The organism is Saccharothrix luteola (assembly GCF_020859565.1).
In the GTDB taxonomy this organism is placed as follows: Bacteria; Actinomycetota; Actinomycetes; order Mycobacteriales; family Pseudonocardiaceae; genus Actinosynnema; species Actinosynnema luteola.
On the sequence record NZ_JAJHUO010000003.1, the window covers coordinates 88,862 to 146,532 of the forward strand.

Annotated in this window: 50 protein-coding genes (1 of these 50 cut by a window edge); 21 read left to right on the plus strand and 29 right to left on the minus strand. The window is 71.5% G+C overall.

The features are described from left to right. Positions 1–453: 453 nt before the first annotated feature. Positions 454–1,074 carry a DUF2306 domain-containing protein gene (locus LNK82_RS03805; protein ID WP_230565821.1) on the plus strand — a complete coding sequence of 207 codons (621 nt, stop codon included), beginning with the start codon at positions 454–456 and terminating at the stop codon, positions 1,072–1,074. 53 nt (positions 1,075–1,127) lie between these two features. Here the strand turns inward: LNK82_RS03805 and LNK82_RS03810 are convergent, their stop codons facing one another. Further along, on the minus strand, positions 1,128–2,225 hold the full coding sequence (locus LNK82_RS03810; protein WP_230565822.1) for a BMP family lipoprotein: 1,098 nt from the start codon (positions 2,223–2,225) through the stop codon (positions 1,128–1,130). A 271-nt stretch (positions 2,226–2,496) separates the two neighbouring features. Here LNK82_RS03810 and LNK82_RS03815 point away from each other — a divergent pair, with 271 nt between their 5' ends. Beyond that, on the plus strand, positions 2,497–3,471 hold the full coding sequence (locus LNK82_RS03815) for a GNAT family N-acetyltransferase (RefSeq protein WP_230565511.1): 975 nt from the start codon (positions 2,497–2,499) through the stop codon (positions 3,469–3,471). A 46-nt stretch (positions 3,472–3,517) separates the two neighbouring features. Further along, on the plus strand, positions 3,518–3,880 hold the full coding sequence (locus LNK82_RS03820; protein ID WP_230565512.1) for a hypothetical protein: 363 nt from the start codon (positions 3,518–3,520) through the stop codon (positions 3,878–3,880). A 23-nt stretch (positions 3,881–3,903) separates the two neighbouring features. On the opposite strand, the gene LNK82_RS03825 is transcribed toward LNK82_RS03820, so the two are convergent. Then, the gene (locus tag LNK82_RS03825; protein WP_230565513.1) at positions 3,904–4,911 is read right to left on the minus strand and encodes an alpha/beta hydrolase; all 1,008 of its coding nucleotides are present in this window, start codon (positions 4,909–4,911) and stop codon (positions 3,904–3,906) included. A 16-nt stretch (positions 4,912–4,927) separates the two neighbouring features. Further along, positions 4,928–6,250: a cytochrome P450 gene (locus LNK82_RS03830; protein ID WP_230565514.1), complete on the minus strand. Its 1,323-nt coding sequence runs from the start codon at positions 6,248–6,250 to the stop codon at positions 4,928–4,930. Between the two features lie 176 nt (positions 6,251–6,426). On the opposite strand from LNK82_RS03830, the gene LNK82_RS03835 reads away from it, so the two are divergent. Further along, the gene (locus LNK82_RS03835) at positions 6,427–7,224 is read left to right on the plus strand and encodes an SAM-dependent methyltransferase (protein ID WP_372470415.1); all 798 of its coding nucleotides are present in this window, start codon (positions 6,427–6,429) and stop codon (positions 7,222–7,224) included. A 40-nt stretch (positions 7,225–7,264) separates the two neighbouring features. On the opposite strand, the gene LNK82_RS03840 is transcribed toward LNK82_RS03835, so the two are convergent. Further along, the gene (locus LNK82_RS03840; protein ID WP_230565516.1) at positions 7,265–8,308 is read right to left on the minus strand and encodes a hypothetical protein; all 1,044 of its coding nucleotides are present in this window, start codon (positions 8,306–8,308) and stop codon (positions 7,265–7,267) included. Between the two features lie 191 nt (positions 8,309–8,499). Here LNK82_RS03840 and LNK82_RS03845 point away from each other — a divergent pair, with 191 nt between their 5' ends. The 3 genes from LNK82_RS03845 (at position 8,500) to LNK82_RS03855 (ending at position 11,607) form a co-directional block, all read left to right on the plus strand. After that, complete coding sequence (locus LNK82_RS03845) at positions 8,500–8,973, plus strand: phosphatase PAP2 family protein (protein WP_230565517.1); 474 nt, start codon at positions 8,500–8,502, stop codon at positions 8,971–8,973. Further along, positions 8,970–11,033, plus strand: a complete 2,064-nt coding sequence (locus LNK82_RS03850; RefSeq protein WP_230565518.1) for a HelD family protein — start codon at positions 8,970–8,972, stop codon at positions 11,031–11,033. Before LNK82_RS03845 ends, LNK82_RS03850 begins: the two co-directional genes overlap by 4 nt. Positions 11,034–11,148: 115 nt before the next feature. Continuing rightward, positions 11,149–11,607, plus strand: a complete 459-nt coding sequence (locus tag LNK82_RS03855) for a YfbM family protein (RefSeq protein WP_230565519.1) — start codon at positions 11,149–11,151, stop codon at positions 11,605–11,607. 76 nt (positions 11,608–11,683) lie between these two features. Here the strand turns inward: LNK82_RS03855 and LNK82_RS03860 are convergent, their stop codons facing one another. From LNK82_RS03860 to LNK82_RS03870, 3 genes are all read right to left on the minus strand, one after another. Continuing rightward, the gene (locus LNK82_RS03860) at positions 11,684–12,346 is read right to left on the minus strand and encodes a lytic polysaccharide monooxygenase auxiliary activity family 9 protein (protein ID WP_230565520.1); all 663 of its coding nucleotides are present in this window, start codon (positions 12,344–12,346) and stop codon (positions 11,684–11,686) included. Positions 12,347–12,626: 280 nt separating this feature from the next. After that, positions 12,627–14,189, minus strand: a complete 1,563-nt coding sequence (locus tag LNK82_RS03865; RefSeq protein WP_230565521.1) for a multicopper oxidase family protein — start codon at positions 14,187–14,189, stop codon at positions 12,627–12,629. After that, on the minus strand, positions 14,182–14,601 hold the full coding sequence (locus LNK82_RS03870; RefSeq protein WP_230565522.1) for a hypothetical protein: 420 nt from the start codon (positions 14,599–14,601) through the stop codon (positions 14,182–14,184). The genes LNK82_RS03865 and LNK82_RS03870 overlap by 8 nt, the downstream gene beginning before the upstream one ends. Before the next feature lie 108 nt (positions 14,602–14,709). Here LNK82_RS03870 and LNK82_RS03875 point away from each other — a divergent pair, with 108 nt between their 5' ends. Together LNK82_RS03875 and LNK82_RS03880 are read left to right on the plus strand one after the other, a co-directional pair. After that, on the plus strand, positions 14,710–15,117 hold the full coding sequence (locus LNK82_RS03875) for a LysR family transcriptional regulator (protein WP_230565523.1): 408 nt from the start codon (positions 14,710–14,712) through the stop codon (positions 15,115–15,117). Positions 15,118–15,126: 9 nt separating this feature from the next. Further along, complete coding sequence (locus tag LNK82_RS03880; protein ID WP_268995770.1) at positions 15,127–15,609, plus strand: LysR substrate-binding domain-containing protein; 483 nt, start codon at positions 15,127–15,129, stop codon at positions 15,607–15,609. Positions 15,610–15,612: 3 nt separating this feature from the next. On the opposite strand, the gene sigJ is transcribed toward LNK82_RS03880, so the two are convergent. After that, on the minus strand, positions 15,613–16,548 hold the full coding sequence (gene sigJ / locus LNK82_RS03885; protein ID WP_230565525.1) for an RNA polymerase sigma factor SigJ: 936 nt from the start codon (positions 16,546–16,548) through the stop codon (positions 15,613–15,615). 138 nt (positions 16,549–16,686) lie between these two features. Here sigJ and LNK82_RS03890 point away from each other — a divergent pair, with 138 nt between their 5' ends. The 3 genes from LNK82_RS03890 to LNK82_RS03900 are packed head-to-tail and all read left to right on the plus strand — an operon-like array spanning position 16,687 to position 18,207. After that, on the plus strand, positions 16,687–17,127 hold the full coding sequence (locus tag LNK82_RS03890; RefSeq protein WP_230565526.1) for a YybH family protein: 441 nt from the start codon (positions 16,687–16,689) through the stop codon (positions 17,125–17,127). Further along, on the plus strand, positions 17,117–17,737 hold the full coding sequence (gene wrbA, locus LNK82_RS03895; RefSeq protein ID WP_230565527.1) for an NAD(P)H:quinone oxidoreductase: 621 nt from the start codon (positions 17,117–17,119) through the stop codon (positions 17,735–17,737). Before LNK82_RS03890 ends, wrbA begins: the two co-directional genes overlap by 11 nt. A 26-nt stretch (positions 17,738–17,763) precedes the next feature. Next, the gene (locus LNK82_RS03900; RefSeq protein ID WP_230565528.1) at positions 17,764–18,207 is read left to right on the plus strand and encodes a YybH family protein; all 444 of its coding nucleotides are present in this window, start codon (positions 17,764–17,766) and stop codon (positions 18,205–18,207) included. A 53-nt stretch (positions 18,208–18,260) separates the two neighbouring features. On the opposite strand, the gene LNK82_RS03905 is transcribed toward LNK82_RS03900, so the two are convergent. The 3 genes from LNK82_RS03905 to LNK82_RS03915 all read right to left on the minus strand — a co-directional run bounded on the left by LNK82_RS03905 (position 18,261) and on the right by LNK82_RS03915 (position 21,916). Next, the gene (locus LNK82_RS03905) at positions 18,261–19,154 is read right to left on the minus strand and encodes a DMT family transporter (RefSeq protein ID WP_308257155.1); all 894 of its coding nucleotides are present in this window, start codon (positions 19,152–19,154) and stop codon (positions 18,261–18,263) included. A gap of 4 nt (positions 19,155–19,158) precedes the next feature. Then, entirely contained in the window at positions 19,159–20,646 is a 1,488-nt protein-coding gene (locus LNK82_RS03910; protein WP_230565529.1) for a class I adenylate-forming enzyme family protein, read from the minus strand. Between the two features lie 154 nt (positions 20,647–20,800). Next, positions 20,801–21,916: a cytochrome P450 gene (locus LNK82_RS03915; RefSeq protein WP_230565530.1), complete on the minus strand. Its 1,116-nt coding sequence runs from the start codon at positions 21,914–21,916 to the stop codon at positions 20,801–20,803. A gap of 125 nt (positions 21,917–22,041) precedes the next feature. On the opposite strand from LNK82_RS03915, the gene LNK82_RS03920 reads away from it, so the two are divergent. Beyond that, on the plus strand, positions 22,042–22,500 hold the full coding sequence (locus tag LNK82_RS03920) for a MarR family winged helix-turn-helix transcriptional regulator (protein WP_230565531.1): 459 nt from the start codon (positions 22,042–22,044) through the stop codon (positions 22,498–22,500). On the opposite strand, the gene LNK82_RS03925 is transcribed toward LNK82_RS03920, so the two are convergent. Further along, entirely contained in the window at positions 22,497–23,447 is a 951-nt protein-coding gene (locus LNK82_RS03925; protein WP_230565532.1) for a helix-turn-helix transcriptional regulator, read from the minus strand. The genes LNK82_RS03920 and LNK82_RS03925 overlap by 4 nt on opposite strands. Before the next feature lie 64 nt (positions 23,448–23,511). Here LNK82_RS03925 and LNK82_RS03930 point away from each other — a divergent pair, with 64 nt between their 5' ends. Further along, complete coding sequence (locus LNK82_RS03930; RefSeq protein ID WP_230565533.1) at positions 23,512–24,666, plus strand: epoxide hydrolase family protein; 1,155 nt, start codon at positions 23,512–23,514, stop codon at positions 24,664–24,666. A gap of 28 nt (positions 24,667–24,694) precedes the next feature. Here LNK82_RS03930 and LNK82_RS03935 read toward each other — a convergent pair whose 3' ends face one another. Together LNK82_RS03935 and LNK82_RS03940 are read right to left on the minus strand one after the other, a co-directional pair. Beyond that, complete coding sequence (locus tag LNK82_RS03935) at positions 24,695–25,390, minus strand: winged helix-turn-helix transcriptional regulator (RefSeq protein ID WP_230565534.1); 696 nt, start codon at positions 25,388–25,390, stop codon at positions 24,695–24,697. Positions 25,391–25,516: 126 nt separating this feature from the next. After that, the gene (locus tag LNK82_RS03940) at positions 25,517–25,819 is read right to left on the minus strand and encodes a hypothetical protein (RefSeq protein ID WP_230565535.1); all 303 of its coding nucleotides are present in this window, start codon (positions 25,817–25,819) and stop codon (positions 25,517–25,519) included. Between the two features lie 532 nt (positions 25,820–26,351). Here LNK82_RS03940 and LNK82_RS03945 point away from each other — a divergent pair. Further along, positions 26,352–27,017 (plus strand): winged helix-turn-helix transcriptional regulator, encoded by a 666-nt coding sequence (locus LNK82_RS03945; protein WP_230565536.1) that lies wholly within the window; start codon positions 26,352–26,354, stop codon positions 27,015–27,017. Positions 27,018–27,120: 103 nt separating this feature from the next. On the opposite strand, the gene LNK82_RS03950 is transcribed toward LNK82_RS03945, so the two are convergent. From LNK82_RS03950 to LNK82_RS03970, 5 genes are all read right to left on the minus strand, one after another. Further along, a complete protein-coding gene (locus tag LNK82_RS03950; protein ID WP_230565537.1) occupies positions 27,121–28,704 on the minus strand; it encodes a GMC family oxidoreductase in 1,584 nt (527 codons plus the stop codon). A 466-nt stretch (positions 28,705–29,170) separates the two neighbouring features. Then, complete coding sequence (locus LNK82_RS03955) at positions 29,171–30,763, minus strand: DHA2 family efflux MFS transporter permease subunit (protein ID WP_230565538.1); 1,593 nt, start codon at positions 30,761–30,763, stop codon at positions 29,171–29,173. A gap of 1 nt (position 30,764) precedes the next feature. Further along, positions 30,765–31,742: a carboxymuconolactone decarboxylase family protein gene (locus LNK82_RS03960; RefSeq protein ID WP_230565539.1), complete on the minus strand. Its 978-nt coding sequence runs from the start codon at positions 31,740–31,742 to the stop codon at positions 30,765–30,767. Between the two features lie 652 nt (positions 31,743–32,394). Further along, positions 32,395–34,056 (minus strand): FAD-dependent oxidoreductase, encoded by a 1,662-nt coding sequence (locus LNK82_RS03965; protein WP_230565540.1) that lies wholly within the window; start codon positions 34,054–34,056, stop codon positions 32,395–32,397. Between the two features lie 52 nt (positions 34,057–34,108). Then, positions 34,109–34,639 (minus strand): DUF5987 family protein, encoded by a 531-nt coding sequence (locus tag LNK82_RS03970; RefSeq protein ID WP_230565541.1) that lies wholly within the window; start codon positions 34,637–34,639, stop codon positions 34,109–34,111. A 688-nt stretch (positions 34,640–35,327) separates the two neighbouring features. On the opposite strand from LNK82_RS03970, the gene LNK82_RS03975 reads away from it, so the two are divergent. After that, positions 35,328–36,056, plus strand: a complete 729-nt coding sequence (locus LNK82_RS03975) for a helix-turn-helix transcriptional regulator (RefSeq protein WP_230565542.1) — start codon at positions 35,328–35,330, stop codon at positions 36,054–36,056. 101 nt (positions 36,057–36,157) lie between these two features. Here LNK82_RS03975 and LNK82_RS03980 read toward each other — a convergent pair whose 3' ends face one another. The 7 genes from LNK82_RS03980 to ligA all read right to left on the minus strand — a co-directional run bounded on the left by LNK82_RS03980 (position 36,158) and on the right by ligA (position 46,341). Beyond that, a complete protein-coding gene (locus LNK82_RS03980; RefSeq protein ID WP_230565543.1) occupies positions 36,158–37,522 on the minus strand; it encodes a cytochrome P450 in 1,365 nt (454 codons plus the stop codon). Beyond that, positions 37,519–38,535, minus strand: coding sequence for an enediyne biosynthesis protein (locus LNK82_RS03985; protein WP_230565544.1), 1,017 nt, complete (start codon positions 38,533–38,535; stop codon positions 37,519–37,521). Before LNK82_RS03985 ends, LNK82_RS03980 begins: the two co-directional genes overlap by 4 nt. Before the next feature lie 5 nt (positions 38,536–38,540). Beyond that, on the minus strand, positions 38,541–40,481 hold the full coding sequence (locus tag LNK82_RS03990; protein ID WP_230565545.1) for a CRTAC1 family protein: 1,941 nt from the start codon (positions 40,479–40,481) through the stop codon (positions 38,541–38,543). After that, complete coding sequence (locus LNK82_RS03995) at positions 40,478–41,464, minus strand: DUF1702 family protein (RefSeq protein WP_230565546.1); 987 nt, start codon at positions 41,462–41,464, stop codon at positions 40,478–40,480. Before LNK82_RS03995 ends, LNK82_RS03990 begins: the two co-directional genes overlap by 4 nt. A 109-nt stretch (positions 41,465–41,573) precedes the next feature. Beyond that, on the minus strand, positions 41,574–42,563 hold the full coding sequence (locus LNK82_RS04000; RefSeq protein WP_230565547.1) for a DUF1702 family protein: 990 nt from the start codon (positions 42,561–42,563) through the stop codon (positions 41,574–41,576). 875 nt (positions 42,564–43,438) lie between these two features. Further along, positions 43,439–44,233 (minus strand): TIGR03084 family metal-binding protein, encoded by a 795-nt coding sequence (locus LNK82_RS04005; protein WP_230565548.1) that lies wholly within the window; start codon positions 44,231–44,233, stop codon positions 43,439–43,441. A gap of 116 nt (positions 44,234–44,349) precedes the next feature. After that, complete coding sequence (ligA, locus tag LNK82_RS04010) at positions 44,350–46,341, minus strand: NAD-dependent DNA ligase LigA (RefSeq protein ID WP_230565549.1); 1,992 nt, start codon at positions 46,339–46,341, stop codon at positions 44,350–44,352. A 118-nt stretch (positions 46,342–46,459) separates the two neighbouring features. Here ligA and LNK82_RS04015 point away from each other — a divergent pair, with 118 nt between their 5' ends. Beyond that, complete coding sequence (locus LNK82_RS04015; protein ID WP_230565550.1) at positions 46,460–47,629, plus strand: RtcB family protein; 1,170 nt, start codon at positions 46,460–46,462, stop codon at positions 47,627–47,629. Between the two features lie 475 nt (positions 47,630–48,104). Here LNK82_RS04015 and LNK82_RS04020 read toward each other — a convergent pair whose 3' ends face one another. Then, positions 48,105–51,116, minus strand: coding sequence for an AfsR/SARP family transcriptional regulator (locus tag LNK82_RS04020; RefSeq protein ID WP_230565551.1), 3,012 nt, complete (start codon positions 51,114–51,116; stop codon positions 48,105–48,107). Between the two features lie 365 nt (positions 51,117–51,481). Between LNK82_RS04020 and LNK82_RS04025 the strand changes: the two genes are divergently transcribed. After that, positions 51,482–51,982, plus strand: a complete 501-nt coding sequence (locus LNK82_RS04025; protein ID WP_230565552.1) for a GNAT family N-acetyltransferase — start codon at positions 51,482–51,484, stop codon at positions 51,980–51,982. Positions 51,983–52,095: 113 nt separating this feature from the next. Then, a complete protein-coding gene (argG, locus tag LNK82_RS04030) occupies positions 52,096–53,538 on the plus strand; it encodes an argininosuccinate synthase (protein WP_230565553.1) in 1,443 nt (480 codons plus the stop codon). Positions 53,539–53,610: 72 nt separating this feature from the next. Here the strand turns inward: argG and LNK82_RS04035 are convergent, their stop codons facing one another. Together LNK82_RS04035 and LNK82_RS04040 are read right to left on the minus strand one after the other, a co-directional pair. After that, positions 53,611–54,627 (minus strand): NAD(P)/FAD-dependent oxidoreductase, encoded by a 1,017-nt coding sequence (locus LNK82_RS04035; protein WP_230565554.1) that lies wholly within the window; start codon positions 54,625–54,627, stop codon positions 53,611–53,613. A 115-nt stretch (positions 54,628–54,742) separates the two neighbouring features. Continuing rightward, a complete protein-coding gene (locus tag LNK82_RS04040) occupies positions 54,743–55,312 on the minus strand; it encodes a superoxide dismutase (RefSeq protein WP_230565555.1) in 570 nt (189 codons plus the stop codon). A 127-nt stretch (positions 55,313–55,439) separates the two neighbouring features. Here LNK82_RS04040 and LNK82_RS04045 point away from each other — a divergent pair, with 127 nt between their 5' ends. Further along, positions 55,440–56,804: a 3' terminal RNA ribose 2'-O-methyltransferase Hen1 gene (locus tag LNK82_RS04045; protein WP_230565556.1), complete on the plus strand. Its 1,365-nt coding sequence runs from the start codon at positions 55,440–55,442 to the stop codon at positions 56,802–56,804. Continuing rightward, positions 56,804–57,671, plus strand: the start of a protein-coding gene (locus tag LNK82_RS04050; protein WP_230565557.1) for a polynucleotide kinase-phosphatase. Its footprint extends 1,622 nt past the window's final position; the window shows 868 of its 2,490 coding nt (coding positions 1–868); its start codon is at positions 56,804–56,806; its stop codon lies beyond the right edge, outside the window. The genes LNK82_RS04045 and LNK82_RS04050 overlap by 1 nt, the downstream gene beginning before the upstream one ends.

The window sequence follows — 57,671 nt, forward strand, 5'->3', positions numbered from 1 at the left end:
GGCGCCACCCCCCCCCCCCCCCCGCCCGCGGCGCCGCCCCCCCCCCCCCCCCCCCGGGGCCCCCCCCCCCCCCCCCCACGCCCCACCGCTGGGCGATCTGGCGGGTGGAGAGCAACCGGTCGCCGGGCCGCAGGTCGCCGGCGAGGATCCGGGCGCGGAGTTCCGCGACGATCCGCCGGTGGGGAGGGCTCGGCCGCGATGGTGACGACATGCCAAAATCGTACTAGTCCAGTTCTTGGCCGTACTAGTGCACTTCTTGCAGGTAAAACGTGGTCTGCGAGAGCGTGATCGATACGGTGTACGCATGTCGCCAATACGGTGTACGCACCTGCTCGTCCGTCGGTCCGACCCCGTCACGGGGGGATCGTCATGACCTCGACCGCGAACGCGCCGCGCACCGCCCCGCCCCGCCGTGCGCCGGTCTGGTGGCGTCGCCCGTGGATCGCGCCGCTGATGACGGTGGCAGCGGTGTTCCTCGCCTTCTCCGTGCCGCCCTACCTGACCTTCGACCCGTCGCTGTCCCGCCTGGCGCCGCCGGAGGGCAACGACCTCTACTACCCGCTGCTCGTCGCGCACGTCCTCTTCGGCGCCGTCGCCATGGTGACCGCGTGCTTCCAGGTCTGGCCCTCGTTCCGCACGAGCCACCCGCGCGGGCACCGGATCACCGGCCGGATCTACGTCTTCGCCGGTGCGCTGCCCGCCGGCGTGCTCGGGCTCTACATCGGCTGGCACACCGCGGCGGGGCCCTCCGTGCGAGTGGCCAACCTCGTGGGCTCCGCGCTGTGGGTGGCGGTCACGATCACGGGGCTGTGGATGGCCCGCCGGCGCCGCTACCAGGATCACCGCAGGTGGATGTCGCGCAGCTTCGCGCTGAGCATGTCGATCGTGCTGAGCCGGATCGTCAACGTCGTCGCCACGATCGTGCTCACGCCGCAGCTGGGCACCACGTTCAAGGGCAGCCCCGAACTGCTCCAGTACAGCTCCGCGAGCATCGGGGTCTGGCTCAGCCCCTTGCTCCTGCTGCTGATCACGGACTGGGTGCTGGAACGCCGCAAGCCCGCTCGGGTCCGGTGATCGGCCACCGGGCGTTGCGAGAGGACTTCCTCGCAACGCCCGGTGGCATCGCACTATCGCTTGTCCGAGACCTTGATCCGGCCCTCGATGATCTGGGCCTTGAACCCTTCGAGGATGCCCTGCAGCTTCGCGTCGATCCGGCCGCCCGACGTGGCGTAACCGACACCGTTCACCTTGAGGTCGAAGACCTCCGGCAACGAGTCCAGGTCGTTCTTCGCGGCGGCCTTGAAGAAGTCGTACACCGCCACGTCGACGCGCTTGAGGCTCGACGCGACGATGACCTCCTTGGTGTCCGCGAGCGCCGGCTGGTTGTACTGGTCGGCGTCGCACCCGATGGCCAGCACACCCGCCTGCTTCACGGCGGAGAAGACGCCGATGCCGGACGCGCCCGCGGCCGGGTAGAGGACGTCCGCGCCCTTCTCGATGAGGCCCTTCGCGGTTTCCAGGCCCTTCGCCGGGTCCTGGAAGCCCGTGAAGTCGGTGGCCGGCGTGATGTACTTCTTCTCCACCACGATCTTCGGCGCGGCGGCCTTCGCGCCCTGGACGTAGCCGGCCTCGAACTTGTGGATCAGCGGGATGTCGACGCCGCCGACGAAGCCGACGTGGCACTTCTTGCTCTGGTACGCGGCCACGACGCCGGCCAGGAACGCGCCCTCCTGCTCGGCGAACACCAGCGGCGTGACGTTGGGCGCGCCCTCCACGGCCGAGTCCACCAGGCCGAACCGCACGTCCGGGAACTCCGGCGCCACGACCCTCAGCGCCTCGGTGTACGCGAAGCCGACGCCGATGATCGGGTCGAAGCCCTCGCGCGCGAGCTGGCGCAGCCGGGACTGCTTCACCGACTCGTCCTCGTTCGGGGCGGCGGAGAGCTCCCGGGTGTTCTCCTTCGCGACCCCCAGGTCCTTGATCGCCCGGTCGAACCCGGCGGCGGCGAGGTCGTTGAACGACGCGTCGCCACGGCCGCCGATGTCGTAGGCCAGGCCGATCTTCAGCCCGCTCCCGTCGACCTTGTCGCCGTCCTCGCTCTTGGCGGCGCTGGTGCTCGACGTGGCGGGCGGGCTGGGCGGCGTCGCGAACTCGCACGCGGCGCCGGCGACGTCGGTCGACCCGGTGTCGCCACCGGAGTCCTTCGCGCAGGCGCTCACCACCATGAGGGCGGTCAGCGCGATAGCGGCCACAGCGGTGCCACGGACAGGACGGCGCACGGCTCGGTTCCCTCCCAGTTCGTCGAGCGGACACGCCCCCCGATGGGGGTGTCCGGGCTCGCGCGACGGACCGTACCCTGCGCGCCGCGACCGTCCGGACGAGCGTTCACCTACTGGGAACGGCGTTCGTCTGCCTCGATCGCCCACAAGGGACCGGCGCCGCGACCGGACCGGAAACCGAGCGACAACCCCACGCGCGGCCAATACTGTGCGCCGCATGGACGAACAACCCGCCTCGCTCACGTGGCGGCCGCTCACCGTCGAGGACGCCAAGGCGTCGGCCGACCTCCTCAACGCCATCGAGACCGCGGACCGGATCGGCGAGAACTACACCGAGGAGGACACCCTCCAGGAGCTGATCGACCCCTACGCGGACCTGGAGCGCGCGAGCCTCGCCGCCTTCGACGGTGACGTGATGGTCGGCTACATGAAGGTCCGCCACAAGCCGGTCGCGGAAGAGGTCCACCGGGTGTTCCTCGACGGCGGCGTCCACCCCGACCACCGCCGCCGGGGCATCGGCACCGCGCTCGTGGCGGCCGGGGTGGCGGCGGCGGAGGTGGTGCACGCGCGGCACCACCCCACGCTCAAGCTCGTGGTCGACGTCCACAAGGTCGAGCACATCGCCGGTGTGCCCGAACTCGTCCGCTCCCACGGCTTCACGCCGGTCCGCTACTACCAGTACCTGGAGCACCCGCTCGGCGACGCGGTCCCCTCCGTGACCATCCCCGAAGGCCTGCGGGCCGAACCGTGGTCGGAGCGCAACGACGAGGAGTTCCGGTCGATCCGGAACTCCTCGTTCCGGGACCACTGGGGTTCGGCGCCGATGCCCGTGGACGCGTGGCGGAACAAGATCACCAACCAGACGTTCCGGCCGGAGGCGAGCTTCCTGCTCCGCGAGGTGGCGGACGGGACCGCGGTGGGCATGCTGGTGACCATGCACTGGGAGGCCGACACGGCGGCCACCGGCACCCGCGAGGCCCGCTTCATGCTCGTCGGAACGCTCCGGGAGCACCGGAGGCGGGGTGTCGCCGGCGCGCTGGTCGGGCACGCCCTGCGTGCCGTCGCGGACCAGGGCTACGACCGCGCCGGCGTGAGCGTGGACTCGGCGGACCCCTTCGGCTCGACCGGGATCTTCGAGAAGGCCGGCTTCACGCCCACGGTGCGGCACGTGCGCTGGGCGCTCGAAGTCTGACCCGTGCTCGGGAACGAGCGCGGCAGGAACCCTTGGAGGCGTTGAGATGTCGGGTGCGGTGTTCCGCGGCATGCGACCGTGGGCGTTGGACGCGGGGATCGTCGAGTGCGAGGGAACGGCCCTGGGCGTGGTCGACCTGCACAACGAGGCCGACGTCATCGAGGTCGTGATCACCACTGGTGGCGCCGTCCGCCTGCGCTTCTCGCACACGACCAGCGGGCGCGCGTTCGCGGTGGTGTTCACGGGCGTTTCCCGGTTCGAGGCGACCGGTCTCGATCACCACCCCGATGACGCGGCCCTGTTCCACGACCTGAGCCACGTCCCGGTCGAGGGCGGCTCGGACTGCGAGATCACCCTGGCGGCCCTCCGGTTGGAGCTGAGGGCGGCCGGGGTGGAGTTCGCCGTGTGAGCGGCGGTTCGGGAGCCCTGTGGTCAACCGAGTCCGTCGGTCCACTCGGCGACCGCCCGGTGGTAGCCGGGTGCGTTCGGCGAGAAGTTGAGCGAATGCCCGTAACCGGGGACGACGTAGGCGCTCAACCGGGCCTCGCGCGCGTAGAACGGCCCCTCCGACGCGCGCAGCGCCTCGCCGGACGAGCAGTCCGCGCCCAGCGGCGGGCCGCAGAAGTTCCCGTCGCCGCCGCCCATGACGACCATGACCGGCACGGTGATCCGCCGTGAGACCGGGATGAGCTGGCTGATCAGCACCGTGCCCAACGTCTCCGTCGGCGTGACGACGTCCTTGGTGGCCTCGTCGAAGTCGAGCGCACCCCGCTCCGCCGCGCCGGGGGCGTGGAACGACGAGTGCCGGGAACCGGCGATCGTGGTCAGGTAGCCGAGGTCGAGGCCCCGCCCTTGCGTGCGCGGGTCGAGCGCGGCCGGGATCAGGGTGGTGAACACCGGCACGGCGCCCGGCAGGTTGATCCGGTGCGTCAACCCGGTGATCACCACGCCGTCCACGTCGCGGTACGTGGCCGCCTCGGTGGTGGCCACCGCCGAGCCCACCGAGTGGCCGACCAGCACGACCCGGTCGAACCGCGGCCGCAGCGACCGGACCACCGCGTGCACCGCCCCGGCCTGGGTGGAGAGGTCGAGCAGGACGCTCGACGGCTTGGAGCTGCGCCCGCTGCCGAGCCGGTCGACGGCGATGGTCGCGATGCCGGCCCGGTTCATGGCCTGCCGGTAGGACCGGGTCTCGGGGGCGTGGCCGATGTCCCAGTACGCGCTGTTGTACGTGCCGCCGGGCACCAGCACCTGGAGCGTCGTCGCGCCCGGCGGCACGCACAGCCGCCCGTACACCGAGTGCGCCGTGAGGGCGACCGTCACCGGCACCCTCACGTCCTCGCACGCGGTCTGCGCCGCGCCTGCCGTGCCGGGTGCGAGGACGAACCCGGCGGCGAGCAGGACGACGGCGACGATTCGGCGCACACGCAACGAACCCACGGACAAAGCCTCCAACTCAGTTTCGGGGAACCGCCGTCATCAGCATCCCGGTGGGGTAGGCGGCGGAGGTGAACTTGACGCGCACGGGCTTGCCCGGCACGGGCACCAGCCGCCACCGCGCCGCCACGGTGGCGACGGCGATGGCGATCTCGGTCTGGGCGAACAGGTTCCCGACGCACTGGCGCGCGCCCGCGCCAAAAGGGACGTACGCGCCCTTCGGGATCAGCGCGGTGCGTTCGGGGGACCACCGGTCGGGGTCGAAGCGGTGGGGGTCGGAGAACGACGCCGGGTCGTGGTGCAGGGCGTGCGGGCTGAAGATCACTTCGGCGCCCTCGGGCAACGCCGCGTCGCCCAGCTCGACGGGCGCGAGGGTGCGCCGCATCAGGAACCACACCGGGTACCGCCGCAGCACCTCGTTGACGACCTGCCTGAGGTAGACCAGGTTGCCGAGGTCGGCGAAGGTGGGCGCGCGCCCGCCGAGCACCTCGTCCACCTCGGCGTGGACGCGGCGCTCGACCTCGGGGTGCCGGGCGAGTTCGTGGAACGTCCAGGCCAGCGCCAGGGCAGTGGTCTCGACGCCGCCGACGAGCAGCGTCATGACCTCGTCGTGGACCTGCTCGTCGGACATGCCCGCGCCGGTGTCCGGGTCCCGGGCGGTCAGCAGCACCGACAGCAGGTCGCCCCGGTCGACGCCGTCCTCCCGCCACCCGCGCACGACCTCGAGCACGATCGCCCTCATGCGCGCGATGGCCTCGTCGAACGCGCGGTTGCCCGGCAGGGGCAGCTTCTGGACGAACGACGGCGACAGCGCGCGGACCATGCCCTGCTTGAGCACGATGAACAACGACCGGCGCACCTCGTCGATCGCGCGCTCGCCCAGTTCGGTGGAGAACAGCGCCTGGCCCACGATGGTGACGGCCAGCGCCTGAGCGTCTTCTTCGACCACCCGCACCTGACCGGGTCGCCAGTCGGCCGTCCAGTCGGCCGCGGCGCGCGCCATGGTCGCGGTGTAGTGGGAGATCCGGTTGCGGTGGAACGCGGGCCGCACCATCCGGCGCTGACGCTGGTGGAACTCGCCGTTCGACGTCGCCAGACCGTTGCCGAAGACCGGTTGGAACCTGTCGAACAAGGCGCCCTTCCTGAATGACGATCCTTTGGTGACCAGGAGGTCGTGGACTAATCGAGGATCCGTCACAAAGTAGGTCCGCATGGTGCCGAGGTCAATTCGGACGATGTCGCCGTGATTCCGCAATAATGCGGTGAACAGGTGTCGGCGGCGCAACATCGACACGGTGTGACCGAGCACGGGAAGGCGACCCGGGGCCACCGGGACGGACATATCCGCTCCTCGCCTCTGTTGACGGGACGGCCCACGATAGAAGCCGTTCGGGTGAGGTCGACAGTGGCCGATCGGGTGACTGCGCACACTCGGGTGGCGCAATGACGTGCGCGACCCGCCGACTAGGATGATGCCCTCTTTCCGAAAGGGTGTTCGCAGTGGTGCAACCGGAGTGGATTCCCCCGAGCGTCGACATTTCGGTGCCGAGCATGGCCCGCACGTACGATTACCTGCTGGGCGGCGCCCACAACTTCGCGGTGGACCGCGAACTCGCGGTCCAGGTCGAGCGCATCATGCCCGACGCCCGGTCCGCGGCCCGCGTGAACCGGGCCTTCCTCGGCCGGGCCGTGCGGCACATGATCGGGCAGGGCATCACCCAGTTCCTCGACATCGGCTCCGGCATCCCCACCGTGGCCAACGTGCACGAGGTCGCCCAGGCCGTGGACCCCGGGTGCCGGGTCGTGTACGTCGACAAGGACCCGATCGCGGTGGCGCACAGCGAGTTGATGCTGGCGGAGAACGACCGCGCGGCCGTCGTGCACGCCGACATGCGCGACCCCCGGGCGATCCTCGACCACCCGGAGACCAGGGGGCTGCTCGACTTCGACCGGCCCATCGGCCTGCTGGTGCTGATGATGCTGCACTGGGTCCCCGACGAGGCCGACCCGTGGGGGCTGATGGCGACCTACCGCGAGGCGCTGGCGCCCGGCAGCCACCTGGCGATCACCCACGTCACCGCCGACGACCAGGACGAGAGCCTGGCCGACGTGACGGACCTGATCAAGGGCAGCCGCAGCGCCGACCAGCTCAACGAACGTTCGCACGAGCGGGTGCTGGCGCTGTTCGGCGACTTCGAGCTGGTCGAGCCCGGCCTGGTCGGCTGCGCGGCGTGGCGGCCCGGCGGCCCCGGCGACATGTCCCAGACGCCCGCCATGAACATGGTGATCTACGGCGGGGTCGGCCGGAAACCGTGACCCGGCACGACCTCTCCGGAGCACACCGCCGGTAGCCGGGCTAGGGGTAGGCGTCGAGGACGCTGACGTACAGGTCGTCGACGACCTGCCGCTGTGCCGCGCCCGACAGCGCGTAGTGGTCGAGCCCCGGCGAGGCGTTGACCTCGAACACCGCGCTCGCGGCGCCGGGGTCCGTGATGTCGGCGCACGCGAGGTCCAGGCCGCACAGGCGCAGGGTGAAGTTGCGGGCCACGTGACGCGCCAGTTCGACCCAGCGCTCGTCGATCCCGTCGGACACGTCCTCGGCGACACCGCCGGTGGAGAGGTTGGAGATCGGCAGCAGCGGCACCACCTCGCGCTCGCCCGGCACGCTGCGGAGGTCGAGTCCCGCACGGCCCAGGTGCGCCGTGATGCGGGGGTCGTCGGCGGCGATGCGCGCGTCACGCCCCTTCGCCGCGAACGTGGCCCGCAGCTCGTCCAGCAGGGTCGCGATGGACCGGGTGCCGTCGCCGGTCACCGACAAGGGCACCCGGCGGTAGGCGCTGACCAGCACGCCGTCGAGCGTCACGATCCGGTAGTCGGGCAGCTCGACGGGCGCTTCCACCAGCGCGAGGCGCACCTTCTTCTCCTCCAGCACCTCGAAGGCCCTGCGGAGTTCGGCCCGGCCGTAGACCTTGAAGATGCCGATGCCCTTCGAACCGTCGACGGGTTTGACGTACGCGGGATAGCCGAACGACCCCTCGATGTAGCCGTCGGCCTGGTCGACCTCCCGGATCCCGGTGTTCGCCGCCTGGCGCGGGCTCTCCCGGACCTGCGCCGCCCACGTCGGGAGCAGGAACTCCCTGCCCTCGGGCACGTCCACGCCGATGGTCCTGAGCAGGAACTTGCTGTGCCCCTTGTCCTTCGCCAGGTCGGCGGCCGCGCTGGTGTTGAGGCCGAGGTCGTTGCCGTACAGCACCCGGTGGCTGCCGTCGTCGTAGTTGACGCGCACCACGTGGCCGTAATCGGGCTCGACGTCGATGCTCGACACGCGGGTGAGCGCCCCCTGCTCGAACAGGTGCAGGACGCGGCGCGTCAGGTAGGGGTAGTGGGACGGTCCGTGCACTGAGGAGTCTCCCCGTGAAGTCGGTTCCGGTGGCTGACCAGCGCGACTTGACGAAGGTCAGGTGTGGTCGGTGTCGGAGGTGGGTGCGGGTCCGTGCCGGAAGTGCGCGGCGCCCGCCCCGTTGCGCCCCCAACTTCGCATCGAGCGGAGTCGACCCGTGGACGGGGGTCGGTGGACGGGGGTGTGACCAGGTGCGGTTGGGTGGGACGACCCGGTCCGGGAGCGACCCGTACGACGGGATCGTCGAGGTCGCGGCGGCGACGCCGGAGCGGGTGCGGTGGATCTTCGCCTGGTACACCGACCTCGGCCTGCTGATCTTCGGCGCGCTGTTCGCGCTCACGTGGTGGCGGGCGCGCGGTCGCGACGACTCCGGGGCCACCGCCGTGGCGCTGCTCGCGCCTGTGGCGACCGTCGGGCCGGCCGTCGCGTGGCGCAAGCTCCTGCCGTGGGTGGTGGCCATGGCCTTGTTGATGGTGTTCGCCCGCGTGTTCGTGGGTGTGCACCACCCGCGGGACGTGATCGTCGGCCCGGCGATCACGGGCGGGTGCCGGTGCGACCTGACGGGCGCGGCTGAGGTCGCCGGGAAGAACAAGACTGTTCCTTCGCGAGTTCACCGCGCACCCTCGACGCCACTGGTCGTCGATTCGTGGGGGCGCAGGTCGTGAGCGGCAGTGAGATCGAGATCGAGCAGGAGTACCTGGCGGGCCTGTACGCACGGGTGGACGCCATGCGGGACGAGGCGGCGGCGCACTTGGCGACGGCGCGGCGTGACGGCGCGGACCGGGACGCGGTAGCGGTCTGGGAAGCGGAGACGACCCGGCTGGACGCCGTGGAGCACGGGCTGTGCTTCGGGCGGCTGGACCTGCGCGACGGCCGCCGCGTCTACATCGGACGGTTGGGGCTGTTCCGGGACGAGGACGACGAGCCGTTGTTGGTGGATTGGCGCGCACCCGCGGCCCAGGCGTTCTACACGGCGACCGCCGCCGCTCCGGGAGGCGTGCGGCGACGGCGGCGCATCACCACGCGCGGCCGGGTGGTCGTCGGGCTGAACGACGAACTGCTCGACCAGGACGTCGAGAGCCCCGACGGCAGCCTGGTGGGGGAGGCCGCGATGGTGGCGGCGATGACCGCGGACCGGGCCGGGCGGATGCGCGACATCGTCGCGACGCTGCAAGGGGAGCAGGACCGGATCATCCGGGACGAGTACCGGGGTGCGCTGGTCGTGCAGGGCGGTCCGGGCACCGGCAAGACGGCCGTCGCGCTGCACCGCGTCGCCTACCTGCTCTACCGGCACCGGCACCTGCGCACCCGCGGTGTCCTGGTCGTGGGCCCCAGCCGGATCTTCCTCGACTACATCGGCCAGGTCCTGCCGGGCCTCGGCGAGCACAGCGTGGTGACCGCCACCATCGCCGACCTGCGCGCGGACGTCGAGGTCAGCCTGGTGGACCCACCCGACACCGCCGCGCTCAAGGGTCGGGCGGGCATGGCGGACAGGCTGGCGGCTGCCGTGCGGGCGCGGGTTCGCGTTCCCGAGGAGCCGGTCGACGTCGAGTTCGAGCAGCAGGTGCTGCGGCTCGACCCGGACACCTGTCGCCGTGCCGTGCGGCGGGCCGCCGGCACCGGGCTCCCGCACAACCGGGCCAGGCTGGTCTTCCAGCAGGAGGTCGTGGACGTGCTCGCGCAACGGCTGATCGACGACATGGAGGCCGTCGTGCTCACCGACACCGGCGAGGCGATCGACGGCGGCAGCGTCGACGGACGGCTCGGCGAAGCGGACCTGCGCGCGTTGGCGGCGGCGGGCGTCGTGATCGACGAGGACGATCCGGGCGTGGCACGGGACGTGCTCGACGAGACCGACCGGGCCGCGCTGCGGAACTCGCTGCTCGCCGACCGCGGCGTCCGGGTGGCGCTCGACGGCGTGTGGCCGCCGCTGACCCCGGAGCGCGTGGTGGCGGACCTGCTCGCCAAGCCCGCGTGGGACTGGAGTGCCGCGGACGTCCCGTTGCTGGACGAGGCGGAGGCGCTGGTCGGACGCGACGGCCAGGGCCGGACGACCTTCGGGCACGTGGTCGTCGACGAGGCGCAGGAGCTGTCGGAGATGGCCTGGCGCATGCTGATGCGCCGGTGCCCCACCAGGTCGATGACCATCGTCGGCGATCTCGCCCAGACCGGGGACGCGGCCGGCGCCTCCTCGTGGGAAGACGTGCTGCGCCCGCACGTGGACGACCGTTGGCGGCTCGCCCAGCTCACCGTCAACTACCGCACGCCGTCGGAGATCATGGCGGCCACCGCCGACCTGCTCGCCACCCACCACCCCGGACTGCGACCACCCCGGTCGGTCCGGTCGACCGGCGAAACACCGTGGCGCCTCCGCACGACTCCCGCCGAGCTGCCCGAGGTCGTCGCCGACCTGGCCGCGGCGTGGGCGGGCGGCCGACTGGCGGTCATCGCCCCACCGGCCCGCATCGGCGCCCTGGCGACCGCGCTGTCCCTCACCACACCGACGGACCTGACGGACGAGGTCGTGCTGCTCACCCCCGGCCAGGCCAAGGGACTGGAGTTCGACTCGGTCCTGATCGCCGACCCGACCGCGATCCTGGACGCCGCACCGCTCGGCCACAACGACTTGTACGTCGCCATGACCAGGGCCACCCACCGCCTGGGCGTCGTCCACCCGGGCCCACCACCGGCCGTGCTGTCGGCGCTGCGCGAGCTCCGGCGCTGAGGACGCGGTGGCGCTCGCCGATCCGCGACCGGGATCGGCGAACGCCGGTCGCGGTCGGTGCGGCCGTGGAAAACTGGCCGCCGATCACAGCGGCCGATGTGGGAGTGGTGGATCAATGGGCATGACGCTGTCGTTCACCCGGGTCACCCCGGAGGAACTGGACCGGGCCCTCGAGGACCCGGAACTGGCTTGGGAGCTCGTGGACGACGAGAACCGGCCGTACTGCTTCCTCGAGAAGACCTGGGCGGGCATCCAGTTCCTGCTCCACGCGGCCGGGGTGGATGTCGACGTGCTGGGGGACGGTGACCCCATCGACGAGGAGAGCACCATGTTCGGCTGGCACGACCGGCTGGTCGCCGCGTCCGCCAGGACCCTGAGCGCGACGCCGTTCGACGTGTTGGCCGAGCACTACGACTCGCGGAAGCTCAGCGAGGAGGAGGTCTACCCCATGAAGCACCTCTGGGATGACGACGACGACCTCGAATACCTGCGGTCCCACTACGGGGACCTGGTCACGTTCTTCGAGGAGACGGCCGCCTCGGGCGGCGCGGCGATCCGGTACTTCAGCGTCTGACCCGGAAGAACGGCCCGGCGCGAGTGCTGCCGCGCCGGGCCGGGGTACTTCCGCGTTCCGGCAGGTTCGCCGGTTCCTAGCCGAAGTTCACGTCACTGCACCACATGTAGGCCTGGTCGAGGTGCGAGGCCTGCCAGATCGTGAAGACGACGTGGTGCCCGCGGTAGGAGCCGTTGGTCGAGATGTTGAACCTGATGTCCTTGGCGGGCGCGTACCTGCCGGTCTGCGTGATGAAGTCGAGGTCGCCCCAGCCGAGGCTCTGGGTGGCCGGGTTGAACCCCTGCTTGCTGATGTAGACGCGGAAGTAGTCGGCGCCGTGGCTCGCCTGGTCGTACAGGTGCATGGTGAAGCTGCTGCCGACGCTGGTCTGCTTCCACTGACCGGGGGTGTTCAGCGAGTTGTTGCGGGAGAGGGCGTTGCTGCAGAGCTGACCGTTGGGGGTCCGCCCCTGGAAGTTCCCGCCCAGCCCGTCCCGCAGCGCGCTCATCCAGTTCCACATGGTGTCGGCGTTCGCCTGGAACGCCTGGTAACACATGGGGTCCTGCTGCTGCATGGCCGGGTTCGTGTGCTGACTGCCCCACGTCTGCCAGCACTGGTACTGGCGGGTGGCGGGACCGACGATGGTGCCGTGGGCCGAGGCCGTCGGCGACCAGACGAGCATGGTGGCCATCACGCCGAGGATCAACGCGATGATGCCCTGCCGTCGCGTGACGGACACGGAGGTGCTGCGCATTCGCATGGAAAGGAACCTCCACTCTTCGGGTGGTTGAGCGGCGGCGGCGGAATATGGGAGCGCTCCCAGACCAGTCATCACACTATACGTCACTCACCGAAACTTCAACGAAACATTGGGTAGTGGGCGCGGATTTCCGCATATCGGGAATCGCGCGCGGCTGACCAGCGCTTATGCGGCCACATCGGAGTGCGGCGGCGTCGGCGCCCGGAATGGCCGCTCCGGTGCGGATTACCGCCATGTCCGCCGACCGTCCGAACGATGACCTCCATTCGGCACCGGCGCGCTAGATGATCTCCAGGTTCGCCATCATCCCCATGTCCTCGTGCTCGGCGTTGTGGCAGTGGAAGAGGTAGCGGCCCGGGTAGCCGTCGAAGCGGGTGATGATCTCCACCGCTTCGCCGGGCCGCAGGGAGACGGTGTCCTTGAGGCCGGCGTCGTGCGGCGACGGTGGCCGGCCGCCGCGCGTGAGCACCTGGAAGCCGACCAGGTGCAGGTGGACGGGGTGGTGCACGTCGGCGACCAGCCGCCACACCTCGACGTCGCCGAGGCGGGTGGTGACGTCGGTGCGGGCCGGGTCGAACGGCAGCCCGCCGATCAGCCACCCGCGGCCACCGTGCATCCGCCCCGTGCGGAAGGAGAAGTCGCGCACCGCAACGGCATCCGCGCGGCTCCACGTCGGCAGGTCGGTGGACAGCGTGCGCGGGATGCGGCTGTCGTCCGCGGCCCGGCGGGCGACGCGGAAGGCCATCACGTCACGGGTGCGGCCCGAGCCGAGCCGGTTGACGAGCCGGACGAGGCCGCCCACCGGGACACCGGCGAAGTCGACGATCACGTCGTAGCGCTCGGCGGGCGCGATCGGCAGCAGCCGGTGGGTGACCGGTGCGGCGAGCAGCCCCTGGTCGGCGCCGACCTGGACGAGGTCCAGCGTGCGCCCGTCGTCGGTGACCGCCTCGAGTTCGTAGTGCCGGGCGTTGGAGGCGTTCAGGACGCGCAGCCGGTAGCGGGCCGCGTCGACCTCGTGCACGGGCCACGGCGCGCCGTTGACCAGGATCACGTCGCCGAGGACACCGGCGAAGTACGGCTCGTGCACGCCCGGTCGCGCGCGCAGGTCGGGGTCGAGCGAGGGGTAGGCGAGGCTGCCGTCGGCCGCGAACGCCCGGTCGGCGATCATCAGCGGCAGCTCGCGCGGCCCTGCGGGCAGGCCGAGGCCGTCCTCGGCGTCGTCGCGGACGACGTGCAGCCCGGCCAGGCCGCGCCAGATCGCCGGAGCGGTGAAGTCCATCCGGTGGTCGTGGTACCAGAGCAGCGTCGGCCGCTGGTCCAGCGGGAACGCGTAGTCCCGCGTCAGCCTCGACACCACGGCCCGCGGGTCGTGCATGCCGTGCCCGCCGTGCCCGGTGGCGTCGTGCCGGTCGGGCAGGACCAGGTCGGTCGGGTACCCGTCGGAGTCCGCCGGCGTCCGACCGCCGTGCAGGTGCACGACGGTCGGCACGGGCAGCTCGTTGCGGTGCGTCACGGTGACCGGCCGGCCGCGCCGCGACTCGATCGTCGGCCCGGGGAACGTGCCCTCGTAGGTCCACAACGGCGTCCTGACGCCGGGCAGGATCTCCGCGCTCGCTTCACGCTGGGTGATCTCGTAGCGGCCGGGGCCGACCGGCGCCAGCACCGGGGGTATCGGCAGCGGCACCCGGAACGGCGGCGGCAGCGGCACGGCGCTGCGCAGCTCGGCCCCGGTCGTCGACGGTCGGCGGGCGAGCACGGCCGACGCCGACAGCCCGGTGGCCGCCAGCAGCCCGAGCGCGCCGCCGATGCCGAGCACCCGCCGCCTGGTCAGGCCGTCACGCATCGCGGGCCTCCCGTCGCGGGAAGGGTCGGCGCCAGACGTCGATGAACTGCACGACGAGCGCCGCGACGGTCATCACGCCCAGCGGGACGTGCAGCCACAGCGCGCCGGCCAACCCGGCGAAGTACTGCGCCGTCTCGGCCACCACCACCGCCATCGTGGCCAGGAACGGCCCGGCCTCGCGCAGCCGCGCCCACACCACGATCGCCACGATCACCTGCACGTAGCCGAGGGAGGAGGTCACGTCGGCGCCGACGGCGTGCCGGCGCAGGCTGTCGAAGTCCCCGGTCAGGTACGCGCCGGCGAACACCGGCTGGGCGACGACCGCCACCACGTGCGCGCTGACGACGGCCCGGTAGACCCATCCGGTCGGCGCGGTCCGGGGCGCGGCGGCGGATCCCGGCCTGGTGGCCATGAGGGATCCCTCCTCACTGTGATCTCTGGGGTGAACGCCGCTGACGCTATGACCTGCGAGATATCGTGTCTAAGATCAATATTGCTATGGCGTTATGCGCGCGGAGGCATGGTGGAGCTGAACTCGCTCAGGCAGTTCCTGGTGGTGGCACGGTTGGAGCACCTCAGCCGGGCCGCTGACGAGCTGCACGTCGCCCAACCGTCGCTGAGCCGCACCATCGCCCGCTTGGAGGGCGAACTCGGCGCGCCGCTGTTCGACCGCGGCGGCCGGCTCCGGCTGAACGACACGGGCAAGCTCTTCCGCGACCACGTCGAACGCGCCCTCGGTGAGCTCGACGCGGGACGACGCGCGGTCGCCGAAGCCGCCGGCGACGGGCTGGGCGCCGTGCGACTGGCGTCGGAGACCTTCCTCACCCTCACCGGGCCGCTGGCGTCCTACAAGCGGGCCCACCCGTCGGTCGAGGTCGAACTGCACTGGTCGCCGGCGGAGGACATGGCCCGCCGCCTGCGGGCGTAGGACGTCGACCTGTGCGTGGCCTCGCAGCCGATCCACGCCGAGGGCCTTGAGTCGGCGCGGCTTTTCGAGGAGGCGGTCGGTGTGGGCACGCCGCCCGGCCACCCGCTCGCGAGCCGCGCCTCGGTGAGCGTCGAGGAGCTCGCCGACCTGCCCTTCATCACCGCGCGCCAGGGGCACTGGATCCGCCGGCTGCTCGATCGGCTCTTCGCCGCACGGGGCCTCACCCCGAAGATCGTCTGCGAGAGCGACGAGCCCAGCGCCATCGCGGGCCTGATCAGCGCGGGGCTCGGCGTCGGCCTCGTGCCGGCGTTCGCGCTGCGCGCCGCCGCCCGCGTCCCCGGCGCCTGGGTCGCCGTGGACAGCGCCGACTGCCGCCGCACGGTCACCCTGTTCTGGAGCGCGGACAGCCGCCTGTCCGCCGCCGCCCGGCTGATGCGGGCCACGATCACCGACTGGGACTGGACCGCCGGAGCGCCCCGGGACGAGCGCTGACGGTCAGCCGGTCGTCCACGGGCGGAGCTTCTCCGGGTTGCGCACCGCCCAGATCCGCTTGATCCGGTCGTCCTCGATCTCGAACGCGTACACCGACACCGTGACGCCGTCCTGCTGGGCGACCAGGCCGGGTTGGCCGTTGACCGTCCGCTCCAGCACCGTCTGGCCGCGCAGCCGGTCCGCGAGGTGGCGCAGCGCGTGCGCGATCCGCTCGGCGCCCTCCACCGGGTGCAGCGAGGTGCGGGCCAGGCCGCCGCCGTCGCTGATCACCGTGGCGTCGTCGGCGAGCAGGTCGACGAGGGCGTCGATGTCCCAGGCCTCGAACGCCTGCTTGAACTCCCTGACGATCCGGGCCTGCCGGGCGGTCGGGGTCGTGGGGGCCTGCGCGGCGCGGATGCGGCGACGGGCCGACGAGGCCAGCTGGCGGCAGGCGGCCGGGGTGCGGCCGACGATCTCGGCCACCTCGCCGAAGGGGTAGCGGAAGACGTCGTGCAGCACGAACGCGACGCGCTCGGCGGGCGTCATCGAGTCGAGCACCACGAGGAACGCCATGCTGACCGACTCGTCCAGGGTGATCCGGTCGGCCGGGTCGGCGGTGGCGGCACCCGGTCGCCCGCCGGCCCACTCGGTCCGGTCGGGCAGCGGCTCGGGGAGCCATTCGCCCACGTAGCGCTCACGCCTGGCCCGCGCCGAGCCGAGCAGGTCGAGGCAGACGCGGCCGGCGACCGTCGTGAGCCAGGCGCCGGGCGACTCGATGGCGTCGCGCTGCCGCGGGGACAGGGCGTACCAGCGGGCGTAGGTCTCCTGGACGACGTCCTCGGCCTCGGCCAGGGAGCCGAGGAGCCGGTAGGCGAGGTTGATCAGCTGGCGCCGCTCGCTGACGATCGCGCTCAACCCCGCGTCGGACCGGTCGTGCCCGGGTCCTGAGTGGTCGGTCATGGTTCCGCTCCCTGGGTCGGCTCTGCCCTCACCCTCTCCGACGGGACAGCGCGCCGAAACGTCAGGTCGCCGTGCCCGCCTCACATTCCGGCCGGCTGCGTCGTCGTACCGGGCAAGTCGAGAAAGGGGTGGGTGGCGATGCCTGTGAACCGCGAGGCGGAGGAATCCGAGATCCGGCGGCAAGTCGACCGGATCGTCGAAGCGCTCCGGGCCAAGGACCTCGAAGGCCTGGAGCGGATCTACGCGACGGACGTCGTGTCCTTCGACGTCGAGCCGCCGTTGCAGCACGTCGGGGTGGCGGCGAAGTCGAAGAACTGGGCGAACGTGTTCGCGTTCTTCCGGGAAGTGGACTACGAGGTGCGGGACCTGAGGTTCACCGTGGGCGACGACGTGGCGTTCGGGCACGGCTTCGGCCGGCTCAGCGGCACGACGCGGACCGGCGTGGTGACGAACGGCATGTGGGTCCGGGCCACGTTCGGCTTCCGGAAGGTCGACGGCCGGTGGTTGATCGCGCACGACCAGGTCTCCGTGCCGTTCGACGTGGCGACGGGCCGAGGGGTGGCCGACCTTGAGCCCTGAGCCGTCCGCGGTGAACGTCGCGATCGTCTACTACAGCGCCACCGGCACCGTGCACGCCTTGGCGCAAGCCGCCGCCGAGGGCGCGGAGAAGGCCGGCGCGCACGTGCGGCTGCGCAAGGTCGCCGAGACGGCCCCGGCGGCAGCCGTCGACTCCCGGCCGGAGTGGGCCGCGCACGTCCGGAGCACCGCCGACGTCGCCGAGGCCGCCCACGAGGACCTGGAGTGGGCCGACGCGGTGCTGTTCGGCGCGCCGACCCGCTTCGGCAGCCCGGCCGGGCAGCTCCGGGCGTTCATCGAGACGACCGGACCGCTGTGGTTCCACGGCAAGCTCGCGGACAAGGTGTACTCGGCCTTCACCGCCTCCAGCAGCCCGCACGGCGGGCAGGAGTCCACGATCCTGGCGTTGAGCACCACCTTCCACCACTGGGGCGGCGTCATCGTGCCGCCCGGGTACACCGACCCGATCCAGTTCCGGTCCGGGAACCCCTACGGCACGTCGCACGTCGCCGGGACCGGCGCGCCCGGCGAGGTGACCTTGGCGGCGGCCCGCCACCAGGCTCGCCGGGTCGTCGACATCGCGACCGCGCTCAAGGCCGGCCGCGCCGCGTGACATCCCCAGAACCCTCGAACGGAGACATGGTGAGCTCGAACGAGTCCGAAGTGGTGGCCTTCCTGGAAGGCCGCGCCGCCGCCCAGCAGTCGAAGGACATCGACCGGCTGATGTCCTGCTATTCCCCCGAGATCGTCTACTACGACGTCGTGCCACCTCTCCGGTTCACCGGGACAGGGGAAGTGCGGCGCAACTTCCTGCGGTGGTTCGACGGCTACGAAGGGCCCATCACCCTGGAAACGCACGACCGGACCATCGTGACGAGCGGTGACGTCGCGTTCGCCAACATGCTCCACCTGGACTCGGGTGAGCGCAGAGGCGGCTTCCAGCGGTCGATCTGGGTGCGGGAGACGGTCTGCCTGCGACGGTCGGACGGCACGTGGTCGATCACGAACGAGCACGTCTCGATCCCGTTCGACCCGACGAACCTCCAGGTCTGGCTCCCGGCGGAGAAGGACCAGCCCGCCTGACCGCACGTCCGGGTCGGGTGAGGGCGCTCAGCGTCCTCACCCGACGCCGCCGGTCACCTCGCCGCCGTCACGGCGGGTGCGGGCTTGCCGCGCGACACCGCCACGCCGACCAGGCAGAGCGCGCCGCCCGCCAGCGCCACGAGACCGGGCACCTCGTCGAGCAGCGCCCACGACAGCACCACGACGATCGCCGGCACCAGGTAAGTGGTGGCGCCGAGCTTGCCGGTGGTCATGTGGGATAGCGCGTACGCCCACGTGTAGAACGCCAGCGCGGTCGGCAGCAGGCCCAGGTACACCACCGAGAGCGTGGCGCTCGCCGGCGCGTCGCCGAGGTCGCCGACGAGCTGCCCGCCGAACGGCAGGCACACGACCGCGCCGACCACGCAGCCGAACGTGGTGGCCTGCAACGCGGACGCGTGCCGCAGGGCGGGCTTCTGCGCCACGACGCCGACCGCGTACCCGGCCGCCGCGACCAGGCAGAGCAGCGCGCCCCGGGTCGTCGAGCCGCCGCCGGAGTCGACGAGCCCGACCGCCGCGACGCCCGCGAACGCGATGGCGAGCCCGACCAGCAGTCGTGCCGGGAAACCCTCGCGGAGCAGCCACCCGGCCAGGAACGCCACCAGGATCGGGCCGACGCCGACGATCAGCGCGGCCGTGCCCGCGTCGGCGTGCCGCTCACCCCAGTTCAGCGCCACCATGTAGAGCGCGAACCAGAACACCCCGGACCCGATGATGCCCGGCCACGCCGCTCTCGGCGGCACGCCGACCCCGCGCACCGCGGCGATCGCACCGAGCGCGATCGCGCCGACCAGCAACCGGCCGAGCGCCAGCGACCCCGGCTCGAAGTGCTCGCCCGCGTACCGGATGCCGACGAACGCCGACGCCCACAGCACCATGGTGACCACGACCGCCGCGGCGGCCTTCCCGTTGACACCGCCCTGCTCCACCGGATCAACCCCCCGCCATCGCGCGGATCACCCGTCGGCGCAGCTTCCCCGTCGGCGTGCGGGGCAGCTCGGCCACGAAGACCACGTCCTCCGGGACCTTGTACCAGGTGAGCGCCGCCCGCGCGCCGGCGAGCAGTTCGGCCCGCACCCGCTCCGGCGACGCGCCGTCGTCCAGGACGACGAACGCGCGCAGCGCTGTGACACCGTTCCCGCGCCGCGCCGAGCACACCGCGGCCTCGCGGACGTCGGGGTGCCGCATCAGGTGGTCCTCGGTCTCCGCCGGGTGCACGTTCTGGCCGCCGACGATCTCCACGTCGTCCAACCGGCCGTGCAGCCGCACGTACCCGTCCTCGTCCACGGTGGCCGCGTCGCCGGTGGCGTACCAGGAGTCCCCGGCCCGCGACGGCGGGTCGCTGCCCCGTGCCACGCCCAACGCGATCGACGGACCCGCCACCTCCAGCGCGCCCGGCACGCCCGGCGGCACCTCGGCGCCCGCCTCGTCCACGATCCGCATCCGGTACGGCGGCAGGATTCGCCCGATCGTGTGGTCACGGCGGTGGCCGATCGCGTTGGCCACCAACGCGTGCCCGATCTCCGTCGTGCCGAAGATGTTCAGCAGCCGTTCGCCGAGCACCTGACGCAGCCGTGCCTCCAGCGGCGCCGGCAGCACCTCGCCCGCGACCAGCGCCAGCCGGAGCCCGGACAGCAGCGCGTGATCGGGGTGGCGCGACAGCCGGGCGTAGAAGCTCGGCTGGCCGTAGAACACCGTCACGCCGCGCTCCTTGATGATCCGCAACGCGTCGTCCTCGCTCGCCCGCGCCCGCGACAGCACCGTCGTGGCGCCGCGGTGCAGCGGGAGGAACACGGAGTTGCCCAAGCCGTACGCGAAGTACATCCGCGACACCGAGAACGTGACGTCGTCCGGCGTGATGTCGACGACCGACCCGATCGCCCGCTCGTACACGCCGGGGTCGCCGTGGGTGTGGAAGCACAGCTTCGGGTCGCCCGTCGTGCCCGAGGTGAACACCGCGTACGCCGGGGTGTCCGGTGTGGCCGGCGCGTGCGGCGCGACACCGCCCGCCCGCAGCTCCTCCGGCGCGATCAGGTGCGCGGGCGGACCGCCCGGGTCCTCCTCGCACACCACGGCGTCCGGCTCCGCGATCACGATCGCGCGGCGCAGCTCGTCCGGGTGCATGGTCGAGTTCACCGGCACCGCGACCGCACCGATCCGCAGCGCGCCGAGGAACGCCCACACCGCGTCGATGCCGTCCGGCAGGACGAGCACGATCCTGCTGCCCGGCCCGAGCCCTCGCGCGGTGTACGCGGCGGCGGCTCGGCCCGCGCCCTCGTAGACGTCGGCGAACCGGTAGGTCTCGTCGTCGACGTGGTAGGCGGGCCGGTCCAGCCAGCCGCGGTCGCGCGCCAGCTCCTCCAGCCGCTCGACCAGATTCGCGGTGGTGCCCTGCTCCTCGCGCAGGGTGCACTCGCTCACCGACATGATTCCCCCCGTTATCACGTCGAAGTTCGATCGGCGACGACTCCCCAGGTCGTCGCCGCTTCGAGACTGACCGTCGGTCCCGTGGACTGTCAAGGAAAGGTGGTGTCACACGATCGAGTAGGACCTTCCGTGCCACCGGTTCCAGTGGTCATCGCAGCACGACGGGGAGCGCGTGCAGGCGGCTGCCCATGATGCCGCCGGGCCCGCTGTGGCGGAGGTCGTCGAACGGGGTGGTGAGCCGGGCTCCGGAGTAGTGGGTGCGGAGGGTTTCGACGAGGGCGCGGAGTTCGAGCTGTGCCAGTTGGGCGCCGATGCAGTAGTGCGGGCCCGCGCCGAAGGTGAGGTCGCCGCCGCTCTCGTTGACGCCCTTGATGTCGACGAGGACGGGCGCGTTCGCCGGCAGGCGGGTCCCGGCGAGGTCCAGCTCGGTGGACGTGAAGCGCCACAGCGTGAACGGCGCCGGCGGGTGGCGCCGGAGGGTGTCCCGGACCAGTTCGTCGTCGTCGGCCGGCGCCGCGGGATCGCCGAGCAGGCGTGCCACGAGGAAGCCGATCGTCAGGTCGGTGGTGAGCTGGCCCGCGAACAGCAGGGTGAAGACCTGGTAGTGCAGGTCCCGTCGCGTGCTGCCGGGCGGCATCCGGGCCGCGAGCTCGTCGGCCGGTCCGCCGCCGTCGAGCGCGGCGGTCGCGAGGTCCGCGAAGGCGGCCATGGCCTGCCCCACGTGGTCCGGGTAGTCGGTGTGCATGAGCCGGCAGGCGCGCATCGCGCTGTCGACGTGCTCGTCCGGGATGGTGAGCAGGTCGCACAGGACGGCCAGCGGGTACCTGGTCGTGAAGTCCTGGACGAGGTCGACCTCGCCGGGGCCGAGGCGGGCGAGCAGCCGTTCGGCGACGGCCCGCATGCGCGGGTAGGCCGCCCGCATCCTGGCCGCGCCGAACAGCGGTGCGAACGCGCGCCGCAGCCGACCGTGCGCCTCACCGTCCACTGTGGTCACGGACAGCTGCTCGGCGGCGGTGGGTTCGAGCCCCGCCGCGCGGGCGTCCCAGTGCGGCGGCGCGAGGGCGGTGTCCTTGGCGAAGCGGGTGTCGGTCAGGACCTCGCGGGCCAGGTCGGCGTCCGTGACGATCCAGACCGGCCCGCCCGCCGGCGCTTCCGCCTGGACGAGGGCGCCGGTCTCCCGCATCCGCGCCCGCTGCGGGTCGGGAGCGCCGATGGCGTCGGCTCGGGTGGAGAACGGGCAGGTGACAGTGGGTGCTTCGGGCATGGGCGCCTTCCCTGGTAGTGACACGACACCCAATATAGCTGCACGACGCAGATACTGCGCAACACAGAAGCTGTGTCGTGCATCGGCTGCGCGGTGCAGTATGCTGGCCGGGTGGAGCGAGCGGGATGAGCCAGACGCCTGACGACGCGCGGTCGGAAGTCCTGCGGGCCGTCGCCCGGTGGCAGATCCCGGTGATCCAGCTCAACGGGATGATCGCCGAACGCCTCGGCGTGCCCTGGACGGACCTCCAGGCGCTGTACGTGCTCGCTAATCACGGCCCCGCCACCGCCGGCGAGCTGGCCAGGCGCGTCAACCTCACCAGCGGCTCGGCCTCGCGGATGATCGACCGCCTGGTGCGGGCCGGTTTCGCGCGCCGCGTGCCGGACGAGCGCGACCGGCGCAAGGTGCTCATCGAACCGGACCCCGACGCCGTGGCGCGGATCGGCGGGCTGTACGACGGCCTCAACGAGCGGCACCGCCGTGACGTCGAGGCGTTCGACGACGCGGAGCTCGCGACGCTGCTGCGGTTCATGGAGATGGCTACCCGCCGCACCGAAGAGGAGATCCGGGACTTCCGGGGCTAGTCCGTCGCGGCGGAGAGCCGGGCCGCCAGCGTCCTGATGTGCTCGACCAGCTCGGGTGGTTCGTGCACTTGGAAGTCGAACCCCTTGGTGGTCACGTGGATGGCCAGTTCGTCCAGCGAGTCGGACCCGGCGCGGAGGGTGCAGCTGCGCTCGTCGATCGGCTCCAGCGCCCCGGTGGTGGGCGCGATCCGCTCCGCCGCGGTCTCGGCGCTGACGTGCAGGGTGAACCGGGCCTGGTAGCGGTAGGCCGAGGTGGAGATCCCCCGCGAGGTGTAGCCGCCGAGGTCCTCCGCCGGCGGGGTGCGCGGGGTGAACCGGGGTCCGGTGGGCGTGCGCGGGTCGAGGCGGTCCACGCGGTAGGTGCGCCAGTCCTCGCGGTCGACGTCCCAGCCGACGAGGTACCACCGCCGACCCGAGTGCACCAGCCGGTGCGGCTCGGTCGTGCGGACGCCGGCCGTCCCGTCGTGGGCGCGGTAGTCGAAGCGCAGGCGCACCGAGTCGCGGCACGCGGCGGCGATGGCGGTGAGGACGCCGGGGTCGACGGTCGGGCCGGCGTTGGCCATCGGCACCGTCATCGAGCGCAGGGCGTTGATCCGGTGGCGGAGGCGTGACGGGAGCACCTGTTCGAGCTTCGCCAGCGCGCGCACCGAGGTCTCCTCGACGCCCGTGATCGAACCGCCGGCAGCCGTGCGCAGGCCCATCGCGACCGCGACGGCTTCGTCGTCGTCGAGCAGCAGCGGCGGCAGGTCCGCGCCGGGGCCGAGCCGGTAGCCGGCGACGCCCGCGGTGGCGTCCACGGGGTAGCCGAGGCCGCGCAGCCGCTCGATGTCGCGCCGCACGGTGCGCGGGGTGATCCCCAACCGCTCGGCCAGTTCCGCGCCGGACCAGTCGCGCCGGGTCTGCAACAGCGAGAGCAGGCGCAGCAGCCGGGCCGAGGTTTCCCACATGGTCCGGAAGTGTGCCAGCCGGCTAGGACCGAACCTGACCTAGCCGGTTCCTAGGGTTCTCGGCATGGAGCACAACAGCGGGATCCGCCCCTTCACGATCGACGTTCCCCAAGCCGACCTGGACGACCTGCGGGACCGGCTCGCCCGGACCCGGTGGGCGGCGGACCTGCCCGACGTCGGCTGGAGCCGCGGGGTGCCGGTGGCCTACCTCAAGGGGCTGGCCGAGTACTGGCGCGACGGCTACGACTGGCGCGTCCACGAGCGGGAGCTGAACTCCCACCCGCAGTTCATTACCGAGATCGACGGGCAGAACGTCCACTTCCTGCACGTGCGCTCGCCCGAGCCGGACGCGTTGCCGTTGATCATGACCCACGGCTGGCCCGGCTCGGTCGCGGAGTTCCTGGACGTCATCGGCCCGCTGACCGACCCGCGGGCGCACGGCGGCGACCCGGCGGACGCGTTCCACCTGGTGGTCCCGTCGATCCCCGGCAGCGGCTTCTCCGGGCCGACCCGTGAGGCCGGCTGGGACACCGCTCGGGTCACCAGGGCGTTCGCCGAGCTGATGGACCGGCTCGGCTACGACCGCTACGGCGCGCAGGGCGGCGACACCGGCGCGGTCGTCTCGCCCGGTCTCGGCAGGCTCAACCCCGACAAGGTCGTCGGGGTGCACGCGAACGGGCTCGCCGCGTTCACCGCCGTCGACCCGGACGAGGTGGGGGAGCTGACCGAGGCCGAACGGGCGCGGCTGGCGCACCTGCAGTACCTGACCACCGAGCAGTCCGGCTACGTGAGCATCCAGATCACCCGGCCGCAGACCCTGGCGCACGGGCTGCACGACTCGCCGGTCGGGCAGCTGGCGTGGATCGTGGAGAAGTTCAAGGAGTGGACCGATCCGGCCGCCGAGCTGCCCGAGGACGCGGTGGACCGGGACCGGTTGCTCACCAACGTGATGCTGTACTGGCTGACGGGCACCGCCGGGTCGTCGGCCAACAGCTACTACGAGACCGCGCACGCCGGGGCGTGGGGCGCGAGCGCCCGTTCCACCGTGCCGACCGGGGTCGCGGTCTTCCCCCTCGACGTGTCGATCCGGCGGACCGTCGAGGTCGAGCACACCGTCGTGCACTGGTCCGAGTTCGGTCGCGGCGGCCACTTCGCGGCCATGGAGGCGCCCGACCTGCTCGTCGGCGACATCCGGGAGTTCTTCGCCGGGCTGCGTTGAGCGGCGCGCGTAGTCGCCGGCGCGACGTCTACGTGCGGGGTGCGGCGTTTCCCCTGCGGCCCTCGACCACGGCCGGTTCGGGTGGGTCCAGCACCGCGAGCAGCCGCACGAACCCGTCGCGGTCGCCCTGCACGGCGACCTCGCCGGCCGCTTCGGCGTCTTCCAGCCGCCGTGCGCCCCACACGACTTCGTGCAGCGACCCGGGATCGGTCACGACCACGGCGACCGCGACCGCGGCGTCGTCCCGGTCCACGGCGATGGCGCCGTCGGCCACGGAGACCCGGAACTCGTCGCCGCCGACCCGGACGGACACGTCGACGGCGAGCCCGGCGGCCAGTCGCGGCTCGAACAGGCTCTTGAACGCCAGCATCACGGCGTCGGCGCCGATGGCGGCGCGCCGGTCGAGCCCCGGCGACCGCCCGCCCCACCGGCCGAAACCGACGATCACCGGCTCCAGCTCGCGGCCCCAGGCGGTCAGGTCGTACACCCGCGTCGACGCGGACCGCAGCAGCCTGCGCCGCCGGACCACGCCGGCGCGCTCCAACTGCCGCAGGCGTTGGGACAGCACGTCCGGGCTCGCGCCCGGTATCCCGGCGCGCAGGTCGGTGAACCTCTTGGGGCCGAACAGCAGCTCGCGGACCACCAGCAGCGCCCACCGCTCACCGACGAGGTCGAGCGCGTGGGCGGCCGGACAGCTCTCCTCGTACTTGCGCTTGCTCGCCACGGGTGCACCTGCCCAGGGTGAGAACGACCTTGCGAGGACGCCCGAGTGGTCCGGGCGGTGGTGCGGAACGTCGGCTCGCCCCGTCCGGCGCGGGTGGAGGCGAGCCGACGTCCGCGCTCGGCTCCCTTACCCGGTGAACCGGTAGGAACCGACGATCGTCGCTTCGTTGAACGAAGGCGGGCTGCTGACGCGGTCGCCGAAGTCCTTCATGAAGTCGGCGAACGCGGAGATGCCGTCCAGCGGGTTGTCGTCGGTCTCGTGGACGACGATGTGCACGAACGTCACGCCGTCCTCGAGCCGGAAGGTCGCGTACCGGATGCCGCCCGGGTCCTGGGCCTCGAGCTCGGTGTAGATCCGCTCGACCAGCTCCTGGTTCTCGTCCGCCTTCTCCTTGCTGTCGGCCGTGTACTGGATCACGTGGTTGCTCATGCAGTTCCTCTCGGTGGTGTTCTGACATGACGCCGCGTGGGCGGGCCGTGCCCCGGCCCACCCGCGCGGCGCCCGGCGGCGGCCGTCAGTCCTGTGTGGACGCGAACGCCACCTCCGTGCCCGCGTCCGCTCCCGGTGGGCGAGGGGTTGCCCTCGGGAGCGGTGACGCGGCGAGCGGATCCGACGCCGCGAACGCGGTCGCGACGGGGACCGCGGGTTGCGGGCGTCCGGTCGCGGGGGGGGGGGGGGGGGCGGCGGGGGGGGGCGCCCCCCCCCCCCCCGACCGCGGAGTCCTCCGGGACGAGGGCGTCGACCGCCGAGGCAGGCCGGCGTCGCGCCCGGGCCGGAGATCGATCCGGTGGGTCGGACGAGGGTGGTGCCGGTGGTGACTGGTCGCTCCGCTGGCTGGACATCCGCTCCCCAGGGGCTGTCAGTCCTGAAAACAACCCGCTCGGTTGCACCCTACTAGCCGCTAGTCCTAAAAGACAACCACGCACCCTGTCTGGAGGACTTCCGCTGGTAGGATGCCGTTATGGCGACCAAGCGCAAGTACGATGACGGGTGCGCGACGGCTCACGCCCTCGACTTGGTGGGAGAGCGCTGGGCATTGCTGATCGTGCGCGAGTTGCTGTTCGGCCCGAAGCGGTTCACCGACCTGCGCACCGGCATGCCGGGAGCGAGCCCCAACGTGCTGTCGCACCGGCTGCGCGAGCTGGAGGAGTTCGGCGTGGTGCGCCGCCGCAAGCTGCCGCCGCCCGCCGCCGCCTGGGTCTACGAGCTGACCGCGTGGGGCCGGGAGCTGGAGCCCGTCATCACCTCGCTCGGGCGCTGGGGCGGCCGGTCGCCGTCGTTGCGGCACGACGCCACGATCAGCGTGGACTCGCTGATGCTCGCGCTGAAGACGCTGTTCGACCCCGGCCGCGCCGACGGCTTCACCGCCGACCTGGTGCTGCGGTTGGGCGAGGACTCGTTCCGCGTGCAGCTGTCCGTGGACCGGATCTGGATCACGCGCGGCGAGCTGGACCACCCGCAGGCCGTGATCGAGACCGACCCGGCGACGCTCAACGCGTTGATCTGGAGCGGGCGGGGGCTGTCCGAGGCGATCGAGGAGGGTGACATCAAGGTCACCGGCAGCCGGGAGCGCGTGGAGCGCTTCCTCGGCCTGTTCCCCCTCCCGAAGCCCGCCGTGGTGGCCTGACCGCCCCTGTCCGGGAAGCACGACGGCGGCAGTCCGCCGGAACGGGCCGGGGACCGCGGGCGGCGCTTCCCACGCCTGCGAAGCGGGGAAGCGCCGCCCGGTGTCACGCGGTCGACGCGCTGACCACCGCGGCCGGGGCGAGCGGTTGGCGGCCGAGGATCAGGTCGGCGGCCTTCTCCGCGATGGCGATCGTGGGCGCGTTGGTGTTGCCGCGGATCACGGTCGGCATCACGGAGGCGTCCACCACCCGGAGTCCTTCGACACCCCGGACGCGCAGTTCGGCGTCGACCACGGTGCCCATCGCGCACGTGCCCACCGGGTGGAACTCCGTCTGCGTCGCCCGGCGGACGTGCTCGCGCAGGTCTGCGTCGGACTCGGACTCGGGCCCGCCCACCTGCCGCTCGGTGTAGGGCGCCAGCGACCGCTGCCGCGAGATCTCCAGACCCCGCCGCACGCCCTCGACCATCGCGCGCAGGTCGGCGTCGTCGTCGTAGTAGTTGTGCCGGATCTTCGCCTTGGCCGTCGGGTCGTCGGACGCGATGGTCACGCTGCCCCGGCTGCGCGGCGTCAGCAGGCACGCGCCGAAGGAGATCGCGTGGTCGGTCGGCATCCCCAGGCCGCCGTCGGCGAACATCACCGGACCGGCGATGAACTGCATGTCCGGCGCCGGCAACCCGTCCTCGGACCGGAAGAAGCCGCCCGCCTCGCCGATGTTGGACGTCAGCGGACCGGTGCCGTGCTCCACGAACTCCTGCCCGTACTTCGGGTCGCTCGCGATGAGCAGGCTCACCGGCTGGGAGTGGGCGAACACCAGCATGACGTGCGGGTGGTCCTGCAGGTTCCGCCCGACCTCCGGCTGGTCCAGGACGACCGGGACCTCCAACGCCCGCAGCAACTCCGCCGGGCCGATGCCCGACAGCTGGAGCAGGTGCGGCGAGTTGTAGGCGCCCGCCGAGACGATGACCTCGCGCTCGGCTCGGATCACCAGCTCCTCGTCCAGGCGCGAACCGATGACGCCGGTCGCCCGGTCGCCGTCGAAACTGACCCGGTGCACCTCGACGTTGGTCTCCACGGTCAGGTTCGGCCGCGACATCGCCGGGTGCAGGAAGGCAACCGCGGCGCTGCACCGCTTTCCGTCGCGCTGGTTCACCTGGTACAGGCCGAACCCGTCCTGCTCGGCGCCGTTGAAGTCGTCGTTGGTCGGGTAGCCGGCCTGGATCGCGGCTTCGACGAACGCCGTGGACATCACGTTGCGGGACCGGCCGTCCGCCACCGTCATCGGCCCGCCGACGCCGTGGAACTCCGACGCGCCGCGCTCGTTGTCCTCGGAGCGGATGAAGTACGGCAGCAGCTCGTCGTAGGACCAGCCCGGCTGGCCCCAGCCGTCGTAGTCGAGGCGGTTGCCGCGGATGTAGATCATCGCGTTGATGGAGCTCGAGCCGCCGAGCACCCGGCCGCGCGGCAGGTAGATCCGGCGACCGTTGAGGTTCGGCTCGCCGTGGGTGTCGAGGTCCCAGTCGACCCGGGTGCGGAAGAGCTTGCCGAACGCGGCGGGCACGTGCACGGTCGGCGAGGTGTCCGCCGGCCCCGCCTCCACCAGGCACACCTTGACGTCCGGGTCCTCGGACAACCGTGCCGCGAGCACGCACCCCGCCGAACCGGCGCCGACGATCACGTAGTCGTACATGCGCTTCTCCTTCCCCCTTTTCCCGGGGGGAAACCGTCGAAAGAAATGACGAAACCCCAGGGGGGAACAGCGTAGGAAATGCCCCACACGGCCGCTTGTTCGAAAGTGCTGAGTTGCCGTAAAGGACTGTGCGCGACTCCCGCTCTCGCCGGGCCCGCGTACGACGAGAGGTCCCGCTCGGAGAACCGGGCGGGACCTCCGCAACCGTGCCGGACCGCCGTGTCTATGCGGTGTGACCTGGCCTTATGTCTCAGTCGGGGTGACCGCCGTCTCGATGTCGCCGTCGAGGAGCGGCTGACCGGCGTCCGCCTCTTGATCACCTATTCCCACGTGAGGAGCGGAAATCCCATTGGTGGAAAATTGGTCGCGCGGGTGATTCGGCTACGTTCGGTCACTCGCTGATTCCGTTCCGGAGTCGATTCGGTCGGCCGGCTCGTGAGAATGCCTATTCTGCCCCACGGGGAATTCACCGTCGAACCGGCGAAACGGGTGCGGGCGCGGCGGCGCGGGACTTGATCCCGAGGGCCAGCAGCCCACCGAACAGGATCGCCCCCGCCGCGACGGCCAGCGCCGGACGGCTGGCGGACACGAAGGCGGTGCCGAACGCCTCCCGCGCCAGGGCGCCGAACAGCTCCGCCTGGTCCGGTGGGAGGTCGGCGGGGGTCGCCACCCCGCCCTGCTGGCCGGCGCCCAGCCGCAGCCCGTGCGCGGCGGCCTCCTCGAACGCGTCGAGGAACCGGGGCCGGACCTGCTCGGGCAACCGGGTGGACAGCGCCGCGGTCTCCTCCCGCAACGCCGCCACGAGCCGGTTCTGCAGCACCGCGCCGACGACCGCCGCACCGAGCGCGGCCCCGGTCTGCCGGGCGGTGTTGAGCACCCCGGAGGCGGTGCCCGCGCGTTCGGGTGGGATGCCGCGCATGGCCTCGGTGGTGGCGGGTGCCAGCGCCAGTCCCATGCCGACGCCGATGAGCAGCATCGGCACGATGAACGTGACGGGCGTCGACGTGGCGTCCGGCACGAACGCCACCCCGAGCACGCCGGCCGCGAACAGCACCATGCCGACCGTCAGGGGCAGTCGGCCCCCGATCCGGTCGGCCAGCCGCCCGCCGACCGGCGCCACGGCGCTCAGCAGGAGCGTCCACGGCAGTGCCGTCACCCCGGACATCAGCGGGCTCATGCCGAGCAGGGTCTGCGTCTCGATGACGAACACCAGCATCAACCCGTACACCGCGAACGACGAGATGAGCGTGATGCCGGTGGCGATGGAGTAGTTGCGGTCGCGGAACAGGTCCAGCGGCACCAGCGCCTCGCGCTGCCGCCGTTCCCACAGCACGAACGCGACACCCAGCACCGCGCTCAGGACGAGCACCGCCGGGATGCTCAGCACACCCGTGATCACGCCCCAGTCGTGCCGCTGCCCCTCGACGAGCGCGTACACCAGCGCCAGGAGCGCGCCGGTGGCGAGGACGACGCCGACCACGTCGAACCGGTGCGGTCGCCCGGCGCGCAGGTCCGGCACGAACTTCAGCGCCAGCACCACGCCGAGCACGCCGAACGGGATGTTGAGCAGGAACACCGCCTGCCAGCCGAACGCCGTGACGACGAGCCCGCCCACCGTCGGCCCGCTCACCGCCGCGACACCCGCCACCGCGGTGAAGATCCCGAACGCCGCGCCCCGCCGCTCGGCGGGGAAGATGCCGGAGATCAACGTCAACGCCTGCGGTGTCAGCGCCGCCGCGCCGACGCCCTGCAACACCCGCGCGCCGATGAGCAGACCCGGCGACGTGGCCAGTCCACAGAGGACCGACGCGACGGTGAAGACGGCGAGGCCGGCGACGAACACCGCACGCGGCCCGACCAGGTCGCCGACCCGGCCGAACACGATCAGCAGCGACGCGAACGCCAGCAGGTAGCCGTTGAGCACCCACAGCACCTCGTCGATGCCCGCGTCGATGCTCGTCATGATGTCCGGCGCGGCGGTGTTGACGATGGTGGTGTCGAGCAGGATCAGGAAGTTCGCCAGGCACAGGACCACCAGCGCCCGCCACGGTCGTTGCACCTCACACCTCCGTCGCGCGGTGCAGCAGCCCCGCCATCCGCCGGGCAGCCGTGAAGCCGGCCCAGGACACCAGCTCGACCAGCCGCCGGTCGTCCCCGCCGAACGCGGCCACGGTGTCGTCGTCGACCTGGTAGGACGCGATCGCCACGAGCAGCGCCAGGGTCGCGCCCGGCCGGTCCTCGGCGGGCAGGCCGGCCACCGCCTCGGTGACCCAAGCGCGGCTCAAGCCCGGTGGTGTGCCGTCCCACGCGGCGATCCGGTCGAGCACCAGGTCCCGCGCGGGCTGCGACAACGCCCGCTCGCCACCGGCGTCGAACGCCGCCGCGATCCGGCCGAGCGCGTCGGCGATGACCGGGTTCCCGGACGACCAGGCGAGGTCGTCCGGCCGCGGCGCTTCCGCCAGCAGCCGCAGCGACCGGCCCGGCGGGTAGTCCTTGCGCGCGCTCGTGCCCATGAACTTCCCCAGGAACTTGCGGGCGGGCGCGGGCGCGTTGGCCGGCAGCGGCGAGTCGCCCAGGAAGACGTTCACCACGCGGTTGAGGTAGTGGAACGCCACCACGACGCCGAGCAGCTCGGGCAGCTGCTCCGCCGGGAACGGCCGCACCGCACCGGACCCGCTCGCCCACGCCTCGACGTCCGCGAACGTGGTCGGGGTGAGGTCCTCGAGGGTCGCGGTGTGGATGGAGACGCAGTAGGGGCAGGTGTTCGAGCGCGACACGGCCGCCGCGACCGCCTCCTTCACCGCGCGCGACGCGTGCCCCGACGCCACCAGCGTCTCCCGCAGCAACGACCAGGTCGCGGCCAGGGCGACCGGCGCGGGGGAGTGCAGCGCGACCGGCGGCGCGAGCATGCCGAAATCGGCCTCGACGTCGGAGTACACGACCGCCACCAGGCCGGTCGCCGCGCTCGGCTTCACCGGCTCGACGTGACGGATCTGCTTCAGGGAACGGCGCAGCGCGGTGCGGACGATCCTGCCCATCGGAATCTCCCTAGCTGGTGTGAGGTTTCACGGTCGGCGCCGGACGCGCCGCGCCCGGCGCACCGAGCCGGCAGGCGGAGCGCAGGCCGCCGAACGCCACGAGCACCGCGCTTCGTGATGCCGAACAGGCCGGTCGGGACGCGCGGCGCGGCGAGCACAACCGACGCCTGCTCGATTCCCCGGGTTGCGACTGCGACGGCGATCGACCGGTGCGCGGTCGGCCTCGCCATCGCGGGGCCCGGCGTCAGCCCGGTCACCGAGAACCCCTGATCGCGGACCGGTCCGACGACGAGGACGTGCCGACGCCCGAACCGGTCGCCCGGCCACCACCGCGTCGAGCGCGACGATGGACGACGCGAGGCGGTGAGCGCCCGGCGCTGCGCGGTGCCCATGCGCGGTGTGGTCACGCGTAGATGCTCTCGCCGATCACCCCGGAAACCTTCTTCCGGACTGCTCGGACGTCTGCCGACCCGTCGCTGCGCACGTGTGGAGATGGCCGGCGCGGGTGGCCCTTCGCGACGATGGCCGGTCGCGCGACGACCGGAGCGCGACCACCTCGTGCGGGAAGACCGTGAGCGGCGGCTCGACCGGACCCGGGCACAGCGGTACCCGGCCGCGAGGGAGTCCCTCGCGACCGGGTTCCACCGGCGACTCAGTCGTGCACCAGGTCCGGCAGCAGGTTCTTCACACCGCGCCGACCAGCGGTCTCGCCGTCCGGCGACGGGGCGCCGTACTTCACGTCGACCCCGCGCTCCTGCAACGCCCGCACGATGCCCGGCATCGCGCGCTCGGCCAACGCGGCGATGGTCAGCGCCGGGTTCACCGTCAGGGCGCCCGGCACGGCCGCGCCGTCGGTCACGAAGATGCCCGGGTGCCCGCGCAGCTCGTGCCGGTCGTCCAGCGCGGAGGTCTCCGGGTCGTCGCCGATGCGGCAGGACGCCAGCGGGTGGACCGTGTACGCGCCCACCACGTCGTTGGTCCACGGCATGACCTTCGACAGGCCGTCCTTCTCCATGATCGACTTGACCGCCGCGTCCGCCTGACGCCAGCCGAACAGGGTGTTCTCGGTCGGGTTGTAGGTGATCGGCCCCCGACCCAGCATCTGCTGGGAGATGCGGACCGAGTTGCCGGTGGGCGGGGGCGCGCCGAACACGCCCTCGTTGTCGTCCTCGGTCATCGAGAAGATCGTCAGCCAGGACTGCCACTTCTCGACGATCTTCTTCTTCTCCGCGCCGAACCACGTGGGCGACCCGGGCAGCGCGTCCGGGGTCTGCGCCAGGATGGTGCCGAAGCCGGGCGGGAAGTACAGCTGCTCCAGGCAGAACCGCGAGAACTCGGGCAGCGAGGGGTCCAGGTTGTCCCAGCTCGCGACGGTCGGGCCCTTGCCGATCTGGTTCGCCGCGTAGGACAGGTCGTCCTCGCGCGACAGGCCGAGCAGGTCGCGGGCCTTGTCCTCGTCGATGATCGCCGTGTTCAACCGCTCGCCGTTGCCGGAGAAGTACCGGCCGACGGCGTGCGGCATCTTGCCGAGCGTGTCCTCCGAGCGCTGGAGGATCACCGGCGTGGCGCCCGCGCCCGCCGCCAGGATCACGATCTTGGCCTCGATCTCGCCCTGGCCGATGCTCACCCGGTAGTCCACGTCGTGGATGACGTTGTAGCTCACGCGGTAGCCGCCGTCCGCCGTGCGGACCAGCTTCTGCACCTCGTGCATCGGCCGGATCTCGGCGCCGTGCGCGATCGCCGCGGGCAGGTAGTTGAGCAGCAGGGACCGCTTGGCGTCGAACTTGCAGCCCGCCATCATCCAGTTGCAGTTGGTGCAGAGCTTGGTGTCGATGGCGACCGGCACCGGGTTGGCGGTGCGGCCGGCGTGGTCGCACGCCGCGGCGAACAGCCCGCCCGAGTAGCTCACCTGGTCCCAGTCCTGCTTGGTGACCGGCAGCGCCTCGCTGACCTTGTCGTACCAGGGGTCGAGCGTGTCGCGGTTGATGGCGCCGGGCCACATGCGCCGACCGATGCTGCCCTTGCGCTCGAAGACGAACCGCGGCGCGCGGGGCATGGCGGCGAAGTACACGACGCTGCCGCCGCCGACGCAGTTGCCGCCGAGCAGGCTCATGCCGTTGCCGACGACGAAGTCGAAGATCCGCGTGTACGAGGAGCCCATCAAGTAGTCGTGCTCGAAGTCCTTGCCCTCGAGCCAGGGGCCTCGTTCCAGCACGGTGACCTTGGCACCGCCCGCGGCGAGGTGGTAGGCGGCGATGGCGCCGCCGAACCCGCTGCCGACGATGAGGACGTCGGTGCTCTCTGTGCTCGTCATGGAAACTCCAATCGCCGGGCCTGACGGGCGCGGCAGAACGTTGCGGACGGGGTCAGGCGGGGTTCCCGGACGGCGTGGTGTCCGGGTGCTTGCGAGCGAGCGCCCTGCCGTACGTGAAGGCGGGGAACCGCCAGAGGCCGTCGGCGTCCGGCATGGAGAACTTCATCGCCTTCAGACCGGGGTGACCCGCGGCGATGGCGTCGAGCGTGTGCATGTGCGCGCCGGTGTCGAAGGCCATGTTGCTGAACAGCGTCAACGCCACCCAGCCGTCCTTCTCCGGGTGGCCGGGCGCGACGAGCCGGGAGACGAGCGCCGTCCGGTGCTCGAACGCCAGCGCCACGAACGGCGGCACGTCCTCGTCCAGCTCCAGGCCGTGCTCGGCCGCGTAGTCGCGGGCGTGCCCGTTGAGCATCTGGGTGAGGCTGTCCAGCCCCTCCGCGACGCCGGCGGCCGGTGTCTCCAGGAGTTCGACGGCGCCGGCGACCACCGCGCCGCCACCCTCGCTGGCTCCCGCGATCGCGCGGTCGTCCGGCGAGCGCTTCGCCCCCGGCACGATGGTGTCCGCGAACGCCTCCAGTGTCATGGTCCGTACGGCGCGATCCGGTGCGGTGTCCAATTGCACGGGTGATCCTTCCTCCGGGTTGGCGAAGAATGGGTCGACCGGACACCCGAAGACATGCGCGGCCGACTCCTGGAATGCGCCGAAGCTGTCGCCCCGTCGTTCTCACCATGGTCCGACCGGGGCACTAAAAGATGCTTCTCCGTGGTTGCCTTGATAATCTCGCTAGGGCACTTGCCGGCGGCTGCTGGGCCGATGGCGCTACTTGTCGTACGGCCGTCGGAAGGTGCGCGGGACCGGCTGACCGGGCTACTGGGGCGGCCGTGCGCATTTGTCGGGGCGGCGGATGGTGGGATGTTCACCCGATCGTCGTCGGGGTGCTTATGCATCCAGTGCCCTGAAGTGCCTTGAAACATGCTGTGGCAAGATCGTTTCGGTGTCCCGTCGGCGATCATGCGGAGGTGGTTCGCGAGCCTTGCGCAGGCTGTGGGGGCCATGTAGTTTGCAAGAATCAGGGTGACGACTGGGGATTTTTCTGGGGTTCACCGAAGGCTTCGCGCCATCGGAACCCGATGGACTGCGGCCCTATCTCCCTTGCCGGTGGGCCGGCCGTGGTCGAAGTTGGCGTTCCACCTCTGTCGGCAATCTCTACGATATGGGGGTCGTAGTGGGCGAAGTGCTCGAGCGAGCAGTGGGCCGGGTAATCGACTTCATGCGCGAGAACATAGGCGACCAATTCACCCTCGACGACATGGCCCGCACCGCGAATTACAGCAAGTTCCACTTCTCGCGGGCGTTCCAGAGGGTGACCGGGGTGTCGCCGGGTCGGTTCCTGGCCGCCGTCCGATTGCAGGAAGCCAAGCGCCTGCTGGTGTCCACGTCGCTGACCGTGACCGACATCAGCCACCGGGTCGGCTACACGAGCGTCGGCACGTTCAGCTCCCGTTTCCGGAACAGCGTCGGCGTCTCGCCGACGACCTACCGCCAGCTGGGCGGCTTCGCACCGCACATCCCGATGGCACGGCGTGCGGGCAACACGCGCACGGCCACCGTGCAGGGCGAGATCTTCGCCCCGGCCTGCGGCACGCCGGGGCTGATCTTCATCGGCCTCTTCCCGGACGGCATCCCGCAGGGCGCGCCGATCAGGTGCTCCGTGCTCAGCCGCCCGGGTCCCTACGTGCTCACCTCGGTACCGCCGGGCACGTGGCACCTGCTCGCGCACTCCGTGGCGCTGGGCCGTGAGTCGGTGATGGTCGACAGCCCCTTCGCCGACGACCAGGCGCTGGCGGTCGCCTCGTCCGGGCCGATCACCATCCGACCCGGTGTGCCGGTCCGGCACGCCGACCTCGCCCTGCGCCCCAGCTGCGTCCTGGACCCACCGGTCCTGCTGGCGCTGCTGGACGTGCGCACGGTCGCGCTGGGGGCGGGCGCCGCCTCCTGAACGGGTGGGCGGAACCGCTGCGACCGAACACAACCGAACAGACCACGGACACACAGCCAGGGCCGCCCCTTCCGGGGCGGCCCTGACGGTGTGCGGGGGTGTTACGCGACGGCGTGCACGGTCATCGGCAGACCGCCCCGGATCCTCAGCGACAGCATCGGCTCCGGCACCACCTCGAAATCGGGCACCGTGCGCAGGTCCAGCTCACGGGCGATCATGGCGATGGTGAACGTGGCCTCCATCATCCCCAGGTGGTTGCCGACGCAGAACCGGGGTCCGGCGCCGAAGGGGATGTAGGCGTAGCGAGGCCGGTTGTGCGTGGCGGTCGGGTTGAACCGCTCCGGGTCGAACCGGTCGGGCTGGTCCCAGAACGCCGGGTGCCGGTGCAGGGTGTACGGGCAGATCAGCACGTCCGCGCCCTTCGGCACGAAGTAGCCGCCCACCTCGTCGTCGGCCTGCGCCGCACGGGGCAGGATCCACACCGGCGGGTACAGCCGCATGACCTCCTCCACGACCATCGTCGTGTAGCGAAGGCCGTGCAGGTCCTCGTACGTCGGCAGCCGGTCGCCGAGCACGGACTGCGCCTCGGCGCGGACCCGCTCCTTGATCTCCGGGTGCCGGTCCAGCAGGTGGAACGTCCAGCCCAGCGTGCTGGCCGTCGTCTCGTGCCCGGCCAGCATCACCGTCACCAGCTCGTCGTGCAGCCGCTGCCGGCCGAACGCGGGGTCGGCCTCCTCGGCGGTCGACGCCATGACGCGCGAGAGCACGTCGTCGCCGTCGGCGTGGCCGTTCGCCACCCGCCGGGCCGCCAACTCGTCGACGACCCGGCGCAACTCCTTGCGCGCCTTGCGGAACCGCAGCTGGTGGGGGAGCGGCACCCACATGGGCACCGCGCTCATCGACACCATCTCGAACATCGCCTGGTCCTGCACGGCCTCGAAGGCGTGCCCGACCTGCTCGAACTCCGACAGGTCCTCCGATAAGAGCGTCCGACCGAGGACGTCCAGCGTCAGACCGGTCATCTCCTCCATCAGGTTCAGCGGCGTGCCGTTGACCCCGGCGCGGAGCCGGTCGACGAGCCTGCCCGCCGACTCGGCCACCGCGCCCGCCTGCTGCGCGATCCGCTTGTGCTGGAACGCGGGCTGCGTCGCCTTGCGCTGCTTGCGCCACAGCTCGCCCTCGCTGGTGAGCAGCCCGTCGCCGAGTGCGCGGCGGGCGTGCACCAGGCCGATGCCCTTGTGGTAGTTCGCCGCGTTGTCCGCTAAGACGTGCTTCGCGTGCTCGGGGTGGTTGAAGAAGTACAGCGTCTTGGGCCCGATGGCCATCCGGACCGCGTCGCCGTACCGGTCCGCGGCCGACGTCATCAGCTCCAACCGGTCACCGACCAAGTTCTTGAGCAGGCCCAGCGTCGCGCTGCGCGGAGGTCCCGGAGGAGTCCGCCGGACGCCGGCCGCGGTCCCGGTCATGTCGGCACGACCTCCGTCTTCTTCGGCGCGCCGTTCCCGTTGAGGGAGGCGTCAGCGGTGGCCTGCTCGACGGGCGGCTGCTCGGCCGCCGCCATCGCCTTCTGCTGGGCCGCGGTCTCGGCACGCGCCTTGTCCACGATGTGCAGCGCCCACAGGAAGCCGCCGCGGATGAGGCACACGATCGCCGTGGCGAAGAAGATGCCGTAGGGGATCGACATGCCCATCAGCACGCCGTACACCGCCGCCACACCGCCACCGAAGGCCACCTGCGACAGCGGTCGCGACGGGCTGGTGCCCGGGTCGGTCACCATGTAGTTGGTGAACAGCACGAACGCGACACCGGACATCATGCCCAGGCCCGCGGGGATCGAGACGTCCAGCAGGAAGCCGCGGACCACCGCCTGGAGCACGAACCCGATGAGCCACGCCATGATCAGCCACAACCGGCCGGTCAGCATGCCGTTGAGCATGGTGCCGCCGAGGAGGATCAGCGCCGGGATCAACCAGTCGACGAAGGTCCCGACGTGCTCGGTGAAGTGGTAGGGCGGCGCGATGGACGCCCACGGGAACACCAGCAGGATCACCGCGATGCCGAAGTTCGACGGGTTCATGTAGTGCCGCATCCGGCCGCGCACCGGGACTCGCAGCACCCACTTCGCGCCGACGGCGACGGTGACGCCGAAGATCAGCGCCCACACGTTGTCGTTGACGTAGATGAGCATGTTCATCGCGAGGCTCGTGATGTGCGCCGGGTAGAGGAACTCCATGAGCCCTCGGAACCCGTTGCCGGCGAACCGCGGCGCGCGGCCCTCCTGCCTGGCGCCCACGATCTCGAGGAAGATCTCCACGATGTAGCCGGTGGCCAGCGCGATGAACGGCCACAGCCACGGCTGCTCGAACCCGAGGATCGTGTAGCCGACGATGTTGAAGATAGTGATCGAGATGGCGAACCGCCGGAGGGCGGTGACCACCTTGGGATCGTGCCGAGGCGGGCTCGGTTGCGTCTCAGCCATGTCCGTCACTTCTCCTTGGCCTGGTCGCCGAGCTGCAGGTCGTGCCAGCCCGCGGACAGTGTCAGGTCTTGTTCGTGGGTCGAACCGTCGCGGTCGCGCCACTTGATGTGCACGTCGACCGGTCCGGACTGCTCGCCGAGTCCGAAGTGGACTTCGTGGCTGCGCTTGCCGGAGTGGCCGCTGCCGCCGTCGACCCGGTTGATCTGGGTGCGCCCGTCGGCGGTCTTGATCGTCACCTGCGCGCCGATCACGGGGGAGCCGACGGTGTCGTCGCCGTCCTGCTCGTGGGTCAGCCGCAGGCCGAGGAACTCGTTGGAGGACTTGCCGGTGTTGTGGTAGAAGACCGGGTCCTCCCACTGCCGGGAGATCGCCATGTCGAGCCGGCCGTCGCCGTCCACGTCACCGGTCGCGATGCCGCGGGTGGGCACGGGGATGTCCAGGCCCAGCATCGGTGAGAGGTTGTCGTAGCGGCCCTCGGCGTTCTTGACGAACAGGTGGAACCGCTGGCTGCCGCCCACGTCGTCGCCGGCGGTGACGACCGGCCACCACATCGGGTTGGCCAGCAGGGCGTCGTTCGCCGTCGCCAGCTCCTGCAGCTGGGGCCAGCGGTTGACCTCGCCCTTCACGAACCCGGTCGCCTGGGCGACTTCCAGCTCACCGCTGTTGTCGAAGTCGGACAGCTTCACGTCCCAGCCCCAGCCGGACCAGGCCAGCAGCAGCGGCCCGCTCTCGTCCTCCCACGGCGCCTCACCCTCGCGCATGGCCGACTTCACGTCCGCACCGGTGCTCATGAACGCGAAGTGGCTCTCCTCGATGCCGAACGAGGTGGTGATGTTGCTGACGTACATGTCGTAGATGCCGTCCGCGTTGAGGTCGCCGAAGTCGACGCCCATCCCCTTGAACGAGTCGATACCGACGTTCTTGGACTTCGGCTCGAACGGCGTGAGCTCACCCTCGACCATCGCGAACTCGAACTTGCCGGGGGTGGACCGGTTGTGCAGCAAGCGGTCCGGACCGAAGTCGTGCGCCAGGTACAGCTCGGGCAGCAGGTCGCCGTCGACGTCGTTGGAGCTCGACGCCAGGGCCCAGCCCTTGGACGCGTCGTGCGGGATCGCGTTGTCGTGCTGCTTGAAGGCGGCGGTCGGGTTGGCACCCGCCGTGCCACCGGTCCACTCGAAGACGTAGTCCTCACCGCCGTTGAGCGCCGCCGACATCGAGGCGTTCATCTCCACGCCGGTGTCCTTGCTCGGGTCGAGCACGGGGCCGTGCGGGAAGTAGTTGCCGATGAAGATGTCGTCGTGCCCGTCGCCGTCGAAGTCGGCCACGGTGGCGGAGTTGGTGTTCCACTCCGGCCCGGCGTAGCGCCCGCTCGACGCGCCCGGCACCAGCTCGGTGGCCTGGAACGAGTCGGCGGTCAACTCGTCCTCGCCGGACTTGGCCAGGTGCAGGATCGGCGTGCGGCCCCACAGGTAGACCAGCAGGTCCATCGCGCCGTCTTCGTTGAAGTCACCGGGGACGCAGCCCATCGGCGCCATCACGTCGTTCACCGGCAGGCTGCCGGAGCTCAGCGCGAACGGCGCGTACCGCGGTGTCTTCCCGGCCTCCGGCGCGGGGGTGATGATCACCTGGTCGATGCGCACGTCCACGAAGCAGATGTCGTTGGACAGCCCGTCGCCGTCGAGGTCGTTCATGGCGATGGCGGAGCCGACCGACGAGATCCACGCGTCGATGTGCTTGTAGTCCTTGTTGACCTTGCGGATCGTCTGCTGGGTGTAGCCGCCGGGCAGGGCGATGTTCGCCGGCGCGAACCCGAAGCCCGACGCCAACTCCTGCTTCTCGGCCGCCGACGACTCGGGGTGGCTCGCCACCGAGAAGGTGGCGGCTACCAGCACCAGCGCGATGATTCCGGGGAGTTGCTTGCGCAGCCAGCCGATGGTGCCGCTCACGAGCCGACTCCTTCCTGGTGGACGAACTGTGCGGCGATGCGTCGCCGCCACGTCTCGAACGCGGGCTCGGCGCCGTCGACGATCGGCGGCGCGGGACGCACGTCCTGTGTGACCCGCGCGGCCTTCTCGGGCTCCATGCCGCAGAACACCTGGGTGGCCAGTCCGGTGTGGGGAACCATGTTCCCCGCCTTCGCGCGTGCCTCGGCGGCGAACGCGCTGGCCTGCGCGACCATCCCGGCGTGCTGCCCGGAGCGTTCCCGGAACATCAGCAGCTCGTCCTCGGTGACGCCGCCCGCGTAGGTGGCGGCCAGGCCCGCGCCGGAGTACAGGTCTTCACGGCGGTGCTCGGCGAACCCGTCGATGAGGTCCGCGACGTACTCGGGGTCGGTGCCGCCGACGAACCACATCGCGCGGCCGATGCCCTGGTCCAGCGCGCGGTTCGTGTAGGCCCGCGGTCCCGAGCCCGGCCACGGGAAGTCGCGATCGACGTACTGGCCGTGGACGTACTTGTCGGTGTGGAAGTAGGCCTGGTGGAACCCGTAGCCGTCGAGGACCAGCCAGCGCAGCAGCGGGTCCGTCGTCGAGTCGGCGGGCCACCGGAACCGCGGCAGCCGGGCCATCGCCCAGCCGATCCCGACGTAGATCATGTAGACGTGGTCGCCGCCGCGCCCCTCCAGGAACTGATCGACGTGCCGGCGGTGGCCGAAGGGCATTCCGTCCAGGATCGCGAGGCCCATTCCGGCGCCCTCGTAGGCGAAACCCTTGAACCTCGTCGGCAGCCTTTCGAGAGCTTCCTCGGCATCCCGCGGGTGGCGGGCTTCGACCGCGGCGGCGTATCCCTCGATGAACATCCGGCCGACGGTCTCCAGCAATTCCTTGCCGGCCTCGTTCTTGACCCTGAACCCGCGGGTCTCCATCAACGTGTCGGATATCTTCGGAGTCAGTAATCGGCGCCGCAAGGCGCGCAGGGCACTCACATTCATCCCCCCAACGTCGGGCGACGATCAACCGGATAGGAACGGGAAAATAGTTGCAGCGCGGCACTCGGCGCGGCTACTTCAGGCTTGCGGATCCGCGCCGCTAAACCTTCGATCATGCGGCGGGGTGCGTCCGCATTGCGGCGAAATGCGCACGAATCCTGCTGCGCCACACCTCGTACGGCGGTACCGCGCCCTCGGTGTCGGGTGCGACCGCGGTGGCGTCGGCGAGTTCCGACGCGGCCTCGGGGGTGATCCCCCCGAACGTTTCGATGGCGGTCGCGCTGTGCGCGGGGACGAATCCGGCGTGGAACCGGGCTTTCACCGCGAAGACCGAGCCCAGCGCCAGCTCCGCGCGGTGCTCGCCCGCGGCGGCGGGCAGCGTGGCCAGCTCGTCGGGCGTGCCGCCGCCCGCGAACGTCGCCGCCAGGCCGACACCGCTCCACAGGTCGGCGTGCCGAGCGGGGTCGAACCGGCCGAGCGCCCGCGCGACCTCCTCGCTCTGGGCGCCGTGGATGAACCACAGCGCCCGGCCGATGCCCTGGTCGATGGCGCGCGGGAAGTAGTCGGGCCTGCCCTGCCACGGGTAGGCCGGGGGCACGCGCTGCTCGTCGACCCACTTGCGGCTATGGAAGTAGGCCAGGTCGAAGCCGTAGCCGTCGACCGCGAGCCACGTCATGGTCGGGTGGTAGGGCGACCCGGCCAGGTCCGGCACGACCTTGCGCCACAGCGCGCGCGGCAGGTGGTTCATGGCGAACCCGATGCCGATGTAGGCGACGAACAGGTGCTCCGCGCCCGGCCCGTTGAGCAGGTCGCGCGCCCGCGTGCCCCGGCCCATCACGTCGCGGATGGTGAACGCCATCGTCGCGCCCTCGTAGGCGAAACCGCGCAGCTCGGGCTCGACGAACCCGAGCCGGCGCACGATCTCGTCCTGGTCGCGCGAGTCGATGCCCCACTCGAAACCGCAGACGACCGACTGCGGGATGGCGTCCAGCTTGGGCGCGTACTCCGACGACGCGCCGGGGAAACCGCGCGCGCCGAGCGTCACCTCCTGCAACGAAGGCGCCATCACGAGCCTGCGCAGCGATCCCAGCGTTGTCGACATGGTGCTAGACCCCCAGTGCGTCTTGGGATTTCCTCGTGCCCTCGGTCCGGACGGCGCTCGCGGTGCCCCGCGAGGTCGAACTGTGGTGGGTGCCCGCGTGCGAGACCTTCCGGAATGGGTCCGGCACGACGTCGAGCGCGGTCCCACCCGGGTGGCCGAGTGGGCCGATTGTGTCGCGGCGACGTGGAAAATGACCCTCGAACAGTGTCGAGGTGGCCACCGGCTCGGCCCCGGCAGCGGGGTCGGCTCCCTTTCGGGGTGCTTCGTCGGCGCCGATGTGGGCCATCCGGGGCTCCTTGCCGGGGATATCGGTGAGTAGCTTGGTCGTACTCGGGCTGCCGGGGGTCGGGCGTTCCCAGGATCGGTCCGGGCGTCGGTGAAACCTTCTCCGAACATGCGGACTTCGTGGGCGAATCGAGTGGTCGGCCCGTCGTGGCCGTCGCGCGGTGTGCCGACAACGGGAAGGACACCGTTGTGGGAGGCGCCGGCCGGGCCGCGGAATCGCCGGGAGTGACGTCGTCCGGGCCGGGCGGGCTGGACCGGGTGCCGCATTCTCGCGCGCACCGGTTCCATTGTCGGAAACTGTTCGGTGTTTCTTCCCGGATGACGAGGAAACCGCGTCCGCGGGTCTTGTGCAACCGTTGTGGCCGTCGCGTACCCGGTGCCATCGCGACGGTTGGTCGGGCACTCCCGTCGACTGGCGGCGAGCACGCTGGGCACCGATCCGTTCGGTGGCGCAGAACGTCGAAAGCCGCCGCTCGTCCGACGAGCCGGCGGCATCCGGGACCCGACCGCCGTTCGACGTGGCCGGCGTCGTCACACGCGCGGTGCGTGGCGGCCCGGAGCTCCCCGGGGAGCTCCGGGCCGCGGGTGCGTCAGTCCACGTTGGACAGCGTGAACTGGCCGGGCTTGCGGCCCTCACCGGCCGGACCGCGGTACGCCTGGGCGATGTCCAGCCACTGCTCGGCGAGCTCGCCCTCCGCCCGCAGGTCCAGGTCGGAGTGGTGCCGCCGCCGGGTCACCAGCAGGCAGAAGTCCTCCGCCGAGCCGGTCACGCGCTGGGCGGCGTCCTCGGGGCCGTAGGACCACACCGTGCCGGACGGTGCGGTGATCTCGAACCGGAACTCGTCCGTCGGCGGCTCCTCGCCGCGCGCCAGGTAGCCGAAGTCCTTCGTGCGCACCGCGAAACCGACCAGGAAGCCGAGCCGGTCGTCCCACTTCCGCGGCACGCCCAGGGCGTCGGCCACGTCCTGGCCGTGCCCGAACAGCTCCATCATACCCGCGCTGGCCAGCACCGACGGCGGCAGCGGGTTCACCAGCCACGGCACCGTGGTGTCGGCCGGCACGGCGGCCAGCGCGTCGATCGCCCTGGCCTTGGTCTGGCTCCAGCGCTCCACGAGTTCGGGGGTGTCGAGCGCGAGGTGCGGCGCCATGGCGGCGTCCACGTTGGCGTTGAAGTCGGGAGACAGCCCCGCCATCATCGCCTGGAACCGGGCGCCGTCGGACGCCGCGAGGCCCGCCATGGCGAAAATCGCGGTCAGGTGCGCCACCTGGTGCTTGACCGTCCAGCCGGGCGACGGCGTCGGCAGCGACCACGCGGAGTCGTCGAGGTCGGCGATCATCCGGTCGAAGTCGTCGCCCGTGGCCCGGAGCGCCGTGATCACGTCCATTGCGCATGTCCTTCGCTCGAGTTGGCTGAGCTCTGACGATGCCGCAGCGGACAGCGGAAGTCTTCTCACGGCGTGCTCTAAGCCCCTCGCCCGCCCCGCCCGGCGGACCGTCCGGCTCAGGCGACGCCGGCGGCGATGAGCTGCTGCCAGATCACCCCTTGGTCGACGACCTCGACGCCGAGCTTCTCCGCCTTGGCGGTCTTGCTCGCGCCGACGTCCGCGCCGGTGATCAGGTAGTCGGTGCTGGCCGAGACCGAGGTCGCGGTGGTGGCGCCGGCCTTCTCGCAGAGCCTCTGGAAGGTGGGGCGGGGCACCTTCTCGCCGGACCGCGGGTCGCTGATCGCCCCGGTGATCACCACGGTCTTACCGGCCAGCGGCGCGTCGGACGCCACCACGGGCGGCAGGTCCTCCTCGCGCACGTCCAGGGACACGCCGCGCTCGCGCAGCCGTTCCAGCTCGGGCCGCAGCCGGGTCAGGTGCTCGATCAGCGAAGCCGCGACCTTCGGGCCGATGTCCTCGACGGCGACCAGGCGTTCCTCGCCCGCGTCGGCGACCTCCTCCAGCGAGCCGAACCCCGCCCGGCACAGGCGGGTCGCGGTGCCTTCCGAGGCCATCGGGATGGCGAGCCCGATCAACGCCCGGCGCAGGCCCACGGCACGGCTGGCGGCGATCGAGTCGATCATGCGCGTCGCGGAGGTCTCGCCGATGCGGTCGAACTCCAGCAACTGCTCCTTCGTCAGGGTGTAGAGGTCCGACGGGTGCTCCAGCAGCCCGGCCTCGGCGAGCCGCTCGATCCACACCGGGCCGACGGCCTCGATGTCCGCCGCCGCCCGCGACGCCCAGTGGATCAACCGCCGCACGGTCTGCGCGGGGCAGGCGACGTTGGTGCAGAACAGCTCGCGGCTGTTGCCCTGCTCGGTCAACGGCTGCCCGCACGACGGGCACTCGGACGGCGGCACGATCTCCCGCTCCGCGCCCGTGCGCTTGGACTCGTCGAGCACACCCGCCACGAACGGGATCACGTCGCCGGCTCTGCGGATCAGCACGGTGTCGCCGATCCTGATGCCGCGCGCCCGGATGACCTCCTGGTTGGCCAGCGTCGCCCGGGTGACGGTCGTGCCGCCCACGAACACCGGCTCCAGGTGCGCCACCGGGGCGATCTTGCCCGTCTTGCCCACGTCCCAGACCACGTCGAGCAGCACCGTGGTCTTCTCCTCGGCGGCGAACTTGAACGCCAACGCGCCACGCGGCGAGCTCGACCGGGTGCCGGCGGCGGCGAAGGCGTCCCGGTTCGCCAAGCGCAGCACCGCGCCGTCCAGGTCGTAGTCCAGCTCGTTGCGCCGCGTCTCGATCCCGGAGATCACCGCCTGCGCCGCGTCCGCGTCGTCGCAGTGCCGCATGTCGGCGACGTCGAACCCGAGAGTGCGCAGCCCGTGCTCCAGGTCGGCCGCGGCACCGCCCTCGGAGGTGTCCAGGTCGAAGGCGAAGAACTGCAGCCGGCGCTCCGCGACCGTGGCCGCGTCCTTCGCCCGCAGGGTGCCCGCGGCGGCGTTGCGCGGGTTGATCAGCGGCTTGTCCGGGTGCGCGGTGTTGTAGGCGGCGAACGTGGACCGCAGCATCACCGCCTCGCCGCGCACCTCGACCCGGCCCGGCGCGTCGAGCAGCTCCGGCACACCGTCGACCAGGGCGCGCACCAGCGGCGTCACGTCGTCACCCGTGGTGCCGTCACCGCGGGTGATCGCACGGGCCAGCCGCCCGTTCTCGTAGACCACCGCCAGCGACAGCCCGTCCAGCTTCGGCATCACGACCACCGGCTGGCCGGGGAAGCGGTCGAAGAACGCCGCGACCTGCTCGGGCCTGGTCGCCTTCTCCAGCGACAGCATCGGCCGGGAGTGCCGGACCGGCGCGTGCAGCACGGCGGGCGCGCCCACCTGCTCCAGCGGGTTCGGGTCGGGCGCGAGCTCCGGGTTCGCCTCGACGAGGCCGCGCAGCTCGTCCTCGATCGCGTCGTACTCCGCGTCCGCCACCAGCGGCGAGCCGCGGTAGTAGGCGTCGCGCAGCACGACGACCTGGTCGGCGAGTTCCTGGATGCGTTCCCGAGCGTTCACGGCCCACAAGTTACCGGCGAGCACCGACAATCCGGGTGCCGGCGGCCCCGGACCAGCGTGAATTCGGTCGCGGAACCGCCCGATCAGGCCTAGCTTCTGCGTCGAGCAGAGGAGAACCGTGGAGCAGATCAGCAAGCGACTGGTGAACTGGGCGTCCATCCTGGACCCGGGCACCCGCGAGCAGGCCGAGAAGGCCGCGCGGATGCCGTTCATCTTCCCGCACCTGGCGCTCATGCCCGACGCGCACCTCGGGAAGGGCGCCACGGTCGGCAGCGTCATCCCCACCCTGGGCGCGATCATCCCGGCCGCCGTCGGCGTCGACATCGGCTGCGGCATGATCGCCGTGCGCACCCAGTTCACCGAGGACGACTTCCGCGCGCGCCCGCTCGCCCCGCTGCGCGAGGCGATCGAGAACGCCGTGCCGCTGTCCGCCGGGAAGTACAACACCCGGCTGACGGACACGGCGCGCGACCGCGTCGACGCGCTCGCCCGCCGTGCGGAGGTGGCCGGCTTCGACCCCGGGACCTACGCGGGCAACTGGGAGCTGCAGCTCGGCACCCTCGGCAGCGGCAACCACTTCATCGAGGTCACGCTGGACGAGACCGGGCGGGTGTGGCTGTTCCTGCACTCCGGGTCGCGCGGCGTGGGCAACAAGATCGCCCAGAAGCACATCCGGGTCGCGCACCAGCAGTGCGAGCGCCGGTGGATCGACCTGCCCGACCCGGACCTGGCGTACCTGGTCCAGGGCGAGGACGAGTTCTGGCACTACATCCGGGAGATGCGCTGGGCCCAGGACTTCGCGTGGTCCAACCGCGAGGAGATGATGGACCGGGTGGTCGACTGCGTGGCCGAGTGGACGGGCCGTGACGTGGAGCGGCGCGAAGTCGTGAATTGCCACCACAATTACACGGAGCAGGAGACCCACTTCGGCAAGGAGGTGTGGTTGTCCCGCAAGGGCGCCATCAACGCCGAGAAGGGCCGGGCGGGCCTCATCCCGGGCTCGATGGGCACCGCGTCGTACGTCGTGGTCGGCAAGGGCAACCCCGTCGCGCTGAACTCCTCGCCGCACGGCGCCGGCCGTGAGTACTCCCGCTCGGCCGCGCGCCGGGCGTTCGGCCGGGACGACCTGCGCAAGGCGATGGTCGGCATCGAGTACCGCGACACCGACGCGTTCATCGACGAGATCCCGGCGGCGTACAAGGACATCGACGTGGTGATGCGCGACGCGCGGGATTTGGTCGAAGTGCGCCACACGTTGCGCCAGATCGTCAACGTCAAGGGCGATTGACCGGTGGGGCAGGCGGGCTGATCCGCCTGCCCTTCGTCCGTCACGGTGCCTGACCGGTTTTCGGGCTGCCGGTACTCGGGCGCACCCCGGTCGCCGTGGGTCTCTCCGAATCGATGGATAACCTCGACATGGCTCGAACCTTCCCCAGATGAGTGATGGCAGAACGGTGGCGTCGTGCGCTAAGCGGCAGCCGAGCCGGTCGCGTCGAAGGCCGGGAACTCATAGATGACATTCGGCCACCCGAGGACCACGAAGGTCGCCACGACGGCCAACTGCAATGGGCGGGACTTGAGGTGTCGTGCCAGGTAGAAGGACGTGCGTCGGATCGTGCTCAAGATCATGGCGGGATTCAACCACAACGGTTCCCTAGCATTGGACCAGGGGTCAAGGAAGCTCCCCGCCACGGCACGTCAGGGTGATAGTCCGGTCAACGCGAGCTTATTTCGTCTTCACTCGATCGGGTGACTTTATCTCCCTAATCGGATGGAGTAGGTTGTGTGTCTCCGCAGCTGTCGCTACGAGCAGGCTTATTCGGGCTGCGCGTCGATAGGTGGTCGCGAGGGTCGGGGATGGCGTCCGGCCGGCCGCGCATGAATTCCGGTTCGCCGAGCGCGGTGTGCATTTTCGCCTTCAGGCCGGATTCGACGAGCAGGGGTTCGGCCTCCCGCCACCGCCGTTCCGCCTCCACCTGGTCGCCGACCACGGCGTGCGCGTGCCCGAGCAGGAAGAGCGCCTGCGCCTTTTCCCTGGTGATGTCCAGTTCGGCCGACAGTTCCAGCGCGCGGTGGCAGAATTCGATGGTCTTCTCGTGGGACTTGCGGTCGTAGTGGACGCGGGCGAGCGCCACGAGCGCCTCGACCGTGCGCGCCCGTTCGCCGGTGGACAGGTTGATCTCGAGCGCGGCTTCCAGGCACCGGAGGGCGTCGTCCAGCTCGCGGCGCTGGTGGTGGAGCTTGCCGAGCGCGGTCAGGGTCGTGCCCTCGCCGTGGCGGTGCTTGATGGTCCGGCGCAGGTCCAACGCCTCGCGGTACAGCTCCACGGCCTCGTCGACCCGGTCCAGCCGCTGGTAGGCGGCGGCCATCTGGTCCAGTGTGGAGGCTTCCAGGCTCCGGTGGCCGGTCGCGCGGTGCAGTTCCAGGGCCGACTCGTACAGCGACAGCGCGATCCGGACGTCACCACGCTCGCGGTGCGCGCTGGCCAGGTTGTGCACGGCGATCTCGGTGAACTCCACGTCCTCCATGCGCTGCGCGATCGAGAGCGCCTCCTGCGTGTGCTCGACCGCCTCGTCGTACTCGCCGAGCCGGTAGTAGGCGGTGCCGAGGTTCAGCAGGCTGCCGCACCGGCCCTCCACGTCCCCGGTCGAGCGCGCCGCGTCGGCCGCCACCCGTTCGACCGCGACCAGGTCGCGGTACGCGCCGGTGCGGTCCAGGGCGCGGTCGATGTTCGCCGCGATCCGCCAGGCGTGGCCGGCGAAGCCGTGGCGGAACGCGTGCGGCACGGCGGCGACGAGGGTGGCCCGCTCGGTCGCGAACCACGTCAGGGCGTCGTTCTCGTCGGCGAACCGGGGCACGGCGTCGAGGGTCATCCCCGGCAGCAGCGGCACGGGGCCGTCGTTGGCGTTCAGCGCTCGCTCCAGGCCGATCGCACCGGCGAGCTGCCAGGTCAGCAGCCCGCTGAGCGCGGCTTGCCGCTGGTGGGCCGACTCCTCGGTGCGGACCCGGTCCAGGGCGTAGTCGTGCAGCAGGTCGTGCAGGCGGAAGCGGCCGTGGGTCGTGTACTGCAGGAGGTTGGCCTTGGTGAGCGTCCGCAGGTGGACGAGGACGTCGTGCTCCGGGCGCTCGGTCAGGGCGCTCGCCGCCGCTGACGAGAACTCGGCCGTCGGGTGCAGGCCCAGCAGCCGGAAGACCCGCGCGGTCTCGGTCGGCAGGTCCCGGTAGGACACCCCGAAGGCGAACGACAGGCTCGCGCTGTCGTCGTCGCTGTCGTCCAGGGAGCCCAGTATCCCCAGCCCTTCCTGCGTCGCGTACTCCTCGACGAGGAAGCCGATCGGCACCTGCGGCCGGTTCGCCACGTGCTGGGCGATGATCTTCACGGCCATCGGGTGGCCGTCGAGCCGCGAGGCCAACGCCTCCAGCGCGGCGGGTTCCGCGTCGGCCCGGCCCGCGCCGATCTCGCGGCGCAGCAGCTCGATCGACTCGTCGAACGACAGCGTCGGCACGGCGAAGAGGTGGACGTCGTCGTGGAGGTCCAGCCCCCAGGGGCGGATCCTGCTGGTCACGATGGTGAAGCAGTTCGTCGCGGCGCCCAGCAGCGGTCGGACCTGCGGGCTGTGCCGGGCGTCGTCGAGCACCAGCAGCACTTTGCGGTCACCGAGCGCGCGGTGCAGGGCGGCGGCGCGTTCGGCGCCCGTCGTGGGGATGTGCGCCGCGCCCAGCGAGGTCAGCAGCACGCCGGACGCGTCCTCGGCGGTCATCGCGGTGCCGCGGCCGAAGCCGCGCAGGTCGAGGAAGAGCTGGCCGTCCGGGAACCGGTCGGCCCTCGTCCGTCCCCAGTGGATGGCCAGCCCGGTCTTGCCGACGCCCGGCATCCCGTGCAGCGCGACGACCTGCCCGCGCCCGCCGTCGGGCCCGTCGAGCAGCGCGTCCAACGCGGCGAGCAGGTCCTCCCGGCCGACGAACGTCCTGGCCCTCCTCGGCAACTGGCGGGGCGGGGCGTGCGGCGGCTTGGTGGACGTGGTCGCGGTGCCCGCCTGCTTGGCGACGATGCTCTGGAACACCGCGCGCAGCTCCGGGCCCTGCTCGGCGCCCGTGGCCTCGAAGAGGCGTTCGCAGAACCGCTCGTGGTACTCCAACGCCGCCGCGTACTTGCCCTGCCCTTCCAGCGAACGCATGTAGAGCCGCGCGAGCACTTCGTCGAGTTCGTGCTCCTGCGCGAGCCTGCCCGCTTCGCCCATCGCCTCCACGTGCTCGCCGAGCGCGTTCAGGCTTTCCACGAGGGCGTAGTGCGCGGTGAGCCGGTCGAACGTGTCCATCTGGTAACGCAGGTGGTCCGCCCACATGCTTTCGACGTCCTGCAACGGGCGTCCCTGCCACCGCGACAACGCTTCCCGCAGCACCGCTTTCGCGCGCGCGTGCTCGCCCGCGGCGGCTGCCGCCCGACCCATTTCCGCCATTGTGCGGAACCGGTGGTAGTCGACGATTTCGCGGTCGACGTCGAGCAGGTAGGCGTCGCCCTCGCGGTCGATCGACCGGTCGAGGCCGACCTGGCCCAGCACCCTGCGCAAGCGGCTGATCAGTGGCTGGAGCCTTCCTCGCATGCCGGACGGGTCCTCGTCGGGCCACACCGCCTGCGCGATCGTGCCGATGCCGACGGGCTGGCCGACGTGGTAGAGCAGCAGCGCCAGGACCGCGCGTTGCTTCGCGGACCCGAGGTCCACGTTCTCGTCCGCCACGCGTAATCGGGTCTTGCCCAGGATCTTGAATTCCACCAGCGTTCACCTTTCGCTGGCACGACGGTCCGGTATTGCCAGTGTGCTGGAGTCGGACCGGATTGTGCAGGGCAATGTCGAGTTGTTGCTCCGTTGTGCCGAACGGCCGGCCGGCGATCGGCGGCGCGGCGAACTACCAGGCAACTGCAAGGAAACTGCAAGGAGATGTGCACGGCCGCCGCGAATCGGGTTGTCCGCCACACCGGGCCGTTGCTAGCGTCACGGCGCCGATGCAGATCGCTTGGTCACCGGGAACGGGGAGGTTGATGAATATGGCTGTCCGCGGCCGTCTTCAGCACGTCCTCATCCGGTCCGCACGCGGCTGACGCGCGGGCCGGGTCATCTGCGATGACCAGGAGTTCCGAGTGTCTTCTCCATCCCTTCCCGTGCCCGACCTGACCACCGAACGGCTGGTGCTGCGGTCCTGGACCCCGGCCGAGGCCGACGCCGTCGTGGGCGGTGTCCGGCTGCCGCACTGGGCCGAGGACTTCCCCGCCGACGGCGATCAGGTCATCGCCGGGCTGCTCGGCGAGCGCCCCGAGTGGCTGAGCCGTCACGGCCACCGGTTGGTGGTCGAGCGTGACAGCGGTCTGGTGGTCGGGTCGATCGGGCTGTTCTGGCCGCCGAACGACGGCGTCGTGGAGATCGGGTACGGCGTCGTGCCGTCCCGGCGCGGGCGCGGGTACGCCACCGAGGCCACGCGCGCGTTGGCCGACTTCGCGTTCACCGCGCCCGGCGTCCGGGTGGTCCGCGCCGAGGTGGAGCTGTCGAACCCCGCCTCGGTCCGCGTCCTCGAGAAGGCCGGTTTCCGGCCGTTGGACGTCGCCGTCGGGCAGGGCACCGCCCGGTACGGCATCGTGCGGTAGGTCGTCTCACGGGGTCGGCGGCCGTTCCTGCCGTCGACCCCGCGTCACCGCAGGTCAGCGCTATTCGACCCCCGGCTATGCATGGTCATGCAGCGTCGTGCATACTTCTAGTCGTGTCCAAGGTGCTCACTTACCTCCCCGCCGGCGAACACGTCGGCATCGCGTTCTCCGGTGGTCTCGATACGTCCGTGGCGGTCGCCTGGATGCGGGAGAAGGGCGCGGTGCCGTGCACGTACACCGCGGACATCGGTCAGTACGACGAGCCCGACATCGCATCGGTGCCGAGCCGCGCCGCCGTGTACGGCGCCGAGATCGCCCGACTGGTCGACTGCCGGGCGGCCCTGGTCGAGGAAGGGCTCGCGGCGCTGGCCTGCGGCGCGTTCCACATCAGGTCCGGTGGCCGTGCCTACTTCAACACCACCCCGCTCGGACGGGCCGTGACGGGCACCATGCTGGTGCGCGCCATGCTCGACGACGACGTCCAGATCTGGGGCGACGGCTCCACCTACAAGGGCAACGACATCGAGCGGTTCTACCGCTACGGCCTGCTCGCCAACCCGTCCCTGCGGATCTACAAGCCGTGGCTGGACGCCGCGTTCGTCAGCGAGCTCGGCGGCCGCACGGAGATGTCCGAGTGGCTGCAGGCGCGCGGCCTGCCGTACCGGTCGAGCACGGAGAAGGCGTACTCGACCGACGCCAACATCTGGGGCGCGACGCACGAGGCCAAGGCGCTCGAACACCTCGACGCGGGCATCGAGATCGTCGACCCGATCATGGGCGTGCGGTTCTGGGACCCCGAGGTCGAGATCGCCACCGAGGACGTCACGGTCGGGTTCGACCAGGGCAGGCCGGTGACGATCAACGGCAAGGAGTTCTCCTCCGCCGTCGACCTGGTGCTGGAGGCCAACGCCATCGGCGGCCGGCACGGCATGGGCATGTCCGACCAGATCGAGAACCGGGTCATCGAGGCCAAGAGCCGCGGCATCTACGAGGCGCCGGGCATGGCGCTGCTGCACGCGGCCTACGAGCGGCTGGTCAACGCGATCCACAACGAGGACACCCTCGCCTCCTACCACAACGAGGGCCGCAAGCTGGGACGGCTGCTGTACGAGGGCCGCTGGCTCGACCCGCAGGCGCTGATGGTGCGCGAGGCGTTGCAGCGGTGGGTCGGCACGGCGGTCACCGGCGAGGTGACGCTGCGCCTGCGCCGCGGTGACGACTACTCGATCCTGGACACCTCCGGGCCCGCGTTCAGCTACCACCCGGACAAGCTGTCCATGGAGCGGACCGAGGACTCGGCGTTCGGGCCGGTCGACCGCATCGGCCAGCTGACCATGCGCAACCTCGACATCGCCGACTCGCGCGCCAAGCTGGAGCAGTACGCCGGGCTCGGCATGGTCGGCAGCCAGTCGACGCTGATCAGCGCGGCGCAGGTGGCGCAGACCGAGCTGATCGGCGCGATGCCCGAGGGCGGCGCCGAGGCCATCGCCTCGCGGGGCAAGGTGACCGACGACGAGCTGCTCGACCACGCCGCCCTGGAGGCGGGCAACGACTGACCCGCGCCGAGGCCGTGCCCGCGCCGGTCCACGCGTGTCGTGGCCCGGCGCGGGCGTCGGCGTTCCCGGGCCTCACACGCCGTGGCGACGGTCGCCCGCGACGAGTTCGGCGACCCTGGCCTCGGCCTCGCCGGAGAACGGGTTCCGGTAGGCCTCGACGGCCAGGCGGGTCTCCTCCGCGATCAGGTCGGCGTTGATCTGGGCGCCGGCGGTGGCGCCCGCCGCGGCGGCCGCGCCGACCTGCGCGGTCAGGTCCGTGACGTTGCCCGCCACCCACACCCCGGGCACGTCGGTGCGGCCCAGCGCGTCGGCCGGGATGTGCTCGCCCATCCCGGAGGGGTGCTCCACGGGCCGGAGCCCCAGCGTCGCCAGGAAACCGGCGCGTGCCACCATGCGCGACGCCACGACGATCACCTCACGGCCGACCGCGCGCCCGTCGGCGAGCCGCACGCCGACGATGCGGTCGCCCGCGATCTCCAGCGCCGCCACCTCGCCCGCCACGACGTCGACACCGCGTGCGGCCAACTGCTCGGCCTGCTCGGCGGTCGGCGGCTGCGCGTGGGAGAAGAGCGTGACGTCGGCGCTCAGCTGCCGGAACATCAACGCCTGGTGCACCGCCATCGGCCCGGTCGCCAGCACGCCGATCGCCTGGTCGCGGACCTCCCAGCCGTGGCAGTACGCGCAGTGGACCACGTCGCGGCCCCAGCGCTCGCGCAGCCCCGCCACGTCCGGCAGCTCGTCCACCAGGCCCGTGGTCACCAGCAGCCGCCGGGCCCGGACCGCGCGGCCGTCGGCCAGCGCCACCACGAACCGGTCGCCCTCGCGGGTCACGGCGCCGACCTCGCCGGTCACCACCTGACCGCCGTAGGCCCGGACCTCCGCCCGACCGCGTTCGACCAGCTCCGCCGGCGGCATCCCGTCCCTGGCCAGCAGCCCGTGCACGCCGTCGGCCGGCGCGTTGCGCGGCGACCCGGCGTCGATCACGACCACCGACCGCCGCGACCGCGCCAGCATCAGGGCGCCGTTCAACCCGGCGGCCCCACCACCCACCACCGTCACGTCATAGCTGTCACTCAGCTGAAAGGTCATCGCGACCACCTCCACGACCACCATGCGTGCGAGGTGAGCGGATCGGCAAACCTTGTTGCCGATCCGGCAACAAGGGCCGGCCCCCCGGCTCCCACCGGGCCGGCCTCCCGTCAGCTCAGAACTTCACCGTCGCGCAGCCGACCCGGGCACCGGCGGTGCCCGCCTTGCCCGGTTCGGTGGCGGTGCGCTGGGCGTGGATCACGACCGAGCCCGCCCGGCGGTCGGCGAACTGCCACGGCACGACCGTGCCGACCACCGCGCGGCCGCGGTCGTCGGTGGTGAAGTCGAGCCAGATCTCGTTCTCCGGGTTGGCGTAGGCCGGGTCCACCGACGGCTGGTTCGGGTCCACCACGTGCTGGTGGTGCGCGCCGGAGTCGGTGGGCGCCACGCCGCACGGCAGCTGGTGCGCGTGCGCGCCGTAGGTTCGGTTCGGCACCAGGCCGTACACGCTGAGCAGGGTTTTCGTGGAGTGCCGCAGTGGGGTGGCCACGACCATCACGGCCGCGCCGGGCGCGATCAGCGCCGGGTCGTAGGTGTAGGCCTTGGTCGCGGTGTCCGGGGTGGCGAACCGGGCCACCGTCACCGCGACCCCGGAGCTCCGGGGACCGTCCGCTGCGGCGGACGCCGTCGGCGTCACCGTCGTCGCGAGCAGTCCGCCGATGATCAGGGGAACCAGACGTTTCACAGTTCTGCCTTTCGAGGACAAGGCGGCCTTACCGAAGTTAGCACCGATGGCCCGACGTCGCTTTCACAGTGAAGACCCTTCGTAATTCGGGGGCGGTGCGCGGTTCGCCTCGTCCACACTGGACGACGTGCTGCTCACCTTGACCACGACCCACCACCCAGCCACCGACCTCAGCCACCTGCTGCACAAACACCCCGATCGGGCGCAGTCGTTCACCACGTCCTCGGGCACCGCGCACGTCTTCTACCCGCGCGCGGACGAGGAGGAGTGCACGGTCGCGCTCCTGCTGGAGGTCGACCCGGTCGCGCTGGTGCGCGGTCCCGGCAGCACGCTCACCCAGTACGTCAACGACCGGCCGTACGTGGCCGGCTCGCTGTTGACCGTCGCGCTCGGCTCGGTGTTCCGCACCGCGATGAACGGCCGCAGCCAGAGCCGCGCGGACGTGGCCGCCACCCCCATCCCGCTCACGGTGCGCGTGCCCGTCCTGCCGCACCGCCTGGTCGAACGGCTCTTCACGCCGTTGGGCTGGACCACGCGCATCGCACCTCTCCCGCTCGGCGACGGCGACGACTCGCGGTACGCCGACGTCACCCTCACCGGCACGCTCACCCTGTCCGAAGCCCTGAAGCACCTCTACGTCCTGCTGCCCGTCCTCGACGGCGACAAGCACTACTGGGTCGCCGAGGACGAGGTGGACAAGCTGCTGCGCGCGGGGGAGGGGTGGCTCGGCGCGCACCCGGACCGCGAGCTGATCACCACCCGGTACCTGATGCGCCGCCGTCCGCTGGTGCGGTCCGCGCTGTCGCGCCTGGCCGAGGTGGAGGAGGTCGAGCCGGAGGAGCTGGACAACGCACTCGTCGAGCCGAAGGTGTCGTTGGCGGTGCAGCGCCGTGAGGCGATCCTCGACCAGCTCAAGCAGGTCGGCGCGCGGTCCGTCCTCGACCTCGGCTGCGGTGGCGGCGCGTTGCTGCGCGCCCTGCTCGAAGTGCCCGACTTCACCCGCGTCCAAGGCGTGGACGTGTCCGCGAACGCCCTCGCCACGGCCGCGCGCAAGCTGAACCTGGACCGGATGTCGGACCGCCAACGCGCCCGGCTCACGTTGCGCCAGTCGTCGCTGACCTACGCCGACCCGGAGCTGAAGGGCTACGACGCCGCCGTGCTGATGGAGGTGGTCGAACACCTCGACCCGGACCGCCTGCCCGCGTTGGAGCACTCGGTGTTCGTCGTCGCGCGGCCGCGCACGGTCCTCGTCACCACGCCGAACGTCGAGTACAACGCGTTGTTCGAGACCCTGCCGGAAGGCAGGCACCGGCACTCCGATCACCGCTTCGAGTGGACCAGGGCCGAGTTCGAGGACTGGGCGGACGGCGTCGCGCACCGCCGCGGGTACACCGTCACCCACCTGCCGATCGGACCGGTGGACGCCGAGCGCGGCGCGCCGACCCAGCTCGCCGCCTTCACCCTGATCGAGCACAGGAGCGTGGAGGACTGATGGAGCTCAAGATCCCGGACCTCTGCCTCGTGGTGCTGATCGGCGCTTCCGGCTCGGGCAAGTCCACGTTCGCGCGCAAGCACTTCCGGCCGACGCAGGTGCTGTCCAGCGACTACTTCCGCGGCCTGGTCGCGGACGACGAGAACGACCAGTCGGCGTCCGCCGCCGCGTTCGAGGCGCTGCACTTCGTGGCGGGCAAGCGCCTGGACGCCGGTCGCACCACCGTCGTCGACGCGACGAACGTGCAGCGGTCCGACCGGGCGCGGCTGATCGAGCTGGCCCGTGAGCACAACGTGCTGCCGGTCGCCATCGTGCTCGACACCCCGGAGGAGGTCTGCCTGGCCCGCAACGCCTCCCGCCCGGACCGCGACTTCGGCGCGCACGTGGTGCGCCGGCACCGCGCCGCGCTGCGCAAGTCGTTGAAGCACCTCGGCAAGGAGGGCTTCAAGCGGGTGCACGTGCTGCGCGCGCAGTCCGAAGTGGACGAAGCGGTCATCGTGCCGGAACGGCTGCTGAACGACCTGCGGCACGAGACCGGGCCGTTCGACGTGATCGGCGACGTGCACGGCTGCCGCGCGGAGCTGGAGGACCTGCTGGTCAAGCTCGGCTACGCGCTGGTGCGCGACGACGAGGGCCGTCCGGTGGACGCCGTCCCACCCGCGGGACGGCGTGCCGCGTTCGTCGGCGACCTGGTCGACCGGGGCCCGGACACGCCCGGTGTGCTGCGCCTGGTGATGGGCATGGTCGAGGCCGGGCACGCGTTCGCCGTGTGCGGCAACCACGAGCAGAAGCTGGTGCGTGCCCTGCGCGGGCGCAACGTGCAGGTCAAGCACGGTCTCGCGGAATCGCTGGCGCAGCTCGCGGCCG

Coding starts and splice junctions, on each gene's coding strand:
- LNK82_RS03805 (WP_230565821.1), top strand. CDS start 454: ATGACGGTGGCAGCGGTGTTCCTCGCCTTCTCCGTGCCGCCCTACCTG.
- LNK82_RS03810 (WP_230565822.1), bottom strand. CDS start 2,225: ATGGTGGTGAGCGCCTGCGCGAAGGACTCCGGTGGCGACACCGGGTCG.
- LNK82_RS03815 (WP_230565511.1), top strand. CDS start 2,497: ATGGACGAACAACCCGCCTCGCTCACGTGGCGGCCGCTCACCGTCGAG.
- LNK82_RS03820 (WP_230565512.1), top strand. CDS start 3,518: ATGTCGGGTGCGGTGTTCCGCGGCATGCGACCGTGGGCGTTGGACGCG.
- LNK82_RS03830 (WP_230565514.1), bottom strand. CDS start 6,250: ATGTCCGTCCCGGTGGCCCCGGGTCGCCTTCCCGTGCTCGGTCACACC.
- LNK82_RS03855 (WP_230565519.1), top strand. CDS start 11,149: ATGGGCATGACGCTGTCGTTCACCCGGGTCACCCCGGAGGAACTGGAC.
- LNK82_RS03860 (WP_230565520.1), bottom strand. CDS start 12,346: ATGCGAATGCGCAGCACCTCCGTGTCCGTCACGCGACGGCAGGGCATC.
- LNK82_RS03865 (WP_230565521.1), bottom strand. CDS start 14,189: ATGCGTGACGGCCTGACCAGGCGGCGGGTGCTCGGCATCGGCGGCGCG.
- LNK82_RS03870 (WP_230565522.1), bottom strand. CDS start 14,601: ATGGCCACCAGGCCGGGATCCGCCGCCGCGCCCCGGACCGCGCCGACC.
- LNK82_RS03875 (WP_230565523.1), top strand. CDS start 14,710: ATGGTGGAGCTGAACTCGCTCAGGCAGTTCCTGGTGGTGGCACGGTTG.
- sigJ (WP_230565525.1), bottom strand. CDS start 16,548: ATGACCGACCACTCAGGACCCGGGCACGACCGGTCCGACGCGGGGTTG.
- LNK82_RS03890 (WP_230565526.1), top strand. CDS start 16,687: ATGCCTGTGAACCGCGAGGCGGAGGAATCCGAGATCCGGCGGCAAGTC.
- LNK82_RS03900 (WP_230565528.1), top strand. CDS start 17,764: ATGGTGAGCTCGAACGAGTCCGAAGTGGTGGCCTTCCTGGAAGGCCGC.
- LNK82_RS03915 (WP_230565530.1), bottom strand. CDS start 21,916: ATGCCCGAAGCACCCACTGTCACCTGCCCGTTCTCCACCCGAGCCGAC.
- LNK82_RS03920 (WP_230565531.1), top strand. CDS start 22,042: ATGAGCCAGACGCCTGACGACGCGCGGTCGGAAGTCCTGCGGGCCGTC.
- LNK82_RS03925 (WP_230565532.1), bottom strand. CDS start 23,447: ATGTGGGAAACCTCGGCCCGGCTGCTGCGCCTGCTCTCGCTGTTGCAG.
- LNK82_RS03930 (WP_230565533.1), top strand. CDS start 23,512: ATGGAGCACAACAGCGGGATCCGCCCCTTCACGATCGACGTTCCCCAA.
- LNK82_RS03940 (WP_230565535.1), bottom strand. CDS start 25,819: ATGAGCAACCACGTGATCCAGTACACGGCCGACAGCAAGGAGAAGGCG.
- LNK82_RS03945 (WP_230565536.1), top strand. CDS start 26,352: ATGGCGACCAAGCGCAAGTACGATGACGGGTGCGCGACGGCTCACGCC.
- LNK82_RS03950 (WP_230565537.1), bottom strand. CDS start 28,704: ATGTACGACTACGTGATCGTCGGCGCCGGTTCGGCGGGGTGCGTGCTC.
- LNK82_RS03960 (WP_230565539.1), bottom strand. CDS start 31,742: ATGGGCAGGATCGTCCGCACCGCGCTGCGCCGTTCCCTGAAGCAGATC.
- LNK82_RS03965 (WP_230565540.1), bottom strand. CDS start 34,056: ATGACGAGCACAGAGAGCACCGACGTCCTCATCGTCGGCAGCGGGTTC.
- LNK82_RS03970 (WP_230565541.1), bottom strand. CDS start 34,639: ATGACACTGGAGGCGTTCGCGGACACCATCGTGCCGGGGGCGAAGCGC.
- LNK82_RS03975 (WP_230565542.1), top strand. CDS start 35,328: ATGCGCGAGAACATAGGCGACCAATTCACCCTCGACGACATGGCCCGC.
- LNK82_RS03980 (WP_230565543.1), bottom strand. CDS start 37,522: ATGACCGGGACCGCGGCCGGCGTCCGGCGGACTCCTCCGGGACCTCCG.
- LNK82_RS03985 (WP_230565544.1), bottom strand. CDS start 38,535: ATGGCTGAGACGCAACCGAGCCCGCCTCGGCACGATCCCAAGGTGGTC.
- LNK82_RS03995 (WP_230565546.1), bottom strand. CDS start 41,464: ATGAATGTGAGTGCCCTGCGCGCCTTGCGGCGCCGATTACTGACTCCG.
- LNK82_RS04000 (WP_230565547.1), bottom strand. CDS start 42,563: ATGTCGACAACGCTGGGATCGCTGCGCAGGCTCGTGATGGCGCCTTCG.
- LNK82_RS04005 (WP_230565548.1), bottom strand. CDS start 44,233: ATGGACGTGATCACGGCGCTCCGGGCCACGGGCGACGACTTCGACCGG.
- LNK82_RS04035 (WP_230565554.1), bottom strand. CDS start 54,627: ATGACCTTTCAGCTGAGTGACAGCTATGACGTGACGGTGGTGGGTGGT.